Below are 56,557 nucleotides of genomic sequence, written 5' to 3'. Positions count from 1 at the left end.
GCACCGCAATGCCAACCAAAATCAAAACCGGGATGATCGTCCACGCAACCTCGATCATCGTGTTGTGGGTCGTCTTCGACGGCACCGGGTTGGCCCGCGCGTTGAACTTCAACATCGCCACCACCAAAAGCGCCGTCACGAGCAGCGTGATCAGCGTGATCACGACCACAAGCCCACTGTGCATCTTCGCGATGCTTTCCATCACCGGCGACGCCGCCGCTTGAAGGTCAAGCCCCCACGCATTCGGTTGACCGACCAGTTCCTCTGCAGAAACCGATCCACCAGCGGCCAGCGCCGCCATTCCAAACGCTACCCCCAGAAACCGGCGGCTAAACCGGCGACCAATCTGGCCCTTCGACATCTTCATGCCGCTCGCGCTCCTTGTCATATAAAAACCCTAAACTAACCCCTTAAGCAGTTCCCGCCGGCGGCAAGGCTGCTGGTCGACATGACGCTTCCGCGAACAGCCTGCGGGGCCGTTGAGCTAGAATGCGTCCAAAGCCGCTCTCTCAAATCATAATTTGTCGTCCCTCGCAAGGACCAAGGACAGCGAGTCGAGCGATGCCTTCGAACCGCGGTCCGGCGCATTTGGCTGATAAACGCATTTGGCTGACAAAACAGAGCGCAAACGCGTCTTTTGCTGCCGGGCGCGCTTGACAGGCGGATTCTCCGATGTAGGCACAGGCGCGGCCGCTTTACGGTGGCTGCGGTTCGGGCTGATCCGGGCCGGGGACCGCCTCAAGCGCCGTCATTGCCCGTCGGGCCGGCGCGCCAAGGTACGCATGCGAGAGCTAAGGGATCGACCCGGATGAGGCCTTCGAAACGGCATATCAGGCATGCGCCAGGACGCATAGCGGTTGCGAAACGTCAGCCGACCCGCGTGCTGACGGGCTGGATCGCCGCCCTTATCGTTCTGGGCTTTGCCGGCGCAGCCTGCGCCCAGGGGGCCGTCAAATCAGTCCATGGCGACTGGCAAATCCGCTGTGACACCCCGCCCGGCGCCAAAGCCGAGCAATGCGCGTTGATCCAGAGCGTGGTGGCGGAGGACCGCTCCAACGCCGGCCTGACCGTGATCGTGCTCAAGACCGCCGACCAGAAAAGCCGGCTGATGCGGGTGGTGGCGCCGCTCGGCGTGCTGCTGCCCTCCGGTCTCGGCCTGAAACTCGACAACGTCGACGTCGGCCGCGCCGGGTTCGTGCGCTGCCTGCCCAACGGCTGCGTCGCCGAGGTCGTGCTGGACGACAAACTGCTGGGGCAGTTGCGTAGCGCCAAGACGGCGACGTTCATCATCTTCGAAACGCCCGAGGAAGGCATCGGCTTCCCGCTCAGCCTGAACGGGCTCGGCGAAGGTTACGACAAGCTGCCGTAGCGATTTAGAGCGTTTTCGAGCGAAGTGGATACCGGTTCGCGTGAAGAAAACGCGTCAAATCAAAATCATAGAGCCCGCTTCTGATTCCATCGGAAGCGAAAAGGCTCTAGGTTTGCAAAGAGCCTCCCTTTTTGCGGCCATCATGCCTATCTTGATTCTTGACCGCTTCGGACGACACGGAACGGCCGCATATCCGCGTTGAATGTTGAATCTGGAGTCCGCATGACCAGTCCCGCCGCTACGTCCCTGCTCGACCGCGCCGATCTCGACCGCGATTCCGTTCGCGATGAAGTGGCGCGGGGCCTCAAAGGCGCGGACGACGGCGAACTGTTTCTGGAATACAGCCAGAGCGAAGCGCTGATGTTCGACAACGGCCGGCTCAAGCAGGCGACCTACGATACCTCGCAAGGCTTCGGGCTTCGCGCCGTCAAGGGCGATGCCGTCGGCTACGCCCATTCGTCCGACGTTTCGCTGCCCGCGCTGATCCGCGCCGCCGATGCCGTCGGCGCCGTGCGCGGCGGCTACCAGGGGACATTCGCGGCCGCTCCCGCCCATACCAATGTACGGCTCTACGTCGACGACAATCCGCTCGACGGCCTCGGCTTCGAGACCAAGGTCAAGCTGCTTACTGAGATCGACGCCTATGTCCGCGACAAGGATCCGCGGGTGCGTCAGGTGTCCGTCAGCCTCGGCGCGACATGGCAGGTCGTCGAAATCATGCGGCCGGACGGCGAAAGCTATCGCGATATCCGGCCGCTGGTGCGGGTGAACATTTCCGTCGTTGCCGGACAAGGTGACAGGCAGGAAACCGGCAGCCATGGCTATGGCGGCCGCGAGGGCTATGCCCGCTTCATCGAGACCAAGGCATGGCGGTCGGCCGCGGACGGCGCGATCCGTCAGGCGCTGGTCAATCTGGAATCGGTGCCCGCGCCCGCCGGCGAGATGGACGTGGTGCTCGGTCCCGGCTGGCCCGGCGTGATGCTGCATGAAGCGGTGGGACACGGCCTCGAAGGCGACTTCAACCGCAAGAAAACCTCGGCCTTCGCGGGACTGATGGGGCAGCAGGTCGCGGCCAGAGGCGTCACCGTCGTCGACGACGGCACCATTTCGGCGCGGCGCGGCTCACTTTCAATCGATGATGAGGGCACGCCGACCGGCCGCACCGTGCTGATCGAGGACGGCGTCCTGATCGGCTACATGCAGGACCGCCAGAACGCGCGGCTAATGGGCATGAAGCCCACCGGCAACGGCCGCCGTCAGGACTACGCTCACGTGCCGATGCCGCGCATGACCAACACCTATATGCCGGCGGGCGATCGCGACCCCGCGGAAATTCTCGCCTCGGTGAAAAACGGAATCTACGCCGCCAATTTCGGCGGCGGCCAGGTCGACATCACCTCGGGCAAATACGTGTTTCAGTGCACCGAGGCCTACAAGATCGAGAACGGCAAGATCGGCGCGCCGCTGAAGGGCGCGATGCTGATCGGCAACGGGCCGACCGACCTGCACCGCATCACCATGATCGGCAACGATATCGCGCTTGACGACGGCATCGGCACCTGCGGCAAGAACGGCCAGGGTGTGCCGGTCGGCGTCGGCCAGCCGACGCTGCGAATGGAACGGATCACGGTCGGAGGAACGGGCGGATGAGCGCGGAAACATCAACGCCATCGACGGTCCGGCGCTGGGGCGGACAGATCGTCCAGATTGCGGCGATCGTGCTGGTGGTGCTGGTCGCGAAGGGCGCGCTCGCCGAGCCGTTCTATGTGCCGTCGGCGTCGATGGAGCCGACGCTGCTGATCGGCGACGCGCTGTTGGCGTCGAAATACCCTTACGGCTACAGCACCGCCTCGCTGCCGATCCATGTTTCGTTTCCCGAGACATCGCGCGTTTTCGGCGAACTGCCCAAACGCGGCGATGTCGTGGTCTTCCGCTGGCCCGGCGACCGCTCGCAGGTCTGGGTGAAGCGCGTCATCGGCCTGCCCGGCGACCGCATCCAGATGCGCGGCGGTCAGGTCTGGATCAACGGCCAGGCGACGGCGCTGAAACCGGATGGTCTCGGCGAGGCCGAGGACGACAACGGCTCCAGCGAGCCGGCGCGTCGTTACGTGGAAACGCTGCCGGGCGGCATCTCGCACCCCATTTTCAAGATTCACGACAACGGCCGGCTCGACGACACGGTGGAGGTGACGGTGCCGCCGGGCCATCTGTTCGTGATGGGCGACAACCGCGACAACTCCGCAGACAGCCGCGTGCCCGTCAGCCAGGGCGGCGTCGGTCTGCTCCCGACCGACAACCTGGTCGGCCGGGTCGATGCCATCGTCGGTTCATGGGATATGGGCATCCGCAGCCAGCCGGTCTGGACCTGGCTCTCGGGCTTCCGCCTCGCACGTTTTTTCACGGCGGTGCATTAGAGTGTTTTCGAGCGAAGTGGTTACCGGTTCGCATGAAGAAAACGCGTCAAATCAAAATCATAGAGCCCGCTTCTGATTCCATCAGAAGCGAAAAGGCTCTAGAAAAATACGAGGGGAATTCGTCGTCATTGCGAGGAGTTCAGGGCGACGCGCCGCGTCGTCCCGCCAGCGACGAAGCAATCCAGTCCATCGCATCGCTTGCGCAAGAATGACGCGACCAGCTCCTAACGCACCACCCCGGACGTAAAGCCTGGTCTGCGGCGCGGCGGCTTGATTTCCTTTTTCAGGAAACATCGCGCGGCTTTTCCGGCATAGCCCGGCCGCGCATAGGTCCATGCCCGGCACTTGCTGTCGGCATCGCACGCATGGCGGCAGATCTGGTCGGCGTCGGCTCTTTCGTCTTTCTTGATTTCGAAGCCGCGATAGTCGCCACCGGAGCGATCGGTCGAGGTTTCGACCGGACCGATCCGTCGCTCGATCACGCCCGCGCCACGCACGCCGGACACGCAACACGGATTCGCGATCCGCGGCGCGACGGCATTCTTGAGCCAGCACACCGCCGTCTCCGACCGTTCGCTGGGATAGCTGAAGCTCCAGGCGCGGCAGCGGCGATCGCGCTCGCACGCCAGCGCACAATCGGCCGGATCGCCCGACCGCAGCGGCATTCGCAGATAGTCGGCGCCGGGCCGGTCGAAATTGGTCTGGGCATGTGCCGGCGGCGCCACTGGCCCGGCTATCGACGACAACGCAGCCAGCAGGATCAGGCCGACTTTCAACGCATGGACTTTCAACACATGCCGCAAAACAGCGTATCCTGAAGGAAGAGCGCGGAGTGGGCTCATTAGATCGCCACCTTGATGTACGGTGGATGAACGATTCCGTCGTGAAGCCGTCGCGCACCCGCCGGTCAAATCGCTGATTCAGGGTTGATCGACCCTCGAACTTTATCCGGTCTAGAAAGCGTATTCGCTGTAGGCCGGTTCCACCGATCCTCCCCATGCGCCGTTGAATTTCTCCAGCATCTCCTCGGCGGGAGAACGGCCTGAATCCAGAATTTGATCGAGCGGCTCCAGATGCCGCGACTCGTCGCGGCCGAGATGATCGACATGGCCGCGCCGGCGCAGGCCCGCATGCGCCAGCACCAGGCACTCCCTGGCGATTTCGAACAGGTAGCGACCCTTGATCCGCGCCTTGAAGCCCATGCGCGAGACGTCGTCGCGCAGCGCCTGGCGTTCCTGCGCATTCCAGCGCTTGGCAATGTCCCAGGCCGCCTCGAGGCTAGTGGTGTCGTAGAGCAATCCGACCCAGAACGCCGGAAGCGCGGGCAGGCGTCCCCACGGCACGCCGTCGGCGCCGCGCATTTCCAGATAGCGCTTCAATCGCACCTCGGGGAAAATGGTCGACAGATGATTGGCCCAGTCCGACAAGGTCGGCCGCTCGCCGGGGATGGCCTTGTTCCTGCCGTCGAAGAAATCGCGGAACGAGGAGCCGGACACGTCGATATAATTTTCGTCGCGCTTGACGAAATACATGGGAACGTCGAGCGCGTAGTCGACCCAGCGTTCGAATCCCATGCCGTCCTCGAACGCCCACGGGATCATGCCGGCGCGGGCGTTGTCGGTGTCGCGCCAGATTTCCGAACGGAACGACAGGAAGCCGTTCGGCTTGCCTTCGGTGAAGGGAGAATTTGCGAACAGCGCCGTCGCGACCGGCTGCAACGCCACGGAGACCCGCAGCTTCTTGACCATGTCGGCTTCGGACGAGAAGTCGAGATTGGTCTGCACCGTGCAGGTTCGCAACATCATGTCGAGACCGTACTGGCCGACCTTCGGCATGTAGCCGCTCATGATCCTGTAGCGGCCCTTTGGCATCATCGGAATCTGCGCCCGCGACCACGACGGCGTCATGCCGAGGCCGAGAAACCCGATGCCGAGCGGTGTCGCGATCTCCTTGACCTGCGCCAGGTGCGCGGCGAGCTCCGCCTGGGTCTGATGCACCGTCTCGACCGGCGCCCCCGACAGCTCGAACTGTCCCCCCGGCTCCAGCGAGATCGCACCGCCGCCGGTGACGTCATGGAGACCGATGATATTGCCCTGCTCCATGATCGGCTCCCAGCCGAGCAGGAGCTTCATGCCCTCGAGCAACGCGCCGATGCCGCGCGATCCTTCGTACGGCACGGGGTCGTGGCCTTGAAGCGTGAACGGAGTTTTTTCGTGCTCGGTGCCGATGCGGAATTCGGATGCGGGCTTCACGCCGGCTTCCAGCCACGCCACGAGTTCGTTGCGTGATTGCAGCGGCGTCATATCGATCTGGTCACGCGCCATGAAAGATCCCGGTGTGGGGCGTTTCGATCGAACGCACGCGGTGGCGGTTTCAAAGAATGCTGAGCCGAATGACCCGCAATCGCGGAAGGTGAAAGAGACATCATCGCGCGGACGCACCGTCTCTCACAGCAAGCGCCTGAGCCTCATTGCAGGAACAACCGAGCCGGTCAAGCAGCCCGCAAAGCTTCGTGGCGTCGGCGTCGGAGAGTTTGGAGCCGACATGCTTTTCGATCGCCGCCGAATAGGCCTGCCACATCCTTTTCTGCAACGCCCGTCCGGCGTCGGTGATCGCGACGAACTGGCCGCGCTTGTCGACCTTGCATTCGCGCCGCACCGCCAGCCCCTCGTCCACCAGGCGGTCGATCAGGCGCGAGGTCGCGTATTGCGGCCGCAGCATCTGCTTTTCCAGTTCGACCGGCCGCAGTTCGCCTGCCGGCGCGCGCGACAATTCGAACAGCGCGTCGTAGCAGGCCAGCGGCGGAAAACCCGCCTTCTTCAACTCATGCTCCACCGTATCCAGCACCCGGCTCTGCACGCGCATCAGGCGGATCCAGGCAGCGGCCGCCTCGATCGACGGTTTGCGTCTCATCGTGAAGTCCCTGTGTCCCACCGGCAGCTTACCGCACTCGATGCAACTGCATCAATCTTGACCCAGTCAGGCCGATGCATTGGATCGTCTCGCCCGACGCGGCCGACCTCCGCGAGGTGCCCGGCTCGCCGGTCGGCAGCAGTTCACGACGGCGCGTTCAAGGCGCGCGAAGAAAGGCAAAAATCAATCAAAGGGCGTACTTATACAAATATACAATCTAAGGATGCGTCGGGATCGGAACCGCGGCATCCATATCACCAAAAATGCAACTTTTAGCGGTAGCCGCCCAACTCCTTAACCCGTTGTTTACCGTAACACGAAAAGGTCGGGCCTCAGAGGCAGACGACCCGCGCCGGTTTCGATTGTCTATTCAAGGGCCGCGCGGGGAACCTGAGGGCGCATCTAATGCGCCGGTCGGACACCGGACGAAAGCATGAATTCGCGCGGATCGTGGAGCGAAGACGGGATCGAACCATCCGTTCGCGAGCGGGCCGAAGCCGCTGCGCGGCGCGCCGGCGTGTCCCTGAACGAGTGGCTCAGTTCCACGGTCGGCGGCGCCATGCCGGATTCCCGGTTGGCGCAGTCCCCGGTCCCGAGCCAAGACAGCCACCAGGACAACCACGACGTCGCGGACATCCATCAGCGGCTCGATTCCATCACCCGCCAGATCGATCAGTTGTCGAGTCCGGCCACGCGCGGCGAACCCGCCGTCGCCCGCCAGCTCAACGACGCCATTTCGCGGCTCGATGCCCGGCTCGCCCGGGTCTCCGCCCAGGCACCCGCAGATGACTCGCAGCACCGCGCCGACAGGGTCGAGCGCGCCGCAGCCGAGGTCTACAGCCGGTCGCCGAGGCCCGATGTCGCCTCGCTCGAATTCGCGATCGCGGAAGTCGCCGCGCGCCAGCATGAGCTCGACGGCGCAGGCGCGATGCCGCCGCGCAGTTCACCGCCGGTCGTGCCGGCGATGACAACGTCGCGGCCGGCGCCGGATTTTTCCGGCCTCGAACAGCAACTCTTCAAGATCACGAGCCAGATCGAATCGCTGCAGCGCCCGGACGGGATCGAGCAGTCGATCGCCGCATTCCGCAGCGAGCTTGCCGGCATTCGTCACGTCATTACCGAGGCGTTGCCACGCCGCGCGATCGAATCGATCGAAAACGAGATTCGCTCGCTATCGCAGCGCATCGACGACGTCCGCCAAAACGGCAGCGATGGCCAGGCGCTGGCGAATATCGAACGCGCCCTCAATGAGATCTACGACGCGCTGCGATCGCTGAAACCGGCGGAACAGCTTGCAGGATTCGACGAGGCGATCCGCAATCTCGGCAACAAGATCGATACGATCGTGCGCAGCAGCGGCGACAGCGGCATGATGCAGCAGCTCGAGAACGCGATCGGCGCGCTTCGCGGCATCGTCTCCAACGTCGCCTCCAACGATGCGCTGGCGCGGCTCAGCGACGATCTCACCCTGCTGTCGTCGAAAGTCGATCAGCTCGGTCGATCCGAGGGCAACAGCGATTCGTTCGCCGCGCTCGAACAGCGCGTCGTCGCCGCGCTGACGGCGACCCTGGAAAACCGCGAACGTCCCGCCTCCGGCGGCAGTTCCGAGCAGCTTGAAGAGGCGGTGCAGGCGCTGTCCGACCGTCTCGACAGTTTGCCGGCCGGCCACGACTCGTCATCGGCGCTGGCGCATCTCGAACAACGGGTCTCGCTGCTGCTCGAACGCCTGGAGACCGCCGGCGGTCATTCGGGAACCAATCTCGCAGGAACCAACCTCGGGCGCGTCGAGGAAGGCTTGCAGGACATCCTGCGCCACCTGGAACGGCAGCAGGCCGGGCTCGCGGCGCTGACCGAAAGCGGCCCGCGCAGCACCGGCCCGACCATGGACAGCGAGGTCGTCGAGGCGATCAAGCGCGAACTGTCCGAGATGCGATTCTGCCAGTCGGAAACCGACCGCCATACTCAGGATTCACTCGAGGCCGTTCACAACACGCTCGGGCATGTGGTCGATCGACTGGCGATGATCGAAGGCGACCTGCGCGCGGTCCGTGCGATGCCTGCGGCCCAGGCCGGGCCAGCTCGCGGCGCGATACCGGAACCGCCGGCGGGTCTGCCGCCAAGGCCCGAATTGCCGAACCCCGTGCTGTCGCAGATGGCGGCGCCGCAGCCCGCTGCGGCAGCGTCGGCATCAGCGTCGATCCCGCCGCGCGCGATCGGCGACATCCTGATTTCGAGAGACACCTTCGACCCGGGGCACGGCCCGCAATCCGCAACCGTGCGCCCGCCGCAACCGCGCCCCGCGATCGATCCGGACCTGCCGCCCGATCATCCGCTGGAACCCGGCACCCGTCCGGAGGGACGCCCGGCGTCGCCGTCGGAGCGTATCGCTGCCTCCGAAAGCGCGATCGGCGACATCGCCGAACCGCCGCGCGAGCAATCGGGTTCATCATTCATTGCTGCGGCGCGCCGGGCCGCGCAGGCGGCGGCCGCCGCGGCGCCGTCGTCCGACAAGGCTGGCCGGACCAAGGTCGCCATCGAACCGGCGCGGCCCGCCACAGGCGGGTCCAGTATCACCTCCAAGATCCGCTCGCTGCTGGTCGGAGCGAGCGTGGTGGCGATCGTGCTCGGCAGTTTCCAGCTCGCAATGTCGCTGTTCGATGGAACCTCGCGCACGGCCGTCAGCGAGACCAGCCCGGTCGCCGCGACCGCGGCAAAGCCGCCGGCCGACGCCGAAGCCGCACCCGCACCCGCGACCGCGATTCCGGCGATGCCGTCGATGACCTCGCCGACGCCGATCGACCGCCAGTCGATGATTTCGCCGCCGTCCGGCGGCAGCGTGGCTCCGGCCGAATCCCCATCGGACACGGCGCCATTGAGCCGGCCGGAGACCGCATCCACTGAGGTCACCGGCACGATCCCGGTCGCGCCCACATCCGTCCCGCTCGAGCGGGTCGCAATTCCCCGTTCGGAATCCCTTCCCGACAGCATCGGCGGCCCAATGTTGCGGACCGCCGCGCTCCACGGCGACGCCGCGGCGGCGTTTGAAGTCGGCGTCCGCTATGCCGAAGGCAAAGGCGTTGCCGTCAATTACGACGAAGCCGCGAAATGGTACGATCGCGCGGCGCAGGCCGGCGTCGTGCCCGCCATGTTCAGGCTCGGCACCCTGCACGAAAAGGGCCTCGGCGCGAGCAAGGACGTCGATGCGGCGCGGCGCTATTACATGCAGGCGGCCGAGCGGGGCAATGCCAAGGCGATGCATAACCTCGCCGTGCTCGACGCCGACGGCGGCGGCAAGGGCGCCAACTACACGAGCGCGGCGCAATGGTTCCGCAAGGCGGCCGAGCGGGGCGTCGCCGACAGCCAGTTCAATCTCGGCATCCTCTATGCCCGCGGCATCGGCATCGAACAGAACCTGGCGGAATCCTACAAGTGGTTCAGCCTCGCCGCCGCCCAGGGCGACGCGGATTCCGCGCGCAAGCGCGACGAGGTCGCCAAGCGCCTCGATCCGCAGTCGCTTGCCGCGGCCAGGCTGGCGGTCCAGACGTTCACCCCCAAGCCCCAGCCCGACGATGCCGTCAAGGTCGTAAGCCCCGCCGGCGGATGGGACGGCGCAGCCGCCATGCCCCAGGCCAAAACCAAGACGGCCCGGTCCGCGACGGCCAAATCTGCGATGGCCAAGCAGGCCGTGCGTTAATCCTAGCAGGCTGTTGAAGAAGTCTCTGGCGCAGCGGTTCTGGGCATGATTCTCTTGATGCGGATGCGTCGAGGGGGGAGCGATGCGGGGAAGCGACGAACGGTCAGGCTCGCTGTTCAGCTATGTGGACTTGGAGGCTCGGATTCGCTCCGACCATCCGCTGCGAACGATCCGACAGATCGCGAACGCGGCGTTGAATGATCTGTCGAGGGACTTTGACAAGCTCTACACGGCGTTCGGCCGTCCCTCGATCGCACCGGAGAAGCTGCTTCGGGCAATGCTGCTGCAGGCATTCTACGGGATCCGCTCGGAACGGCAGTTGATGGAGCGGCTGGAGTTCGACCTGCTGTTGCGCTGGTTCGTGGGCTTGGGCGTGGACGACCCGGTGTGGGGACCACTCGACCTTCTCGAAGAACCGCGACCGATTGCTTGAAGGTGAGATCGCCGCGAAGTTCTTGAACGCGCTGATGGGGCAGCACCAGGTCAAGCGGCTGTTATCAAGCGAGCATTTTTCGGTCGACGGCACGCTGATCGAGGCGTGGGCATCGATCAAGAGCTTCCGGCGCAAGGACGGCGGTGACCAGGACAGTGATGGACCGGGACGCAACGCCGAGCGCAGTTTCCACAACGAGAAGCGCTGCAACGAGACGCATCAGAGCACGACCGATCCCGAGGCACGGCTCTATAAGAAGGGCGGCGGCCAGCCGGCGAAGCTTTGCTACATCGGCCATGCCCTGATGGAGAACCGCAACGGACTGGCGGTGCTGGGTGGCGTGAGCCGGGCGACCGGAACGGCGGAGCGGGATCAGGCGTTGGCGCTGATCGACTGCCACCGCGGCCAAAGCGAGCGGCGGATCACGCTGGGCGCCGACAAGGCCTATGACGTCACCGCATTCGTCGAGGACTTAAGACGGCGTTCGGTCACGCCGCACATCGCCATCGACGGGCATTTGAGCAAGACCGGAAAGCCGCGCAAGACCGCGATCGACCAGAGGACTCTCCGTCATGCCGGATATGCCGTCAGCCAACGCTGTCGCAAGCGCATCGAGGAGGTGTTCGGCTGGATCAAGGCCTCCGCCGGACTTGCCAAGATCAAGCTGCGAGGCCGCGACCGCGTCAACGCCACCTTCACCCTGGCGCTGGCGGCCTACAACCTGATCCGCTTGCCCAAACTCCTGGCAGCCGCCGCGTGAAACACAAGTCGTGCACCGTCAAGATGCTCGATCAGGACCCTGATGGTGGCGCCGCCCGCAGATCACGCTGACTCCATTCCATATCCGTCTCCGTGGGAAACTTCTTCAACAGCCTGCTAGAGCGTTTTCGCTTCTGATGGAATCAGAAGCGGGCTCTATGATTTTGATTTGACGCGTTTTCTTGACGCGAACCGGTACCCGCTTCGCTCGAAAACGCTCTAATTAATTCACCACCTTCGGACCTGATCGGGTAGTCGGGCGGAAAAGCCGGGCCGTCCCGAATTCTTTAACCCCTGCCGCTGATGATTTCGGTTATGCAGGAGACGCGGCCCAGCGACCGCGCCGCGACTGACGGTCCATGCTGCGGAAGGCGCCGGCCGGCCGCGGTCAAATTCGAAATGAACGCGCGTGCAGCTCTATCTCCCGATCGCCGATCTTCCGGTCAACGTGTTCCTCATCCTGGCGATGGGCGCGGCGGTGGGTTTCGTATCCGGCATGTTCGGCATCGGCGGCGGCTTCCTGATGACGCCGCTGCTGATCTTCGTCGGTATCGCGCCGGCGGTTGCCGTTGCAACGGTCGCCAGCCACATCGCCGCCTCCTCCTTCTCCGGCGCCCTATCCTATTGGCGCAAGCGCGCGATCGATCCGATACTCGCGCTGGTGTTGCTCAGCGGCGCCATGGCCGGAACCATGCTCGGCGTCTGGACCTTCACGCTCCTGCGCTCGCTGGGCCAGCTCGATCTCTTGATCGCGCTGTCCTACATGGTGCTGCTGTCCGGCGTCGGCGCAGCGATGTTCTGGGAGGGGCTGCGCGCCATGCTGCGGACCCGCCAGGGCCAGACCGTTCCGCTGCGGCGCTCGGGCGGGCATGGCTGGATTCACGGCTTGCCGCTGAAAGTCAGATTCAAGCGGTCCAAGATCTACCTGTCGGTCATCCCGGTCGTTGCCATCGGCCTCTTCATCGGCTTCATCGGCGCAATCATGGGCATCGGCGGCGGCTTCATTCTGGTGCCGCTGCTGATCTACCTGCTGCGCGTCCCGACGTCGACCGTGATCGGCACGTCGATGATTATCACCCTCATCACCATGACGTTGGCCACGGTGCTACACGCCGCCACCAATCATCTCGTCGATGTCGTGCTGGCGTTGATCCTGATGACCGGCGGCGTGTCCGGCGCGCAATTTGGCGCCCGCGCCGGCCAGCGCATTCGCGGCGAACACCTGCGCCTGCTGCTTGGGTTGTTGATTCTGGCGGTCGGAATCCGCTTTGCGGTCGAATTGGGCATTCGTCCCGCCGATCTTTACACCGTCCGCGAAACCATGGGCGGCCCATGAGGACGCGCGCGGCCTGCTCGACGATAGGACTGATGCTGGTGCTGCTGCTCGGCTCGACCTTCGTCGCGGGCGATGCGCGCGCCGAGCATCTGATCGTCTCGGTGTCGAACCATCGCGTCACCGTGACGCCGAACTATTCCGGCGAGGAACTGGTGCTGTTCGGCTCGATCGAGCGCGACGGCGGTGCGCCGGTTCCGCGCGCCGGCTACGATCTCGTCGTGACTATCAGCGGCCCGCGCGTCGACATGGTCACGCGCCGCAAGGAACGCACGCTCGGCATCTGGGTGAATGCCGATTCCCGGCAATTCCTTCAGGTCCCGTCCTATCTTGCGGTGTTCGCCAACCGGCCGCTGGACAAGATCGCCGCGCCCGACATCCTGCGCCGGCAGCAGCTTGGACTGAACAACGTGCTGCTGACGCAGCGCGTCGGCCCCGACTACGCCGACGTGGTGGCAAGCGATCCGTTCCGCCGCGCCTTCATAAGGCTGCGCGCCGAACACGGGTTGTACCGCGAGAACACCGCGGCCGTAACCTTCCTGACCCCGACCCTGTTCCGTGCCGGCATCCCGCTGCCGGCAGAGGTGCCGACCGGCACCTACACCATCGGAATCAAGCTGCTCGCCGGCGGCGCGCTGATCGCAAAGACCGATACGGCGTTCGAAATCGTCAAGGTCGGCTTCGAGCAGTTCGTAGCCACCGCCGCCCGCCAGCACGGTTTGATCTACGGCCTGGCGACGGCGCTCATGGCGCTGACGGCGGGCTGGATGGCGTCGATCGTTTTCCGCAAGGACTGATGGTCACAGCGGTGGGGCCGCCGATCGCGTCATGCGAAGTCTCGTCATGGCGGCCTCCTAACTTGCATGCTGCGCTGGACCGGCCGCGGGACGGGTGACGAGGTAGATGCCGAGCGCCACCGGGACAATGCCGAGGAGGTCGCGCGCCGCGACATGCTCGCCGAGCACCAACCAGGCGAACAGTATGGCGAGCGGCGGCATCAGGAAGTGATAGGCGCTCGCCGCGGTCGCGCCACAGACCTTGAGCAGATGGAACCACAGCACATAGGCCAAGATCGAGCCGCACAGCACGAGATAGACAAAGGCCGCCAGCAGGCGCCAGCTCGGCACGATGTCACTGACATCAGACAGCGCCGACGCGAACGGCAGCAGCGCCAGACCACCGGCCAGACTCTGGACACCGTTGCCGAGCCAGAGGTTGCCCTTCGGAGCCAATACCTTGAACAGAATCGTGCCGGCGACGATCGAGGCCAGCGACGCCAGCGTGAATAGGATTCCGTGCAGGCTATCGGTGCCGACCGACATGCGATGCCACACGATGAAGGCAACGCCGGCGATGCCCAGCAACAGCCCCATGACCTTGCGCCAGGTCAAACTCTCGCCAAGAAAGACCGCGGCCAGCACCGCGGTGAATACCGGGTTGGCGCTGACGATCAGGCCGCTCAGACCGGCCGAGACGGTTTGCAGGCCGGTGTAGCCGAGGCCGAGATACATTGCGTTGTTGGCGACGCCGAGCACCGCGAAAATCGCGACATCGCGGCGGGAGAGCGACCAGCCCTCGCCGCGCAGGACGGCAATCCCGAAGATCAGGATGCCCGCCAGCAGGAAGCGTGCCGCCAGCAGGATCAGCGGCGGACAATCGGTGACGCCGACCTTGCCGGCGACGAAGGCGAAGCTCCACAGCAGGCAGAACGCGCCGATGGCCAGCGGCAGCGTGTTGAAGGCGGGGCGCGGGGCGGCGGCGGGCGAGGCAAGGGATGAAGGAACGACGGTCATTGGGAAGTCTCCTTTGCCCGTGATGTAGGCCACCGCCTTGTCATTTGGAAATTAAATGATAAAATCATAGCCAGTGGTTTTTTGAATGGTGAGTGCCGTGCTTGATCTGGAGCTGTTGCGCAGTTTCGTGTCGGTCGTCGATGCCGGGGGCTTTACCCGCGCCGGTGAGCGCGTCCATCGCACCCAGTCGACCGTCAGCCAGCAGATCAAGCGGCTGGAGGACGACTTCGGCCGCCCCCTGCTCAACCGTGTCGGCAAGAAAGTCATTCCCACCGAGGACGGCGAGTTGCTGTTGGCTTATGCGCGAAGACTGTTGGCGCTGGCGGAAGAAACCCGCGACGTGCTGGCGCGGCCGAAAGGCGACGGCGTCGTCCGGCTCGGAATTCCGGAGGATTTCGCCGCCTATCGCCTGACCGAATTGCTGGCGAGTTTCATGCGGTCGCGTCCCGGCCTGCGGCTCGACGTCCGCGCCGACCAGGGCAAGTATCTCCGCCGCGAGCTTGAACGCGGCGAACTCGACCTGGCGCTGCTCAAGCGGCCGGCCGGCGAGAAGGGCGGCATCAGCACCTGGCCGGAACGCGTCCATTGGGTGACGAGCAAGGCCCATCCCGTCAATCCGGCAACCCACTCCGTTCCGCTGATCGGTTTTCCGCCGGGCTGCCTGTATCGGGCGGGCGCCATTCACGCCATCGAAAGCGCAGGCCGCGCCTGGCACATGGCCTACACCAGTTCGAGCCTCGCAGGCATCCAGGCCGCGGTCGCCGCCGGTCTGGGTTTAAGCATTCTCTCGGAGATCGCGATCCAGCCCGGGCATCGCGTCCTGACAGCGAAAGACGGTTTTGCGCCGATCGACAAGACCGAAGTGGCGCTGGTCGCAGCGCCGGAGGCGAGCCCGGCCACGCTGCGCGTTGCCGACCTGCTGGCGGATTTCTGCAATTCGGTACAGAAGGCGGCGGCGTAATCAGTAACACCGCGCTGCGGCGATCGCGTGCATGCGCCTGTCGCCGAGCACATGCGCGATGAAATCGGCCGAGAAGAGTCTGGCGAACGCCTCGTCGCGAATGCTCAACCCCCCGGCGTAGGCGCCGAACGCCGGCATCACCACACGCGCGCCGTCGCTGGCGAAACAGCGCCGCTCGATCGAACGGCCGCGCGTCGAGACCCGCGCCTTGGGATGCAGGTGGCCCGCGATTTCGCCGAAAGCACCGGTCGGCTCATGACGAAACACGATTGCGCCGATCGCGACCTCGCTCGCGATCGCGCCGCCGAGATCATCCGGCAAGGCCGGATCGTGATTGCCCGAAATCCAGATCCAGTCGCAGCGCGCCTGCAAGGCCGAAAGCGCGTCGCGATCAGGCGCGATCAGGCGTTCATGCGCATCGCGATCGTGAAAACTGTCGCCGAGCGCGATCACCGTGCGCGGGTCGAACCGTGCGACGACGGCCGCGAGCCGACCGAGCGTCGCCACCGTGTCGTAGGGTGGCAGCAGCACGCCGCGCATGGCGAAGCTCGAGCCCTTTTCGAGATGCAGGTCGGACACCACGAGCAGGCGCTCGTGTTCCCAATAGAGCGCGCCCGAGAGATCGGCGACGAAAGAGACGCCGGCGACGCTGACAATTTCTATGCGCGCTGTCATGGCCGGGACGAGCCCGGGCATGACGACAAAGGCATCTCATGATCGCGCAACTTCATCGTAATCATGTTCCCGTCGCCTCGCGCACCAGTTCCTCCGCAGCTTCGGCCAGCAGTTCGTCCGACGCCTCGCCATAGATCGCCTCGCGGCCGATCTCCAGCATCACCGGCACCGCCAGCGGCGAAATCCGGTCGAGCGGCTTGTGGGTGATCCGGCCCCTGATCCGCGCCAGCATATCGCTTAAGCGGCGGATATCCAGCAACCCGGCCGCTGCATCGGTACGCGCCGCGCGCAACAGCAGATGATCCGGCTGATGCTTGCGCAGCACGTCGTAGACGAGATCGGTGGAGAACAAAACCTGCCGCCGGGTCTTCTCATCAGAAGTCGAGCGCCGCGCGATCAGCCCGGAGATGATCGCGCAACTGCGGAACGTGCGCTTCATCAGCGCCGATTCCGCAAGCCATGCCTCAAGGTCGTCGCCGAGCATGTCCGGATCGAACAGCGCATCCAGATTCAACCGACCCTGCCCGATCATCGACGAAGTATCGCCGAGCATCCAGACCGCCAGCGCATATTCGTTGGCGACAAAGCCGAGCGGCCGCACGCGCATCCGCTCCAGCCGCCGCGTCAGCAGCATTCCGAGCGTCTGGTGCGCGAGCCGCCCCTCGAACGGATAGCAGACGAGATAGTGCTTGCCGGCGCGCGGAAAGGTCTCGACGACCATCTCGCGCGCGTGCGGCACGCGCGAAAAATGCGACTGCAGCGACAGCCATTGCCGTACCTGATCCGGCAGGCTGCTCCATGCGCGCTTGTCGTCGAGCAGGTTGCGGACCCGTTCGGCCAGATAGGTCGAGAGCGGGAACTTGCCGCCCATGTAGGACGGCACCTTGGGGCTGTCGTCATTGGCGCGGGAGACATAGACCTGATCTTCCACCAGCACCTCGTAACGCACGATCTCGCCGCCGAATACGAAAGTATCGCCGACAACGAGACCTTCGATGAAGTATTCCTCGATCTCCCCGAGCATGCGGCCGCCGCGCGCAATAGTGCCGGTCGAACCTTTACCCCGGTTTTGGCCGCCGTGCCGCGAGCGCACCAGCTTCACCTTCAGCATCGCCTCCTCGACGATGGTGCCGACGTTCAGACGATAGCTCTGCCGTACCTTTGGATTGGCGACGCGCCAGCGCGATTCGGAAGAATTTGCCTTATCCTGCCTGATACGCGCGAAACGCTCGTAGGATTTCAGCGCGTAGCCGCCGGTTGCGACGAAATCGATCACGTCATCGAAATCGGCGCGCGTCAGCGCCGCATAGGGCGCGGCGGTCCGCACCTCATCGTAGAGTTGATCGGCATGAAACGGCGCGCCGCAGGCGCAGCCGAGCACGTGCTGGGCCAGCACGTCGAGCGCGCCGGTGCGCAATGGCGGCGTATCCTGCGCGTTCTCGTTCACCGCATCGATGGCGACGCGGCACTCCAGCACTTCGAACCGATTGGCCGGCACCAACACCGCGCGCGAGGCCTCATCAAGACGGTGATTGGCGCGGCCGATCCGCTGCATCAGCCGCGACGCGCCCTTGGGCGCGCCGATGTTGATGACCAGATCGACGTCGCCCCAGTCGACGCCGAGATCGAGCGACGAGGTACAGACCACGCCGCGCAGGCGGCCTTCCGTCATGGCCTGCTCCACCTTGCGGCGCTGCGCGACATCGAGCGAGCCGTGATGCAGCGCGATGGCGAGACCGTCGTCGTTGACACGCCAGAGATCCTGGAACAGCATCTCGGCCTGGCTGCGGGTGTTGACGAACACCAGCGTGGTCCTGTTGCGCCTGATGAGATCGTAAATCTCGCCCAGCGCATGGCGCGCCGAATGCCCGGCCCACGGCAGCCGTTCGCGGGTGTCAAGCATCTCAACGATCGGGGCGGCGGCACCGCCGGCCACAACGATGTCGGCCGAGACGATTTTGCCTTCCGGCTGCGGCACCAGAAACCGCGCCAGCGACTCCGGCTCCGCCACCGTCGCCGACAATCCGATCGTGCGCATCCGCGGCGCCAGCCGCCACAGCTGCGCCAGCGCGAGTGACAAGAGATCGCCGCGTTTTGAGGTCACCAGCGCATGGAGTTCGTCGAGCACCACGCGCTGCAACGACGAAAACAAAAACGGCGCATCGTCGGAGGCGAGCAGCAGCGCCATCTGTTCAGGCGTCGTCAGCAAGATGTCCGGCGGATAGCGCCGCTGGCGCTGCCGCCGTAACATCGGCGTATCGCCGGTGCGGGTCTCGACCTTGATCGGCAACGTCATCTCGGCGATCGGCGCTTCCAGATTGCGGGCGATATCGACCGCCAGCGCCTTCAACGGTGAGATGTAGAGTGTGTGGAGACCTCGAGTCTCACTTCCCTCTGCCCCCGTGGGAGAGGGAAAGCAAGAAAGCTCCACCAGCGTCGGCAGAAACCCGGCCAGCGTCTTGCCGGCGCCGGTGGGCGCAATCAGCAGCGCCGAGCGGCCGGCGCGGGCCTTTTGCAGCAACGCCAGTTGATGCGCGCGCGGCGACCATCTCCGCGCCGCGAACCAGCGCAGGAAGTCGTCGGGCAGCGCAGGCTGCTCCTCCTCGCGATCAGCGATTCCCACGCCCCCAGAGGTAGGCCGTCCCGCTTGCCCGGTCGAGGCCGGGAACGATGCCCGCCTCCACCACGGAAGCGAATCAGGGCACGCCCCGCAAACCGGGCCGGTCCGCCTCGCTCGCCCGCGTTCACCCGTTCGGGCGCCGCCGACAAAACGGCGCGGTTGCCCGGAATCGCCATCCCGGACACTGATTTTGCGGGATTTTCGGCCTTGCAAGGCATCATTCCGGGCAAGTGTGGCTACCGAACCACAGACAAGCTACCCGTCGCGGCGTACAGTTCCGAAGTCATTTGAAGATGGGGACCATAATGAAAAGAATTTTGCTTGGCGTTCTGCTGGCCGGCACTGCGATGAGCGCCCAGGCGGCCGATCTCGCACCGCGTCCCTACACCAAGGCTCCAGTGATGGCCCCAGTCTATGACTGGACCGGCTTTTACCTCGGCGTGAACGCCGGCCTCGGGCTTGGCCGCGACCGGACCGTGAATGATTTCGGCGACGGCACGGGAAATTCAACGTATCTGCAGCCGCTCGGCGCCATCGGCGGCGGCCAGATCGGCTACAACTGGCAGACCAATTCGTTCCTGGGTCCTCTGGTGCTCGGCGTCGAAGCCGACATCCAGGGTGCGGACATGACCGACAATCGGACCAACATAAACGGCGTGCAATACAACCAGAAACTCGACTGGTTCGGCACGGCGCGCGGCCGCATCGGTCTGGTCAACGGCCCGACCCTGACTTACCTGACCGGCGGCTACGCCTACGGCAATGTCAGCACGAGGGGGGTCGCGGACGGGGTGCCGTTCGCGTTCAGCGGCAACCGCAGCGGCTGGACCTGGGGCAGCGGCGTCGAAGCCGCGCTCGGCGGTAACTGGACCGGCAAGATCGAGTACCTCTATGTCGATCTCGGCAACCGCACCGACGTGTTCGACGGCGGCGCCCAGGCGCTGCACTCCGAACTGCGCGAGAATATCTTCCGCGCCGGCCTGAACTATCGCATCGGCGGCAACAGCACCTATGCCCCGGTCGCGACCGCCAACTGGAACGGATTCTATCTCGGCGGCAATGTCGGCTCCGGCACCGGCCGCGATCGCACCACGGTTACCAACCTTGCCACCGGCGAAAGCGCGGCGTTCAATCTCGCGCCCGACGGTTTCATCGGGGGCGTGCAGGCCGGCTATAACTGGCAGGCCGGCAACATCGTCTATGGCCTCGAGACCGACTTCCAGGGCTCGACGATGGAGGACAACAAGACCTGCATCGGCTGCGAACCGGGCGCCTCGCTCAACTTTAATGCGAAGCTGCAGTGGCTCGGCACCGTGCGCGGCCGTCTCGGCTACGCGGTCGGCCCGTCGCTGTTCTACGCCACCGGCGGTTTCGCCTACGGCAACGTCAAGACCGCGATCAATGAGGTGAACTTCTCGGATACCCGTACCGGCTGGACCGTCGGCGGCGGCATCGAGACGCCCTTCACCCTGTTCGGCCTGTTCGGCCCGAACTGGACCTCGACGACCGAATATCTCTACGTCGACCTCGGCAAGTCCACCAACGGCTTTACGCTCGCCAATACCACGGGCGAGCCTGGCGCGCTGCAGACAGGCGTGCAGGAGCACATCTTCCGCACCGGCCTGAACTATCACTTCAATACGCCGGTGGTTGCGAGATACTGATCGCGCCAGCGTCGGACTTCAAAGCCCCGGCCTTTCGGCCGGGGCTTTTTCTTTTGCGTATGCCAACAAAATCTTCGCGCCATGCCTGATCCCGTGATCCGCGCCGCCAATGAGGCCGACCTTCCCGCCATCACCGCAATTTACGACCATGCCGTCCGTTTCGGCACCGCGACCTTCGAGCTTGATCCGCCCGATCTCACTGAGATGACGCGGCGCTTCGGCGCGCTCCGGGACGGCGGTTTTCCTTATCTGGTCGCGGAGCTGGCGGGGGCCGTGGTCGGCTATGCCTATGCCGGTCCCTATCGCCCGCGGCCGGCCTATCGCTTCACTGTGGAGAACTCGATCTATCTGGCGCCCGCCAGCCATCGCCGCGGCGTTGGAATTCAGTTGCTGCGCCGCCTGATCGCCGAATGCGAGGCGCGCGGCTATCGCCAGATGATCGCCGTGATCGGCGATTCCGCCAATGCGGGATCGATCGGCGTGCATGTCCGCGCCGGCTTTAAGATGATCGGCACCCATCCCTCGGTCGGCCTCAAGTTCGGCCGCTGGCTCGACACCGTGATGATGCAGCTCGCGCTCGGCGACGGCAGCGCGACGATTCCCACAGGCGAGGCGACGCGCAACCCGGGCTGACGAAGAAGTAACTTCGACGGTTCCGCGACGGGCCGCCGCACTTGCGCGCCCCGATCCGCAATTCCCATGTTCTGTGGTGCCGGCCCGGTATCTCCGGCGATTGAGGGACCCCGATGAGCTATTTTCGAACCGCGATCCTGCTGGCGGGCCTCACCGGCCTATTCATGGGCGTGGGCTATCTGATCGGCGGCGCCGCCGGCGCGATGATCGCGCTCGTTGTCGCGGCCGCGACCAATATGTTCGCCTATTGGAACTCCGACCGCATGGTGCTGTCGATGTACGGCGCCCACGAGGTCGATGCCGGCACTGCGCCCGATCTGCATCGGCTGGTGGCCGAGCTTGCCGCGCGCGCAGCCCTGCCGATGCCGCGGGTGTTCTTGATGGACAATCCGCAGCCCAACGCCTTCGCCACCGGCCGCAATCCGGAGAATGCCGCCGTGGCTGTGACCACCGGACTCATGCAGTCCTTGCGCCGCGAGGAACTGGCGGGCGTGATCGCGCATGAACTCGCGCACATCAAGCATCACGACACGCTGCTGATGACGATCACCGCAACCATCGCAGGCGCGATCTCGATGCTGGCGCAGTTCGGCATGTTTTTCGGTGGCGGCAACCGCGGCAACAACGGACCCGGCATCATCGGTTCGCTGGCGATGATGATCCTCGCGCCACTCGGCGCCATGCTGGTGCAGATGGCGATCAGCCGCACCCGCGAATACGCCGCCGACGAGATGGGCGCGCGCATCTGCGGCCAGCCGATGTGGCTCGCCTCGGCGCTGGCCAAGATCGACGATGCCGCGCATCAGGTGCCGAACAGGGAGGCGGAACGCGCGCCCGCCACCGCGCACATGTTCATCATCAACCCGCTGTCGGGGCACGGCATGGACAATCTGTTCGCCACCCATCCTTCGACCGAAAACCGTATCGCGGCGTTGCAGAGGCTCGCCGGGCAGTCCGGCAGCGCCACCCCGGATCCGGCGCCAGCGCCGCGCGGCCCGTGGAACGGTGGAGCCCCCCGCCGTGGTCCGTGGGGTTAAGGAGCGCGGCGTTCAGGATCAACCGATCGAGGGAGCAGCGCTAATCGCGTATGTCGGCGTCGCGTCTCCATCGGTTCAAAGGATTTGCAGTATTTTTTCAAACCGATTTCTCGGCGCGATCTTGCCTTGTCAGCGAGTGACAAATCGGCTTGGTGTGATGCTTTGCCAGAGCGGGATGAGGAAAAGTGTGTAGCGGTTTTCCGCCCGCATCCCGCTTCTCGAAATATTGGAATGGATCACACGGAATGTTTAAGCGAATTGCGATGCTGGCTATTGCGATGGGTTTGTTCGGTGCGATTGCCGCCCACGCCGACGCCACCATTCCCAGCAAGGATATTGCCAACGCCCGGGACAATGCGCTGCTGAAGCGTTACGAAGGCTCGTTCATCATGAGCTATGAGAAGCTCGCCTTCACCGATTTCAAGGTGCCGCTGTCGAAACTTGAAAAGGCCGGCAACGATCGGCGCGATCGCATGAACAATCAGGTGTTCAAACCCAAGGAGGAAATCGAGATTGAGGGCGCGCGCACGCGCATTGCTTATTTGCTGCCGGCCGAGCGCTCGCCGCTCGAGGTGTTGCGCAACTATCAGGACGTGGTGAAGGCGGCCGGCGGCGAGGTGCTCTACGCCTGCAAGGGCGAGGAGTGCGGCGGCGACCCGGAGCGTTCCAGCGATGGCGGCGGCGACGGCTATGTCACGGTGCAAGCCTTCCAGCTTAAGGACGACCTCTACTGCAAAGCGCTCAACGAACGCACGGTGGCGCTGGTCCATATCGTCGAGCCGAAGCCGCGCGAGCAGAAGATGGTGGTGGTGAAGGCCGACGAGATGGCGCGGAGCATCGGTGCGACCGGCCGCATCGCGCTCTATGGCATTTTCTTCGACACAGCCAAGGCCGACCTCAAGCCGGAATCGAATCCGACGCTGGCCGAAATCGCAGGCCTGCTTAATGCCGATCCGAAGCTCGCGGTGCTGATCGTCGGCCACACCGACAATCAGGGGGCGTTCGACTACAACCTCGACCTGTCGCGCCGCCGCGCCGAGGCTGTGGTAAAGACGCTGGCGGCGAACTTCAGGGTCGAGCCCAGGCGGCTGCGCGCGGCCGGGGTCGGCATGATGGCGCCGGCGGCCTCGAACGACGCCGAGGACGGCCGGGCCAAGAATCGCCGGGTGGAAGTGGTCAAGCTGAACTGACGGCTACCCCGTCCGCCGCGTTCATGACCTGCGACGTCAGGGCGTGCTGACGTTATCCCGAGAGATCGTGCGGCGAATTCGCCGCGCGGGGAGGCAAAAGAAGTTGCCAGCCAGAAGGCGTCGGCAACCAAACCCTGCCGTCTGCGAACTATGATGGAACCAAATAGCGAGATACGGCGTTTCCTACCGATTGTGACTTGGTACCCGGTGTCTGGGAATCACCCCTGCGGACCGGCCTGCCCAACAACCTGTCCGTTCGATGCTGGAGAAGGAAAGTGTAGGTCTGGAGGCTTTCCTCGCCGGCGGCGGGGAAATGGCCGATTTGACGCGCCGGTTCGACTGGGCCGGCACATCGGTCGGTGCTCCCGAGATCTGGCCCCAGAGTCTGCGCACGGCGGTCCGCATCATCCTCAATACCAACCACCCGATGTTGATCTGGTGGGGGCCGGACCTGATCCAGTTCTATAATGATGGCTTCCGCCAGACCCTGGGGCCGGAACGGCATCCCGGCGCGCTCGGCGAGAGGGGCCGGGACTGCTGGGGCGAGGTCTGGGACATCGTCGGTCCCCAGATTGAACACGTCATGGCCGGGCGCGGTGCGACCTGGCATGAGGACCAGCTCGTTCCGGTCACGCGCCACGGCCGGCTGGAGCAGGTCTATTGGACCTACGGCTTCAGCCCGATCGATGAAGATCACGGTGTCGGCGGGGTGCTCGTGGTGTGCCGCGACGTCACCCGCGAACATCTTGCCAAAGTCGCCTTGCAGGAACGGGAGACCGAGCTTGCTCGCGTGCAGGCGATCGGCCGGATCGGCGGCCTCGAGGTCGATCTGCACACCGGTCATCGCAGTCGCAAGTCGCCGGAGTATCTGAAGATACACGGCCTTCCGCCGGAAGCCGTCAACGAAAGTCATGAGGACTGGCTGCGTCGCGTGCATCCCGATGACCGCGCGGTCGCCGAAGGGCAGTTCATCGATGCGGTGCGGGGCGGTGATCGCGAGTATGCGGTGCGCTACCGCATCATCCGGCCGAGCGACGGCGAGACACGCTGGATTTCCGCGCGATCGGTGATCGAGCGGGATGCCGACGGCAAGGCCATCCGGCTGTTCGGCGCGCACACCGACATCACCGATCAGGTCGAGGCGGTGCGCGCCATCCGCCAGCGCGAGGAGGAATTCCGCGCGCTTGCGGAGGCGCTGCCGCATCACGTCTGGACGGCAAAGCCCGACGGCGAGCTGAACTGGTGCAATACGCGCGTCTACGACTATGTCGGCGCGAAGCCGGACGAACTCGTCGGCAACGACTGGAACAAGGTGGTCCATCCGGACGACGCATCCGCCGCGGCCGCGGCGTGGACCCATGCGGTGGCCACGGGCGACCCTTATGAGATCGAATTCCGGCTGCGCGGCGCCGACGGCAGCTATCACTGGTTTCTGGCGCGCGCGGTGCCGGCGCGCGACGAAGACGGTCGTATCACCCGCTGGATCGGCACCAACACCGACGTCCACGATCAGAAACTGTTCGCAGGCAAGCTCGCAGAACTGAACGCGACACTCGCCGAGCGCGTCGAGGAGAAAACCCGCGAGCGCGACCGGATCTGGAACGTGTCGCAGGACCTGCTGCTGGTCACGGACCACGACGGCATCTGCCGCTCCGTCAATCCCGCCTGGACGAGGACGCTCGGCTGGAGTGAGGCCGTGCTGCTGGGGCGCACAGCCGAATGGATCGAGCATCCCGACGACATCATAAAGACCCGGGTGGAGGTCCGCCGCCTCGCGCGTGGCAAGGCCACGGTACGATTCGAAAACCGGCTCCGTCACAAGGACGGTTCATACCGGTGGCTGTCCTGGACCGCGGTCCCGGATCAGAACCTGATCTACGCCGTCGCGCGCGACATCACCGCGGAGAAGGCCGCGACCGAACGGTTGAGGGCCGCCGAGGAGGCGCTGCGTCAATCGCAGAAAATGGAGGCGGTCGGCCAGTTGACCGGCGGCATCGCCCACGATTTCAACAACCTGCTTACCGGCATCGTGGGCTCGCTGGATCTGATGCAGACGCGGCTCAATCAGGGGCGGACCGATCGCGCCGGACGCTACATCGAGGCCGCGATGGCCTCGGCCAATCGGGCCGCGGCGCTGACGCACCGGCTGCTGGCGTTCGCCCGCAGACAGCCTCTGGTGCCGAAGCCGGTCGATGCCAATCATCTCGTCCTCTCGCTGGAAGACCTGCTGCGCAGGACCATCGGCGAGGCTATCGATCTGGAGATCGCGCCGTCCGGACGGCTGTGGCAAACGCTGTGCGATCCGAATCAGCTCGAAAGCGCACTGCTCAATCTCGCCATCAATGCGCGGGACGCCATGCCCGGTGGCGGCAAGCTCGCGATCGCGACGGCGAACATGACCGTCGGCGCCGCCGATGCCGGCTCCTCCGCCGTGCGGCCGGGCGACTATGTCTGCATCACCGTCACCGACACCGGAACGGGCATGACCGCCGAGGTCGCGGCGCGCGCCTTCGATCCTTTCTTCACCACCAAGCCGATCGGCCAAGGGACCGGACTCGGACTGTCGATGATCTACGGATTCGCGCGGCAATCGAACGGCCACATCGCCTTCGATACTGCGCCAGGACGGGGCACGTCGATCAGGCTTTGTCTGCCGCGCCATGATGACGTCGCCGAGGCCGATCAGGCTTCGCCCGCCAACAAGGACAGGACCGCGGCCACCGGTGAAACCGTGCTGGTCGTCGAGGATGAACCGGTCGTGCGCGGCGTCATCATCGAAATGCTGCACGATCAAGGCTATCTGACGCGCGAAGCCGCAGACGGGGTTGCGGGCTTGCGGATTCTGCAACTGGACAAGCCCGTCGATCTCCTGCTGACCGACATAGGGCTGCCCGGCATGAACGGCCGCCAGCTCGCGGATCAGGCGCGGGAGCTGCGACCGGATCTGAAAATCCTCTTCATGACCGGCTATGCCGAAAACGCCGCGAACGCCGAAGGTTTCCTCCTGCCCGGCATGGACATGATCACCAAGCCGTTCGATCTCGGCCATTTGTCGCAGCGCGTGCGGGACATCATTTCCGGCTGAAATGATTTCAGAATGATTTTCTTGTCAGGCCATGCGCCTCCCCGGAGTGTGTCACATTCGATTTCGTTCCATCCGCCGCCATTTTTTACAATCGGAACTGCCGGAACGAATGCGTCCGCACAGACTTCTCATCCGCACATTCATGATCGGAGGGAAGCCTTATGGTTCGTCGTGTCATTGGAACTGCCGCAATCGCGGTCGCGCTTGTGTGGCCCGTGTCCGCCATGGCGCAGGGCGTGCCGGGCGGCATGGAACGCGGTGCCCGCGAAGGTGAACGGGCAGGGGGACCGGTCGGCGCAATCGTCGGCGGCACGGTTGGAGCTGTCGTGGGCGGCGTCGCCGGCGTGCTCGGCGTCGAGCAGCGCCCGCGCTTCCATCGCTACGTGGTCGAGCAGCATCGCCCCTCATATCACTATCGGGAACCGGTCCGTGTCGGTGCAGTGCTGCCGGAGTCGGGCGTGACTTATTATGAGGTGCCGGCCGAATACGGCGCGCCGCAATATCGCTACACGGTGGTGAACGACAGGACCGTGCTGGTCGATCCCCGAACCCACCGGATCGTCGACGTCATCGAATAGCGTCGTCGATGCGAAGCAAAAGAAGAGGCCGTCGTTAAAGGAGGCCTCTTTCCATTCAGAGGTACGGCGTCACATCCCGTCGGTCAGGAACGGGTTGCTCGCGCGCTCGTGGCCGATACTCGATCCCGGGCCGTGTCCGCAGATGAAAGCGACGTCGTCGCCGAGCGGCAGCAGCTTGTCGGTGATGGATTTGATCAGCGTGGCGTGACTGCCGCCGGGCAGGTCGGTGCGGCCGACGGAGCCGTTGAACAGAACGTCGCCGACATGCGCGAAGCGCATCTCCCTGTTGAAAAAAACCACGCTGCCCGGCGAGTGGCCGGGGCAATGAAGGACGTCGAATTCGAGTTCGCCGATCTTGACCTTCTCGCCCTCCTCGAGCCAACGGTCCGGCGTAAAATTGCGCATCCCGGTCATGCCGTAGCCACGTCCGCTCTCGACCACATGATCGAGCAGGAATTTATCGGCGATATGCGGCCCCTCGATCGGGACTTTCAGCGCGTCGCGCAATTCCGCGGCGCCGCCGACATGATCGATGTGGCCATGGGTGAGCCAGATCCGCCTGACGGTCACGCCGCTCTGTTCGATCGAGGTCCTGATCAGCGGAACATCGCCGCCGGGATCGATGACCACGGCGTCCCTAGTGGTTTCGCACCACAACAGCGTGCAGTTCTGGCGGAACGGCGTCACCGGGATGATGGTGACGCCGGCTTTCGCAGCGCTCTGGTCGTCGGGTTGGTTCTCTTGTTGGTTCTCTTGGGCCATGCGCGCACAATGCCGATTTTTACAGCGCCGCCAAGCGATTTGAGCGGCTTGGCTGGTTCCACTCCCTGAGAGCTAAAAAACACCGCGTGGTCTACGCCCTCGCTTTTGCTATGGTCTGGTCGCATGGAATCGAACGCTGTCCACATTGCCCTCGTGCCTCCTCCGGACCGCCGCCAGTCGGAGACCGCGCTGGCGATTGCGCGCGGAACGGGGAGGTTTTTGCGGTCGTTGGGGTTTTGCTGCGTCAGCGAATTGCCGCTGCCGTCAGGACGGCGCGCCGATCTGGTGGCGCTGAACGCGCGCGGCGATATCTGGATCGTCGAGATCAAGTCATCGGCCGAGGATTTGCGCGCCGATCGGAAGTGGCAGGATTACCGGGCGCATTGCGACCGCCTGTTCTTCGCCTTCACGCGCGATCTGCCATGCGGGATATTCCCTACCGACACCGGCCTGATCGTCGCCGACGCCTATGGCGCGTACCTGCATTGCGAGGCGCCGGAGCATCGTTTACCGGCGCCGACGCGCAAGGCGATGATGCTGCGCTTCGCGATGGCGGCGGCGCAGCGGCTCAATCGCCTCGCCGATCCGCAGGGCCATGCCGAGGGCGAATTCTAGAGCTTTCCCGTTCGCGATGAGCACCGCCCTATCGCGGCGCTCGTTTCGCAAGGATGCGTTGCAGCGTGCGGCGATGCATGTTGAGCCGCCGGGCCGTTTCCGACACGTTGCGGTTGCACATCTCGTAGATCCGCTGGATGTGTTCCCATCGTACGCGATCGGCCGACATCGGATTCTGCGGCAACTCGGACTTCTCCGTGCCGCTGGCGAGCAGCGCCGCGACCACGTCGTCGGCATCGGCGGGCTTGGACAGATAATCGACGGCACCCATCTTCACCGCGGTCACCGCGGTCGCGATGTTGCCGTAGCCGGTCAGCACGATCGCGCGGGCATCGGGCCGCTCACGCTTCAGGGCCGACACCACGTCGAGGCCGTTGCCGTCGCCGAGCCGCAGGTCCACCACGGCAAAGGCCGGCGCGGATTTTCCGATATGCGCCAAGCCGTCGGAGACGCTATCGCATGACGTTACATTGAAGCCGCGCGTTTCCATGGCGCGCGACAGCCGCTCCAGAAACGGCTTGTCATCCTCGACGATCAGCAGCGAGCGGTCGGCTTGCGGAATAACGTCGGGGGCAGCGTTCACGGTGATACCTCGCGCTTGGGTTGCCTTTGAAATATGGGCGCTGAAAGCCGCACCGCAAGCAGTTGAGACTCACGATCGCCGTCGCGGATACCTAAACCATTGTCTCCGCGACTGTTTTTGAGGTTTCGAAGCGGAGGCGCGGCCACACGATCTGAACCACCGCGCCATGCTCCGGAAATGTCCGGTTGGCGAAGGACACCGTCGCGCCGGTTCGCTCCAGCAAGGTGCGGGCGATAAAGATCCCGAGACCGAGCCCGGCGCGGCCGCCTTGTGCATCACTGACGTTGCGGCGGCGCGACAGGTAAGGCTCGCCGATCCGCTTGAGAATGTCGGGAGCGATGCCCGGTCCGTTGTCCGAAATCACGATCTCGACGGTCTCGCTATTCCACCAGGCATTCACTTCGACGGCGCTGCGCGCGAAGTCGACGGCATTCTCCAGAATGTTGCCGACGCCGTAGAGGATCGCGGGGTTGCGCATCCCGACCGGCTCATCGTCGTCGGCGACCGCGATCCGGATCGTGATGTCGATGCCGAAGTCGCGATGCGGCGCGACGGTTTCCTCGATCAGGGTCGATAGCGGCATCCGGTCGAACGGCGCGCCGGACGACGACAGTTGCGCGATCTTGGCGAGAATGTCGCGGCAACGCTGCGCCTGCTCCCGCACGACGCCGAGGTCGCCGGCGAGCCGCTGCGGATCCGGCGCGCCATTCTCCTGCAGGGCTTTTTCCAGTTCGCGCGAAATCAGGAAGATGGTCGACAGCGGCGTTCCGAGTTCATGGGCGGCGGCGGCGGCGAGGCCGTCGATCTGGGTCAAATGCTGTTCGCGGGTCAGGACCAATTCGGTCGCCGCCAGCGCGTCGGACAGCTTGCGCGCCTGCTCCGTCACCTGGAACGTGTAGAGGCTGGTGACGCCAATCGCGAGCACGATCGATAACCAGACCCCGGCAAGATAGATCCGCGGCAGGATCAGCGGATCGTTGGCGTCCCACGGCAACGGCAAATGCGTGAAGCCCAGGACCGTCGCGGAGGCAACCGCGAACACGCCGAGCGCCATGGTCATCCGCGTCGGCAATGCGGTGGCGGAGATCAGCACGGGCGCAAGAAACAGATACGAGAACGGGTTCTGCAAACCGCCGGTGAAGAACAGCAGGGCGGCCAGTTCAGCAATGTTCAACGCAAGCAGGCCCGCAGCATAGCGCGGCTCGAGCCGCTGCATCGGATTGAAGATAACCTGCAAAGCGAGATTGAGCAGCGACGACAGCCCGACGATCGTCACGCAGGGAATGATCGGCAGCTCGAATTCCAGTCCTTGCGCGACAACGAAGATCGCCGCGAGCTGCCCCAATGCCGCGAGCCAGCGCAGCCGCAAAATGGTATCCAGCCGGACGTAGCGGCGCGGATGGCGGAAATCGGAGGCGTCGACGTCGGTCATTGTCCAAAGCTTAGAGCATGATCCCGAAAAGTGGGAACCGATTTTCGGGATCATGCTCAATCAAAAGGATGGGCTAGAGCCTTTTCGCTTCTGATGGAATCAGAAGCGGGCTCTACGATTTTGAATTGACGCGTTTTCTTCACGCGAACCGGTATCCACTTCGCTCGAAAACGCTCTAGAGTCCGATTCAACGAAGTTGGATCGGACTCTAGCCGCGCGGAGGGCGAGCCACAAACTGCGCTATAGCGTTTTCGAGCGAAGCATGTCCTCGGGCTTGACCCGAGGATCGGTATCGGTTCGCGTCAAAACAAAAGGCTGGAGTCCGGCTTTGATTCCATCCGAGCCGGACTCCAGGTCAACGCGAAAGCCAGGGTATGGCGGAATATTTCCGCCACATCCGGTTCGCGTAACCCGTTAGCCTACTATATGTAGACCTATGGCGGATTGACGCTATGCCTCCCAGCAGCCACTATGTTGCGGCGCAACAGGGGATTGAGCAGAATGCCTATCGGTGAATTTGGACGCCCTCCGGATATGCCGGCGGAAGTCAGTCCGGCGATGACGGCGCCGATGTACTGGATGTACGAGATGGCGCAGGCCTCGCTCAACCCGGCTCGCGCCGTTACCGATGCGACCAGGATGCTGTTCCAGAATCCGCTCAATCCGTGGTCGCATACCGAGTTCGGCAAATCCGTCGCCGCGGGCTGCGAACTGTTCGAGCGCACCACCCGCCGTTACGGAAAACCGGAATGGGGCCTGCACGAGACCGAGGTCAACGGCGTGCGCACGCCGATGGAGATCCGCTCGGTCTGGGAAAAGCCGTTCTGCCGCCTGCTCTACTTCGACCGCATGCATGTGCGTCCGCTGCGGAAGCCGCAGCCGCGCGTGCTGCTGGTGGCGCCGATGTCGGGCCACTACGCGACCTTGCTGCGCGGAACCGTCGAGGCGTTCATGCCGACGCATGACGTCTATATCACCGACTGGACCGACGCCCGGATGGTGCCGGTGTCGGAAGGGCGCTTCGATCTCGACGACTACGTCGATTACCTGATCGAGATGCTGCATGTGCTGGGCGGAAACGTCCATATCATCGCGGTCTGCCAACCGTCGGTGCCGGTGCTGGCCGCGGTGTCGGTGATGGAGGCCGAGGGCGATCCCTGTGTCCCGCTGTCCATGACGCTGATGGGCGGACCGATCGATACGCGCAAGAACCCGACCGCCGTCAACAACCTCGCCGCCGCGAAGGGCACCGACTGGTTCCGCAACAATGTCATCACCAAGGTGCCGTTCCCGCATCCCGGCGTAATGCGCGATGTCTATCCGGGCTTCCTGCAGCTCAACGGCTTCATCACCATGAACCTCGATCGCCACATGGAGGCGCACAAGAGTCTGTTCAAGAACCTCGTCAAGGGCGACGGCGACCTGGTCGACAAGCACCGCGATTTCTACGACGAGTATCTCGCCGTGATGGACCTGACCGCTGAATACTACCTGCAGACGGTGGATCTCGTGTTCGTCAAGCACGCGCTGCCGAACGGCGAGATGACCCATCGCGGCCGGCCTGTCGACCCTTCGAAGATCACGCGCGTCGCCCTGATGACGGTGGAAGGCGAGAAAGACGATATTTCCGGGCTCGGCCAGACCGAGGCGGCTCACGCGCTGTGCACATCGATCCCCGAGCGTCGGCGGGCACACTACATGCAAAAAGGCGTCGGCCACTACGGCGTGTTCAACGGTTCGCGGTTCAAGTCGGAGATTGTGCCGCGCATCAACGACTTCATGCAGTCGAACGCCAGGCACCCGGCACAATTATCGCGCGCTGCGGCCGCGGAATGAATCGCGCCGGCGCGACCCGGGGCGGCCTGGTCAAAGCGCCAAATCCGCTGAGGCCCTTAAACGCAGTTCGTTGCTCTCTTGAAGGGGTGAATCTATTATCATTCCTTCAACAGCCGAATTCTGTTCAATGAACCTGGAATATTTTGTTCCGACGCCCATCCTGTAGGGGCGGCACGGCAAATCTCCCCTGTATATTGGGCAAATGATTTGTTTTTGCGCCGAGCGATTCGACTGGCGTCGGATATGGCAGAATCCGGGCGACACTCCCGCCTCCGGATTTACTGACATGGCCCGCGCACTGCTTTATCGACGTCCCGCCGAACCGTCCCGGCTTCTGGTCAAGCACGGTTCGCAAATCTATTCGGTGCGCTTGCGCCGGCATCGCCGCGCCCGCCGCTACACCTTGCGGATCCATCCGAGCGACCGCGAAGCGATCCTGACCATGCCGCCGCGGGGAACGCTCGTGGAGGCCAAGGACTTTGCGCAACGTCACGGCGGCTGGATCGCGGCGCGCCTCGGGCGACTGCCGAAGGCGGCGCCGTTCCACCACGGCGCGGTCATTCCGCTGCGCGGCGTCGCCCACCGGATCGTGCATCGCACAGGCGAGCGCGGCACGGTGTGGACCGAAACACGCGACAGCGGCGAGCGCATTCTTTGTGTCGCCGGCGGGCTCGACTATCTCGACCGGCGTGTGCACGATTTTCTGAAGCGGGAAGCACGTCACGACCTGCAAAAGGCCACGCAACGCTACGCCGATACGCTGGGCGTCAAGGTCAAGCGTCTTTCGATCCGCGACCAGTCGAGCCGCTGGGGATCGTGCACATCGTCGGGATCGCTGTCGTTCTCATGGCGGCTCATCCTGGCGCCGCCGTTCGTGCTGGACTATCTCGCCGCCCACGAGGTCGCCCACCTCGTTGAAATGAATCATTCGCCGCGATTCTGGAAGGTGGTGGCGCGAATCTGCAATCATGTCGAGCGCGCCAAGAAGTGGCTCGACGCCGAAGGCAACGATCTCCACCGCTACGGCATTCAGGATTGACCGCAGGCTGCGGTTAGAGCGTTTTCGAGCGAAGTGGATACCGGTTCGCGTGAAGAAAACGCGTCAAATCAAAATCATAGAGCCCGCTTCTGATTCCATCAGAAGCGAAAAGGCTCTAGAATGTTTTCAAGCACGCTTCTGCCAAAATGGAACTGCTTCAGCGCCCACCAAACAGCCGGTCCACGAGCCAGCCGTCCAGTCCGCTGGCGGCTTCCGGCCGCACATTGGCCCGGACCGGTTGAGGCGGGCCGCCGACGGACGCAGGAGCGGCGGGAGCCGGCGCGATGACCTGCCGGCCGAGCTGCGCAATGTCCGGCAGGGGGCCGCCCCGCTGGGTGCCGGGGATCGGTTCGGGCTGCATGCCCTCATGCGCGGTGCGCATGAAGCGCGTCCAGACCTCCACCGGCAGGCCGCCGCCGGTGGCCTTGCGGGTCGGCGAGTTGTCGTCGTTGCCGAGCCACACCCCGGTCACGAGCTTTGCGGTGTAGCCGACGAACCACGCATCGCGAAAATCCTGGCTGGTGCCGGTCTTGCCGGCGGCCGTCCATCCCGGAATCCCGGCCTTGCGTGCGGTCCCGCTGATGAGCGTCTGTTCCATCATCGTGTTCATCATGGCGACGCTGCGCGGATCGATCACCCGGCCGGGGGCGGCCTGCGCGCGTGCGTAGAGAAGTTTGTTGCCGTCGACGGTGCGGATGCGATCGACGATATGGGGATTGGCGGCATAGCCGCCGTTGGCGAACGGCGCGTAGGCGCCGACCAGTTCCAGCGGCGACACCTCGGAGGTCCCGAGCGCGATCGAGGCGTTCGGCTCCAGTTTTGATGTGATGCCGAGCCGGTGCGCGGTGCGGACCACATTCACAGGCCCGACCTCCAGTCCAAGCCGGACCGCAACCGTGTTCAGCGACATCGCGAGCGCCTGGGTCAGCGTCACCGCGCCGAAGTATTCATGACCGTAGTTCTCCGGCCGCCAGCCCTTGATATCGAGCGGAGCGTCCTGCCGGATCGTCTCGGGCGTGAGCCCGGCCTCGATCGCGGTGAGATAGACGAACGGCTTGAACGCGGAGCCGGGCTGGCGCTTCGCCATGACCGCGCGATTGAACTGGCTGTCGCCGTAGTTGCGCCCGCCGACCATGGCGCGGATCGCGCCATCGGGCGTCATCGCCACCAACGCGCCCTGGCTGACATTGAACTTGACGCTTTTCGCGGCCAGTTCGTCGATCAGGGCGGCTTCCGCCACGCTCTGCAATTTCGGATCGATGGTAGTTTCGACGACGATATTCTGGTCGACTTGGCCGACCAGATCGTCGAGCACTTCGCCGACCCAGTCGGCGACATAGTTGATGGTGCCGGCGCCGACCGGCTTCACGGCGTAAGAGGGACGGGTGGTGGCAGCGCGCGCCTGCTGCTCGGTAATGAAGTGGGCGTCGGCCATTGCCGCGAGCACGACCTTTGCGCGGGCCTCGGCGCCTTCCGGGTTGCGGTTCGGCGCAAGCCGCGACGGCGACTTGACCAGACCGGCCAGCATGGCGGCCTCGGCGAGCGTGACATCCTTCGCGGGCTTCCCGAAATACTTCTGCGCGGCCGCCTCGACGCCATAGGCGCCGGAGCCGAAGTAGACCCGGTTGAGGTAAAGTTCGAGAATCTGCGCCTTGGTGTGCTTGCGCTCCAGCCAGAGCGCGAGTTCGACCTCCTGAAGCTTCCGCTCGAGCGTGCGCTCCTGGGTCAGGAACAGGTTCTTGGCGAGTTGCTGGGTCAGCGTCGAGCCGCCCTGCGACACGCCCATGTGCAGGACATTGGTCACGGCTGCGCGCAGGATGCCGATCGGATCGACGCCGTAGTGCGAATAGAACCGGCGGTCCTCGATCGCGATGAAGGCCTTCGGCAAATAGGGCGGCAGATCCTTGAGCGAGACGTTGCTTCCGGCCATTTCGCCGCGCGTCGCCAGCACGCTGCCGTCCGCGCCGACGATCTTGATGGTCGGCGGGCGTTTTGGAATTTCCAGCGACTGAATCGGCGGCAGATGCGCGCCGACATAGACCACCACGCCGACGATGGCGATGCCCCCCCACAAAGCGAGCACGGCGCCCCAGTAGAACAGCCGGGACAGGCGGCCCCGCGTCCGCTTCCTTGCCCGTCCTTTGCGACCTTTCCGATTCTGCGACGGCTTGCGCTCGCGCGATCCATCACCACCCGGACCGGCGGCTTTGCGCGGCGCCGCGCGGCTGGCCGGCTTGTCATCGGCAACCGTGATGCGATCGAGCGGATTGAGGCGCAACTCCGCGAGCGAAGCGGCAACCCCGCCGAATACCGGCTCCTTGCGCCCGCCGCGCTTCTTTTTTCGTCCCCACACCATACGCAACAACGCTCACGCCGACTCAAGCGACACGCTAGCGGTCCGGGTTTAAGAGGCGGTTACCCCAAAGCTAACGCAAGATTAGAGGGGTGAGGCGGCCGCCGCGAGCGCGGTCCCGACTGTTCCGTCGCGGTCCGTGCATAGCCGCAAAGGAGGTTTAAGGCGCTCGACGATGCGATGCCCTTATATGGCGCTATCCACTCGCGTCGTCGGAGATGACCGGTCCGAACAGTTCCCAGCGCTCACCGTTGAAACGCATCATTCATCTGCTTGTTGACGCGGTACTCGTCCGGCATCGTGTTGATCCTGATGCCGGCAGCAACAGGTCGAGGCCGACGTCCTTCAGGTGGGTCCGATTTTAACACTCGCACCGCGTTTCAACGCACCTTCTTGCGAATGCTACATCCGAGAGACCACTAGCAAATATAAGTTGCTAGGGGCTTCAGCCGACAGATTGTTCCGCCGCACCGCCATTGGCGAGCAGATGGATGAGCGCACGCTTGATCGCGGCCTGCCGCGTCGGGGCGGTGATCCGGGCGCCGAGCAGGTCGGTGACGTAGAACACGTCGCGCGCCCGCTCGCCGAATGTCGCCACGTGGGCGGACGCGATGTTGAGGTTGAGTTTCGAGATCGCCGCGGTGAGCTGGAACAGCAGGCCGGGGCGGTCCAGCCCCGAAACCTCGATCACGGTATGGCGGTCCGACCACTGGTTGTTGACGATGACCTTGGGCTCGACCACGAACGGCCGCAGCCTCGTCTTTCCGGCGGCGCGGCGCGCCACCACATCGGGCAGGCGCAGCCGGCCATCGATCACCTGCTCGATGATCTCGCCGATGCGGGCGGCGCGCCGGCCCTCGTCCTCGTCGCGGTCGTATTCGCGGGAGATCGCGATGGTATCGAGCGCCTGCCCGTCGGTGGTCGTATAGATCTGCGCATCGACGATGTTGGCGCCGGCCGACGCGCACGCTCCGGCGATGATCGACAGCAGCCAGGGATGGTCGGCGGCGAAGATCGTCAGCTCGGTGACGCCGCGCGCCTCGTCGAAGCCGACGTTGATGTTGAGCTTCCGGCCGCCCTGCTCGCTGGCGCGCAGGAAACGCGCGTGCCTGATCTTGTGCGCGAGATCGACCTTGAGCCAGTAGGCCGGATAATGCCGCGCAATGTAGGCATTGAGTTCCGGTTCGGACCATTCAGTGAAGGCGGCGCGGAACTCGGCCTGGGCCTCCGCGATGCGCTGGACGCGATTGACCTCGGAGAAGCCGCCGGTCAGCACCGGCTCTGTCTCATAATAAAGTGTGCGTAGCAGTTGCGCCTTCCAGCCGTTCCAGACGCCGGGGCCGACGCCGCGGATGTCGGCGGTGGTCAGGATCGTCAGGAGCTTCATCTGCTCGACCGACTGCACCACGGCCGCGAAATTCTCGATGGTCTTGCGGTCGGAGAGATCGCGCGACTGGGCCACTTTGGACATCGTCAGATGCTGTTCGATCAGCCATGCGATCAGTTCGGTGTCGGATGCGTTGAAGCCGAGGCGCGGGCACAACCTGCGCGCCACCCTGGCGCCCGCGATCGAATGATCCTCGGGACGGCCCTTTGCGATGTCGTGAAGCAGGGTGGTGATGTAAATGACGGGCCGGTGTTCGGGGTGGATCTTGCGCATCAGCTCGCTGGCGAGGGCGAGTTCGTCGTTGCCGCCGCGCTCGATGTCCTGAAGAATGCCGATGCAGCGGAGCAGATGCTCGTCCACCGTGTAGTGATGGTACATATTGAACTGCATCATCGAGACGATCTTGCCGAAGGCTCGGATGAAATGACCGAGCACTCCGGTCTCGTTCATCCGGCGCAGCACGGTTTCCGCGTCGTTCGACGTCAGGATTTCCATGAACAGCCGGTTGGCTTCCGGATTTTCGCGAAGCTGCGCGTTGATCAGCCGCCGCGATCGCGTCACGGTCCGCAAGGCGTCCGGGTGGAAGGCCAAATTGTTCTTCTGCGCGAGGCGGAACACGCGGATCAGGTTGACGGGATCGCGCTTGAAGACGTCAGGCGCGGCGAGATTGATGCGGTTGTTGTCAATAATGAAATCGTCGCCTTCTGGTACCCGCCGCAGTTCCGTGCCGGGCCGTCGTCTCGACATCATGCGGCCGAGAACCGGTGCCGGCTTGGCCTGCTGGTCTTCGAGCTTGGCGCAGAGAATCGCGGTGAGGTCGCCGACATCCTTGGCGGTCAGGAAGTAGTGCTTCATGAAGCGCTCGACATCCTGCATCCCGGGATGAGAGGTATATCCAAGCCGCACCGCGATCTCGCGCTGCAAGTCGAACGACAGCCGTTCCTCGGCCCTGCCCGTCGCGAAGTGCAGGTTGCAGCGTACCGACCACAGGAAATCGGCGCAGCGGCGGAAGGTCCGGTACTCGCGGACATCGAACACCCCGCACCCCAGCAGCTCGCGGCTTTCATGGACCCGGTAAACATATTTCGCGATCCAGAACAGCGTGTGCAGGTCGCGCAATCCCCCCTTGCCGTCCTTGACGTTGGGCTCGACCAGATAGCGCGACTGGCCGGCGCGGCGATGGCGTTCCTCGCGCTCGGCAAGCTTGGCGGTAACGAATTCCGCCGCCGTTCCCTGCACCACCTCCGTGTCGAAGCGGGTGACCAGTTCGTCGTAGAGCGCGCGGTCGCCGGCGAGGAACCGGGTTTCCAGAATCCCGGTGCGAACGGTCATATCGCGGCGCGCCTGCCGGATCGATTCGTTGACCGAGCGCGTCGCGTGACCGACGTTCAACCCCATGTCCCACAGGCAATACAGTATGGCCTCGGCGACCTGTTCGCCCCACGCGGTCTGCTTGTACGGCAGAATGAACAGCAGATCGATATCGGACTCCGGCGCCATCAGACCGCGGCCGTAACCGCCGGTCGCCACCACGGCCATGCGCTCACCGTCGGATGGAATCGGGGAATGATAGAGATGACGGGTCGCGGCCGAAAACGACAGCCGGATGATTTCGTCCTGGATGAAACAAAGCCGTTCGGCGCAACGCCGCCCGTGGCGGTCGCGCAAAAGCTTCGCCTGCGCCGCATCGCGCACCTTGGCAAGCTCGGCCTTCAACAACCTGGACACCGCGGCGCGGAAGACGTCCTCGTGCCCGGCGTGCTTCGCGGCCAGCGCATCGATGTCGCCGGTGATCCTGGCGGTATCGAAGTCGTTGCCGGCTCCGGCCGCGTCATTTGTCGTTGCGAGATCCATCGCCTACCCGGATAACGGACGCCACGCGGGCTGTCACCGGAGATTGTCGGCCGCACGCGCCGGATCCATGTCTCGCGCCGCCAGCCTTGCGCAACGATCTGCTCCGCCCGGCAGGGTTTGGCAATGGCGATGTCGTCGGATATCCCTGCCGAAAGCACACAACCGCTCGCGCCGCAGTCTGCGGCGCGGTGGCGGTACTGGGTGCGCCCGGCGGGTGGTGAAACCGCTACGCCACGCTTACATTCGCCGGACGATTTCAGGAAAAAGGAGACGTTGATGGATGCCGCCGAGCTTCGCGCCACGCAGGCCCCGATCAAGAAGCGCTACAAGACCGACCCGAAGTCGGCGCTGATCACGCTGAAGGCGCGAGGTTCGATCGAGAACGAAGGCATCGCCTGCAAAATCGACACCGGGCGGGCGCTCACTGTCGCGGGGCTTCATCCGGCCACCGGCGGGTCCGGTCTCGAATTATGCTCCGGCGACATGTTGCTCGAGGCGCTGGTCGCCTGCGCCGGGGTCACGCTGAAGTCGGTTGCGACCGCGATCGATGTGCCGCTGAAATCGGGCCACGTCACCGCCGAGGGCGATCTCGACTTTCGCGGCACGCTCGGCGTCGACAAGGAAACACCGGTCGGCTTCGAATCGATCCGCCTGCGGTTCGACGTCGCCACCGATGCACCGCAGGACAAGCTCGATCTGCTGCTCAAGCTCACGGAGCGCTATTGCGTGGTCTATCAGACCATCCGGAACGGGCCGAAAGTGTCGGTCGAGATGAAAAGGGTGTGAACAGGTCAAATCTGCAAATTCTGGAGCGTCTTACGAAAGCAGGACGTGGGCAAAGGCGTGCCGAATCCCCTTTGAGGGGTTTCGATCCCGGCCCGCCGACCCCAGATAGTGCGGCATGACCTCACAAATGTCCGACCCCGCCATTTCGCTTGAAACCCCCGTGCGCGCGCCTTCGTCTGTTCCGGTCGATGACGCCGTGATTCCGTTCGAGGTGAGCGCGCTCGATCTGCGCGGCCGGCTGACCCGGCTCGGACCGGCGCTCGACGAACTGCTGGTCCGGCATGACTATCCCGCGCCGGTCGCCAAGCTGCTCGGCGAGGCGGTCGTGCTGACAACGCTGCTCGGCTCCTCGCTCAAATTCGACGGCCGCTTCATCCTGCAGACCCAGACCGACGGACCGGTGTCGTTCCTGATCGTCGACTTTCGGGCGCCGGCAAGGCTGCGGGCCTATGCCCGTTTCGACCAGGCGCGGCTCGGCGATGCACTGGATTCCGGCGCGCTGCTCGGCCGCGGCCATCTCGCCATGACCATCGATCAGGGCCCCGACATGAGCCGCTATCAGGGCCTGGTGGCGCTGGAGGGCGGCAGCCTCGAAGATGCGGCGCATGAATATTTCCTGCGCTCGGAACAGATTCCGACGCGGGTCCGACTCGCGGTCGGCGAGGAGTGGCGCAGGGACGGCAATGGCCCGAAGCGCGGCTGGCGCGGCGGCGGCATGTTGCTGCAATTCCTGCCCAAGGCACCGGAGCGCGCGCGTCAGGCCGATCTCGATCCCGGCGACGCGCCGCCGGACGGCAGCGCCGCGCATACGGTGGCGGAGGACGATGCCTGGGTCGAGGGCCAGTCGCTGATCGGCACCGTCGAGGACATCGAACTGATCGACCCCGATCTGTCCGGCGAACGCCTGCTGTACCGGCTGTTCCATGAGCGTGGCGTCAGGGTGTTTCCACCGCAGGCGCTGCAGGCGCAATGTTCGTGTTCGCGCGACGCGGTGGAGGCGATGCTGAAGAGCTTCGCGCCGCAGGACCGCTCCGGGATGGTGAAGGACGGCAAGGTCGCCGTGACCTGCGAGTTCTGCAGCTCGGTGTATGAATTCACGCCGCAGCAAGCCGGCGCGGAATAGGTGCGGCGCGACCCCGCGTCGCAGCGCCGCTGCTTCAGTTCAGCACGCGCTTGCTGTCGGGGCTGTCGAGCGAGAAGGTGGGAACATCGATTTCGAACGGCTCGCCGCTTCGGATCGAGATCATCTGGTAGCGGCCGCTCATGAACCCGGTGGCGGTCGGCAGCGGAACGCCGCTGGTATATTCGAAGCGCTCGCCGGGCGCGAGCACCGGCTGTTCGCCGACCACGCCCTCGCCGCGGACTTCCTGCTTCCGTCCCGAGGCATCGGTGATGATCCAGTGCCGGGTGCGCAACTGAACGGTATCCGGCCCGGCGTTGGTGATGACCACGGTATAGGCCCAGAAAAAATGGCCTCGCTCGGCGGACGACCGCTCCGGCATGAAGTTCGGCTCGACGGTGACTTCGATCTGGCGGGTAACGGCACGATACATCGGAGACTCTCTATAGCGTTTTCGAGCGAAGCATGGCCTCGGGCGTGACCCGAGGATCGGTACCGGTTCGCATAAAGAAAACGCGTCAAAACATAAAGGCTTGAGCCCGGCTTTGACCCTCATTAAAGCCGGAACAGCTCTTGGTGTCGGCGGATCATAACGAAAACAGGCGCGGGAACCAGCCCCACCCGCTTGTGATCGCGCGTCCGCATGGTTCCGGACTATAACTCCCACCGTAATATTGCCTTTTGTCACCGTTAGCCCGAAGCCGTTCCCCCGTAAATCATTCTCGATCGCCGGGAGGCGGTTGCAGGCCTTTCGAAGCGGTGCGCACGATGTCTGTTGCCAATCAGGTTGTCGGTGCCCGCGCCAGCGCGGCTGCCGATGGCGCGAGCAATGACGTTTCGATTCCGGCGCCGCCCATCGAGCGCGAGTTGCGGCTCGACCTGTTTCGCGGGCTGGCGCTGTGGCTGATCTTCATCGACCATCTGCCGCAGCACCTTCTGACCTGGCTCACCATCCGCAATTACGGCTTCAGCGACGCCACCGAGATTTTCATCTTCATCTCGGGCTATACCGCCGCCCTCGTCTACGGACGCGTGATGCGGGAGCGCGGATTCGTCGTCGCCGCCGCGCGCATTCTCAAGCGCGTCTGGCAGATCTACGTGGCGCATATCTTTCTGTTCACGATTTTTCTCGCGGAAATTTCCTACGTCGCGAGCAGCTTCGAGAACCCGCTTTACACCGAGGAAATGGGCATCCTCGATTTTCTCAAGCATCCCGACATCACCATCGTGCAGGCGCTGCTGCTGAAATTCCGGCCCGTCAACATGGACGTGCTACCGCTCTACGTCGCGCTGATGCTGTTTTTTCCGCCGATGCTGGCACTGATGCAGCGCAGGGCCGATCTTGGGCTGGCGTTGTCGGCGGGTCTTTATGCGCTCACCTGGCAATTCGATCTGGCGCTGCCGGCCTATCCCAACGGGGTCTGGTTCTTCAATCCGTTCGCCTGGCAACTGCTGTTCGTGTTCGGCGCGTGGTGCGCGCTGGGAGGCGCCAAGCGCATGTCGCGCATCCTTTCGTCGCCGGTCACGCTCTGGATTTGCGCCGCCTATCTGCTGTTTGCCTTCTACACGACGCTGACCTGGCATGTGCCGCAGCTCAACCATTTGATGCCGGGCATCGTCGAGCAGTGGATGTATCCGATCGACAAGACCAATCTCGACGTGCTGCGCTTCGCCCATTTTCTGGCGCTGGCCGCGCTGACCGTCCACTTCCTGCCCAGGGACTGGCCCGGGCTGACCTCGCCGTGGCTGCGGCCGCTGGTCCTGTGCGGCCAGCACTCACTGGAGATTTTCTGCATCGGCGTCTTCCTGGCCTTTGCCGGGCAATTCATTCTGGCCGAGGCGTCCGGCGGCGCCGGGCTTCATTTCGTCATCAGTCTTTGCGGAATTCTCATTATGTCCGGCGCCGCATGGGTATTTTCATGGTACAAAAAGGTTGCCGGCAAGGGTGGAAGTCGTGCCAAATCCGCCGACGGCGACGCGGATCTTGCAGGAGGAGGAGCATGAGGGCCGGCTGGACGTCGGTCTTGCTGCTGCTGGCCGGTCTGACGGCCAGTGCCTTCGCGCGCGCCGATGATCCCCCCAGGAGCTGCGACGTTCCGGCCTATCTGCTGACCAGCGACAGACCGCTGACCCGGGTCGCCTCGGCGGTCAAGGCGGGCGGCCCGCTCGATATCCTGGTTGTGGGCAGCCGTTCCTCAACCATTCCGGGGGCGGAGGGCGACGCCTATCCCGCGAGATTGCAGGCGGCGCTTCGCGAGAAATTGCCGGGCATCACCGTGAACGTGTCCGTGGAACTGGAGCCCCGGAAGACCGCCGAGGATATCGCGCCCGGCCTCGGCAAGCTCGCACTGGCGAAAAAGCCGACCCTGGTGGTGTGGCAGACCGGCACCGTCGATGCGATCCGCTCCGTCGATGACGACACCTTTCACGATGCCATCGACCACGGCGTAACTGCATTGCAGAATGCCGGGACTGACGTCGTCCTGATGAATATGCAATACAGCCCGCGTACGGAAACCATGGTTTCACCGACCTCCTATATCGACAACATGCGGGTGGTGGCGCAGCAGCACGACGTTCCGCTGTTCGACCGGTTTGCGATCATGAACCATTGGAATGAAAGCGGCGAATTCGATTTGTTCAGCCCGGTGCGCGGTGCCGATCTGGCCAAACGCGTTCACAATTGTCTCGGCCGGGCCTTGTCCACATTCGTGATCGATACCGCTCATATCAATCCTGCCGAACTCGGGACCCGGCGCTAATGACGATCCACAGCCGCTTCTCCACAACCGCCGTCCTGGCTGCGCTGGCGATCATGGTGATGGGCACATCGACCTCGACCGTGGTCGCGCAAACCGCGCCGGCAAACGCCACGGCGCGGCCGACGGGCAGCGCGGGCCTGTCCGCACCGGCTTCATCCGGCGTTGCGGCTGCGCGTTCCGGCACGCCGACGCAGAACCTGTCAGGAAAGGCGACCGACAAGGTCAAGGCCGTTGCGGACCGCCCTCGCGACATCTTCAACCGCGTCCCCTGTCTGCCGCCGAAGGGCGTCTCGCAGTCGATGGGGTCGCTGCCGCATGTGGCGGCCAAGCTTGCCGCCAACAAACCGGTCGTCATCGTCGCCTTCGGCTCGTCATCGACGCAAGGGTACGGCGCGACGTCACCCGAATTCACTTATCCGAACCGGCTGGCGGCCCGGTTGCACCGCAAGTATCCAGCGGCCGCTATTACCGTGATCAATCGCGGCAGGGGCGGCGAGGACGCGCCCGAAATGATGAAGCGGCTGCGATCGGAAGTGATCGATGCCAAGCCGGACATGGTGATCTGGCAGGTCGGCACCAACGCGGTGCTGCGCAATCTCGATCCCGCGAGCACCGCGAAAACCGTCGAAGCCGGCGTCGCGACCATTCAGGCCTCGGGCGCCGATCTGGTTCTGGTCGATCCGCAATACGCGCCCGCCGTCAATGCCAGGGGCGAGAACGCCGGCAGGATGGTCAGTCTGCTGAGCAGGGTCGCGCACCACAGGCACGTCGGGATTTTTCCGCGCTTCGAGGTCATGCGCGACTGGCACGATCGGCAGTCGCTGCCGTTCGACACCTTCGTGACCAAAGACGGCCTGCACATGAACGACTGGGGTTACGCCTGTTTCGCCCAGTTGCTCGGCGATGACATCATCCAGTCGGTGGACCAGGTCCAGGCCGGCGTCAGCCCGCCGCAGGCGGCGACGGCCTTCCGGCCGTTGTAACGGACCCTTCGTCATTGCGAGGAGTGAAGCGACGAAGCAATCCAGGTTCTTTACATGACATACATCTGGATTGCTTCGCTTCGCTCGCAATGACGAAAAAACATCACACCGTCTCCAGCGCGGCGACGAGATCCTCGATCAGGTCGTCCTTGTGTTCGAGGCCGGCCGAATAGCGGATGAAGCCTTCGCCGATGCCCAGGCCGACGCGGACCTCCGGGGCGAGCCGCTGGTGGGTGGTGGTCGCCGGGTGGGTCACGAGGCTCTTGGCGTCGCCGAGGTTGTTCGAGATGCGCGCGAGCTTGAGCGCGTTGAGACAGCGGAAAGCGCCCGCCTTGCCGCCCTTGACCTCGAATCCGATCAGCGTCGAGCCGGCGCGCATCTGCTTTTTCACGAGCGCCGCCTGCGGATGGTCCGGCCGGCCGGGATAGATGAGGCGGGACACTTTCGGATGCGACGCCAGCGCATCCGCGATCGCGGCGGCGCTCTCGGTCTGCTGGCGCACGCGGACGCCGAGCGTCTCCAACCCTTTCAGGAGAACCCAGGCGTTGAACGGCGAGATCGACGGCCCGGTCTGGCGTATAAAGGTTTGCAGGTGCTCCTGGACGAAGGCGTTCGAGCACAGGATGACGCCGCCGAGCGTTCGTCCCTGACCGTCGATGTGCTTGGTCGCCGAATACACCACGATGTCAGCGCCGAGCGCCAGCGGACTTTGCCAGATCGGCGTCGCGAACACATTGTCGACGATCAGCCGCGCGCCGGCCTGATGCGCGATCTCGGCGATACCGCCGATGTCGAGCACGTCGAGCGTCGGGTTGGTCGGGCTTTCGATGAAGCAGCTTTTCGTGTTCGGCCTCATCGCCTTGCGCCACTGCTCGAGATCGAGGCCGTCGACCAGCGTGGACTCGATACCGTAGCGCGGCAGCAGATCCTCTACCACATAGCGGCAGGAGCCGAACAAGGCCTTGGCCGCGACGACGTGATCGCCGGCCCTCAAGGGCGCGAGCATCGCGGTCGTCACCGCCGCCATGCCTGTCGCGGTGGCGCGCGCCGCTTCCGCACCTTCCAGTTCGGCCATGCGCTGCTCGAACATGGCGACGGTCGGGTTGGAGTAGCGCGAGTAGATGAAACCCGGGTCCTCGCCCTTGAACCGCGCCTCGCACTGTTCGGCGGTGTCGTAGATATAGCCCTGGGTCAGGAACAGTGCTTCCGAGGTCTCGGCGAACTGCGAGCGCATCGTTCCGGAATGAACCAGCCGGGTTTCAGTACGATATTGGGCGGTGGGCGAAGACTGCGACATGTGACCTCCTGCGCGACCGCCTTGAAAAACGGTCACAAAAAAACCGGCCTGGAAAAATCCACAGGCCGGGATCACATTGTCCCCGGCCTGTTTAGCAACTTATTTAACGTGGCTGCAAGCCGGCCGGCTCAAATCACCACGGGACAGGTCATGCCTAATCCGGCATGTGCTTTCCGTCAAGCCAACGAGTTGACATTCGCAAAGACACTCGCTGAAACGGGACGCGAATGTTAGAACCAGACCGCCAGCCATCGGACAACCGGTAAAGCGTCTGTTATCAGGGCCTATTGGCGAGAGCCGCGAGGACGACATCGTGCCATTCACGCTTCCTCCAGACGCCAATGGCATTCTGCCCGACCGCATGATCGCGGCGATGGCGGACGCGGGGCTGATCCTGCCGGAATACCCATTCGTCGAGAGCCAGATCCAGCCGGCGAGTCTCGATCTGCGGCTCGGCGCCATGGCCTATCGGGTGCGCGCCAGTTTTCTGCCCGGGCCGGGCGCAACGGTGGCGGAGCGCATCGACGAGTTGAAGCTGCACGAAATCGATCTGTCCGACGGCGCGGTGCTGGAAACCAACTGCGTCTATATCGTGCCGCTGCTGGAGAGCCTGGCGCTGCCGCCCGAGATCGTCGCCGCCGCCAACCCGAAAAGCTCGACCGGGCGGCTCGACGTGTTCACCCGCGTGATCGCCGACGGCACCCGGCGCTTCGACATGATCGGCGCCGGCTATCACGGCCCGCTTTATGCGGAAATCAGTCCGAAGACGTTTCCGGTGTTGCTGCGCGAGGGATCGCGGCTGTCGCAGGTCCGCTTCCGCAGCGGCGACGCCATTCTCGATGCCGACGAGCTCGATGCGCTGCATGCACGAGAGAGGCTGGTCGATAGCGACGACACCGAGTTCGCCAACGGCGTAGCGCTCAGCGTCGATCTCTCCGGCGAGAACGCCGACGGCTTTGTCGGCTACCGCGCCAAGCGTCATACCGGCGTGATCGATATCGATCGCCGCGGCCGCTATGCGGTCGGCGAGTTCTGGGAGCCGATCGCGGCGCGGCCGGACGGCAGCCTGATCCTCGATCCCGGCGAGTTCTACATCCTCGCATCAAAAGAAGCGGTGCAGGTGCCGCCCGATTACGCCGCGGAAATGGTGCCGTTCGATCCGCTGGTCGGCGAATTCCGGGTGCATTATGCCGGCTTCTTCGATCCCGGCTTCGGTTATGCCGGCGCCGGCGGACAGGGTTCGCGCGCGGTGCTGGAGGTGCGCTCGCGCGAGGTGCCGTTCATTCTCGAGCATGGCCAGATCGTCGGCCGTCTCGTCTATGAGAAGATGCTGGCGCGGCCCGACGCGATCTACGGCCAGCGCATCGGCTCCAGCTATCAGGCCCAGGGCCTCAAGCTGTCGAAGCATTTCCGGGTGTAGCGAACCGGAGGCGGAAAGCGGTTATTGCGACGGGGTGGCGCGCAGCTTCGCAAGCGGCGGCTAGTTGTGGGATGAGGAAATTGTGCAGCGGTTTTCCGCCCGCATCCTGCTTCTCAAAATATTGGAATCGATCGCGTTCATGATTTCGGATCGATTCGATCCACAAATCATCGTGATCTAGTCGCTCGCGAGCGGACTTGACCGGTTCGCCGATCCGGCCAGGGTCTGATCAATGTCGTTGAATCAGACCCTTGCCTCATCTTTTTGATTGAGCATGATCTTATCCGAAAACCGGCTTCCACTTTTCGGGATCATGCTCTAGCATGAGCGACATCGATGGGGATGGAGTTCCCCGATACCCGCCGCAAGGCTGATGACTCCTACCGGGCGCTTCGCGTCGGTAGGAGCTGTTTCCTCCCCCGTTGCGCCCGAGAAAGGGCGCTTATGACCAAGCTTCCGAATTCGCTGTTGGTCTCGTTATGGGGCGTCGGAGTCTGCTGGGTTGCCGCAGCGATCGCTTACCTGACCGATTCCGTGACGCTCCCGGTGGTCCCTCTGCTGGTTTCGCTGGTGGTTCTTCTGCTGGTCCCTCTGCTGCTCATCGGCATCCTGGGCGGTATGGCCGAATGGCCGCAGGGGAGACAAAAACATTGAAGTGGACGTTTATTCTGGCCGTCGCGGCCGGCGGGTCGCTGGGGTCCGTGGCGCGCTATCTCGTCGGCATCGGCTTTGGCCGGTTGCTGGGTCCGAAGTTTCCGTGGGGAACGCTGTTCATCAATATCACGGGATCGCTTCTGATCGGACTGTTTGCCGGCCTGTTCGCCATCCGATGGAATTTGCCGCAAGCCGTGCGCATCTTCCTCATCGTCGGGATCTGCGGCGGCTACACCACGTTCTCCACCTTCTCCCTCGATTCATTCTACCTGATCGAGCGGGGCGAAGTGGCGGCGGCCGGTGCTTACATGATCGCTTCCGTCGTGTTATCCGTCGGCGCGCTGATCGCGGGCATCCAGATCGTCCGGGTGCTTTAGAACGATCCCACGGACATTCCCGCCATTGCGCGGCGGTTCGCGCGCGCGACCGTCTTGGCGGACCGGCCGGTCTCGGCTACATCAGAGGATGAGAAGCGGATAGGCGGGCGTAGTTCAATGGTAGAACGGCAGCTTCCCAAGCTGCATACGAGGGTTCGATTCCCTTCGCCCGCTCCAGCTTCGCCGCTTGAGGCAGACCAGGAGAGCTCTTGACCGGGATGGCCGCGCCGCATGACAGCAGCCGTAACGGGCTCCTTAAGACCGGTGCCGCGGGTGTCGGAACCGGCATCGTGACGCCGCTGATCCAGCCGCTGATCGACCAGATCAATGGTTCGCCCGGTGACTTGCGGATTGCGCTTCTGGCTGTGCCGTTCGCGCTCCTCGTCCTCGTTCTGATTCTGATCGACTCGGACAATCCGCGGTGGGCGGCGCTGGCCGGAGCCGTGGTGACGGTGATCGCCTTCGTCTGCGCGGTCAACGCGGCGATCTGGATCGACGGACAGATCTCCGGTTCCGAAAACGCCGTGAGAAATGTTCTATCCGGTCTGGCCGGGGGGTTCGTCGGCTCCGGCATCCTGGCGCTTGGCGTCAGCCTGCTGCCGGCCGGCCCGCTCGATCCGCTGGCGTGGCTGCCGATGCTAGTGATCGGCACCAGTGCCGGCGCCCTGCTCGCGCTGGACAACGCGCTGAACCTCGATCTGCTGTCGATGCTCTATCCGGTCTGGCAGGCCGGCGTCGCCATCTGCCTGGCGATGGCGTTGCGGCGCACGCAACCCGCCTGACCGCGCGTATCAAACCTGAAACGCGCTACGGCGCGATTGTCAGCCTAGCCTTCATGTTGGGATGGTAGCGGCAATAATAGTCGACCACCCCCGGCTTCTTCAGCACCAGCGTCCCGGTCTTCTGCGCCGGCAACTCGACGTCCCAATCGCCGTTTCGTGCCGTCGCGCTATGCACGAAGATGTCCTCGTTGACCCATTCGATGGTGTCGCCGACCTTGGCGGTCGTCTCGGCCGGTGTGATCTCAAGATCCTGCATCAAGATTTGAATCGTCGCCGCACGGGCCGGGACGGATATTCCCGAAACTGCGATCCCCAAGATTGCGATTCCCGAGGCTGCAACGATCAGAAAATGTCCGCCCGGCTTCATGGGATGCTCCTTACTTCTTCAGCTCGGCCGCGACGTGTTCGGCGTGCTGCTCGTGACCCTGGAAGATCTTCAGCCCCGTCTCCAGCAGGCTCTTCAGCTCGGCATTGCTGGCCGACGGAATGAGCTGGGTTTCGAGCGCGTTGTCGACCGCCTTGTGAAAGGCGACCTCGTTGTCGACATAGGCCTTGTCGAACGCGGCGCCGCTCAGCTTCGATAGTTTCTCAAGCGTGGCCGCGGCGTTCTTGGACAGCGTGCGGCTGGTGTCGTTGTCTTCGGGGGTGACCTTGAGCTTCTTGACCAGCGCGAGCGCCTTCTCGTTCACCGCCTCGTGATCCCGCACCATATCGGCGGCGAAGGCCTTCACCTCTTTGTTCTCGGATTTCTTCAGCGCCTGCTTCGCCGCGGTGATATCGATGACGCCGGCGGTGTAGGCGATATGCGCGATCTGCGGATCGGTGAGTTTGGCCCCTTGCGCAAAGGCCCCGCTGGTCAACAGCACTACGGCGGCGATCGCCGCGCTCAGTCGAACGAACATTCCTGATACTCCTGTGATGCCGCGATTGAAAAATCGTCGGACGTTTTTCCATGACACACAGGATTGGATGCGGCGCAGCGCAACAGGTTCCCGAATTATTTGGTCAGACCGAGCCGACCGAGAACCGCGTCGGTCAGGCGTGCGCAGCGTTTGCCGGCGAAGGGAAAGGCCTCCATCACGACCGGGCCGATCTTCTTTTCGACGTTCGCGCGCAACATCGTGCGGGCACGATGAAGCCTCGTCTTCACGGTTTCCGGCTTGAGATCGAGGATCTCAGCGGTTTCCTCCACGTTCATTCCCTCGATCACGCGCGTGATGAAGACGATACGGAACGCCTCGGGCAGTTCGTCAACCGCGTGCTCGACGATGTGCTGAATTTCGCGCTGGGCCATGGTTTTTTCGGGGTCTTCGGAAATGGCAGACACGGGAAACTGGATGATGCGGGCGTCCGACGCCACCGGCTCCAACGTGGTCCAGTCGACGCTCGGGTGCTGGCGCCGCAGCCGGCCAAGCGCCTCGTTCATGGCGATGCGCGCCAGCCAGGTTGCGAGACGGGATTCGCCACGAAAGCTCTCCAGATGCGTGAAAGCACGAACGTAGGTTTCCTGCACGACGTCCTCGGCCTCGCCGTCGTTGCGCAGGATGCCGCGGGCGATCCGGTAGAGCTTGCGATTGTTCGCCTGCATGATGGCGCGGATCGCGCTTTCGTCACGCGCGCGGGCGCGGCGAATCAGTTCATCGTCGTCATCGCACGGGCCGGCGGCCAGCCGGGACTGAACCTGTTGCATACGCCTCGCTCCCGCTCTCAAGGATACTCCACCGTCAGGGATATGGACGCCACAAAGCCGGTCAGGTTCCCAAGACGGGAAAATTAACCATACATCCGCTGTCCGGCGGTTAATCCATCCAGGAAGTGCAGCGCGTCGGCAACACTGGATTTGAATCTGGTGTGAAAGATCGCGGCCATCTGGACAAAATGCCGATCTCGCCGGAGGCTACAGACCTTGGCATCGCACAAAGGTCCCGGCAAATTCGGGGTCGACACCGGGGCAGACGATGAGGGTCGTGACGGGATTGCTTGCAGCGCTACTTGTACTGGGACATGTCGCTGCAAGCCACGCCGTGGTCCGGATCGGTGAGGATCGGGGTGGCCGGATCGGAACCTACGTCGATAAATACCAGAACCTTCGTGACACCGGCCAGTCCGTCATCATCGATGGTCTGTGCGCATCGGCCTGCACCATCGTTCTCGGTGCGGTTCCGCATGACAGGATTTGCGTGACATCCCATGCCGCTCTCGGATTTCATGCCGCCTGGGATGTCGGATCCGACGGCCGGGCCGTCACCAACTCCGAAGCGACCCACATGTTGTATCTGATGTACCCTTCCGCGATCCGGCGCTGGATCAAACAGCGCGGCGGTTTGACGCGGCGCATGATCTTCCTGCGCGGCCGCCAGCTCACCGACCTGTACCGTCCATGCTACCTTAACGCGCGGGCGTCGGCGCACTGAGCCCCCGGCAACATTGCCAATTCATCACACCGTGATCGCAGGCGGTTGCGCTTGCCTTAACGGCGCGACTGGCCTTATCTGAATCCTCATGGAGGCCGGCAGGACGCTTGCGCCCGCCGGCCGCCGACGAAGTTGGTTATTCACGGGAGTTTGCGGGAATCATGCAGCGCCCGGCGCAGCTGGCGACCTCGCAATCGGGGATTGCCTTCGTGATCGTAGCGGGCAGCGCGGCCGCCGGCGCGGTGCTGCTGCTCGGAACACTGGCGCTGTGGGCGCACTACGGAACCGCAGTGTTCTTCGAGATGCTCGCTTCCGGCATCGCCGCCTGCTTCTAGCGCGCATTCCGCAAAGGTGGATACCGGTTCTGCGATCAGGATACGCGCAAGTTATAAGGACATCCGATGACAAATAAAGTCACCCGCCCGTTGATTGTGTTTGCGGCCTTCGCCGGCAGCCTGGTTGTCGGCCTCACGGTGGTGCTGTGGTTGCTTGGCGGGCTGACCAGCAAACCGGCGGTGGCTTCGATCGGCGGCCCGTTCCAACTGACCGACCAGACCGGCCAGACCGTCACCGAAAAAAGTCTGGTGGGCCGTCCGACGATCGTCTTCTTCGGCTACACCCATTGTCCCGACGTCTGCCCGACCTCGCTGTTCGAAATGTCGGAGGTGCTGCGGGCGATGGGCAAGGACGCCGACCGCGTCAACGCCTATTTCGTGACGGTCGATCCCGAGCGCGATACGCAGGCCACGATGAAGGAGTATCTCTCCAGCTTCGATCCGCATCTGAAAGGCTTGACCGGTGATACGGCCGCGGTCACGAAGATGGCGTCCGAATATCGGGTCTTCATCAAAAAGATTCCGCTGCAGGATGGCGGTTACTCGATGGATCATACCGCGCTGATCTATCTGATGGATCGCGACGGCCGCTTCGTCTCGCCGTTCGATCTCAAACGCACGCCCGAAGCGGCCGCCGCCGATCTCAAGCGCTATCTGTAACGCCGCCGCCGTTGCGTGGCCATGGCGCGGATGGTCGGCGTCTGCGCGGTCGCGTTCGATCGGATTTGCGGGGAAAGGCCGTGTTCGGTCTTCTCCCATCGGTACGGTTCGTTCAGCAGTTGATACAGCGCGCGCCACGCCGCGATCGAAAGACAGGCCCAATAGACCGGCGTCAGCGCCAGGATCCAGCCCTGCCGCAACTGCCCGCGCCGCGCCAGGCCCATCAGACCGACCACGATCGTCGAGACGAAACCGGCGACGATCGTGGTCAGGTGCAGCGGCGTTATCGGGCTCGCGGCGAGCCCCTCCGTCGCGCCGCCGGATCGCGCCAGCAAGCCAACCGCAATATCGACCGCGAGAATCGGAAAGCACAGCGCCGTCAGCACGTTGCCGCCGACGACGGCGTTCAGCGTGAAAAACCCTTTCGCGCCCGCATCGCTCCACAGCCGCCAGGGCCGGCGCATGTGCACGCTCCAGGTTTGCATCCACCCCTTCATCCAGCGCGAGCGCTGGCGCAACCATCCGCCGAAACGCGCCGGCGCCTCCTCGAACGTTGTCGACACGAAGGTGGTCGAGCGGTAGCCGAAGCGCGCCAGCCGAAAACCGAGATCGGCATCCTCGGTGACGTTGTAGGCATCCCAGCCGCCCACCTCGCGCAGAACCGCGGTGCGGAAGTGCGGTATTAGGTAGCAAACTCACCAAGCGACTTATTAGCCACCCCACAGGCCGCAACGCGCGGCCATTTTGATTCTGTGAATCTGTTAGAAATCATCGCGTTACCTTCTTTGGGACGCATCAACTTGAACATGTTGCGAAATTCGCAACACAATCAACGGTGTTGATGATGGAAAAGTGCATTGAAATATCCGTTGCAGGGGAACCCGACTCACCATATACGGGTGAAGTCTTAAAACCGGAAGCCGATTCCATGTCCAAAACGGTCGATCAGGTCATCAGCGAGCTGGCCGCCGAAATCACGGCGGAAGAAGCGTCGCTGCGAAAGAAGAAAGAGACGGTCAACACGCTCTGCGGCGCTATCGGCCGTCCGCCAGCCTATTCATTGGAGAGCGCTGCTACGGCGCTGCCTACTCAGATTCGGTCAGATCAGTTTTACGGCCAGCCACTCGCTGCATCGGTTCGGACGATTCTGGAGATGAGGCGCGCACAGAACCTCGGCGCGGCAGCTAATCGTGAAATCTACGATTCGTTGGTTGCCGGTGGGTACGAGTTCGATACGAAGTCGGAGGACATCGCGCAAAAATCTCTGCGCAATTCGCTCGCGAAGAATACGGCATTGTTTCACAAGCTGCCGAACGGCCAATTTGGACTGTTGGCGTGGTACCCGAATGTGAAGAAGCCAAAAGCTAGCGCAGCCGTTCGCGGCGAAGACGAGATTGAAGAGCCGCCGACGAATGACAATACGGGCGAGTCGATCCTTGACTGACCGTTTAAACGAAAACCGGACCCGCAAGGGTCCGGCTGATCTCTAACCAAGTGCGGCACCCGTTGAAGGCGGGTCGAAAGGTAGGTGGTACATGATAATATAAGGCTATTCAGTACCGTCAGAGGCTATCGGTCGCGTTGGCGCGTGACTGGTAGCTTCTGAGACGGGCCGGGGCTGGTGCCGCTAGCTGGATTTCCACCCGCGATGCTTGGGTCCAATCCCCAACCGGTCCACCATCATTTCCTTATCAGGATCAGAGATTCATGTCGAGCGTGGGGCCTTTATCCCGCGCTCCTTTTCGTCATCAACAAATGAAATACCGCCAGTTTCCAAAGCAGCTTTCATTGCCGTTAGATTGTTCCGTGTCGGCTCCCGCCGACCGGCCTCAAAGTCTCGCACGGTTGAAACGCCCACGTTCGCGGCTTTTGCAAGCGCGTCTTGAGGCCAATTTAGCCATGCTCGGGCGGCTCGGCACTGTTCCGGGGTCATTGCCCGAATCTACGGACCTAGATTATTTTCGTCAAGGTCATAGATTTTCGTTGACGCCATCACTTTCATTACTTATCAATGAGGTCAACGGAAAACGTTGGCCTTATGTCTCAGCACTTCCTCCTCTCAGCAAAGGCGCGGACGCTCAGTCTGGCGAAAGTCGCGCGCCTTTCTGACGACGAAGCTTATGAGACGTTCCGGCTGATCCGCTGGGCCGCAACCGATGGCACTCCGGTCTGCCCCCGCTGTGACTGCGCCGGCGTCTACACCTACACCACGCGCCGCCTGTTCAAGTGCAAAGCCTGCTCGCATCAGTTCTCGGTTACGTCTGGCACGATCTTCGCGAGCCGCAAACTGCCGGTCCGCGACTATCTCTTGGCCATTGCGATCTTCGTCAACGGCGCAAAGGGCCATAGCGCGCTTCAACTGAGCCGCGATCTCGATTGCCAGTATAAGACTGTCTTCGTCATGGCTCACAAAATCCGCGAGGCCCTTGCTGCGGAAGCCAGCAGCGCCACGGCCTCGGGTGAGGTCGAAGTTGATGGTGCTTACTTCGGCGGTTACGTGAAGCCTGCAAACCACAAAGGTAATCGCCGCGATCGCCGCCGCATCATCAATCAGAACGGCAAGCGCCGCGTCGTGGTCATCATGCGTGAGCGTGGCGGTCGCACGTTGCCTTTCGTGTTCAGGAGCGAAGATGCTTCGCTTGTGAAGATCGCGCGAACCGTTGCGCCGGGCAGCGTCATCCACGCCGATGAAGCAACGCATTGGGACGCGCTACACGCGCGCTTCCTGACCAAGCGTATCAATCATAGCGAAAGCTATTCGGACGGCGATGCTTGCACCAATCAAGCCGAGTCGTTTTTCTCTCGGATGCGCCGCGCCGAAATCGGCATTCACCACCGTATCGCTGGCGATTACCTATCAGCCTACGCGGGCGAAATGGCTTGGCGCGAAAATAACCGTCGTGTCAGCAACGGCGAGCAATATTTGATGGTTGCGGACGCGGCGTTGCATCATCCGGTTTCGCGGCAATGGAAGGGTTATTGGCAGCGAAAGGGCGCCTAGCGACCTTCCTGCTCTGCAATTGTGAATTTCGAATACATGACAAAATCATCGACAAGGAGATTAAGCAACGTCTCCTCGGGAGAGGTCAGGGGAATCTCCCAGTCGGAGATTATCGCACCGCGGTTAGCCCGTGCTTCCGCAAGGATTGGTTCTATGGATGGCAAGCTAAAATCAAAAAATGCTCGATAAACGCGATGCCTGTCATCGAACGGTCGTTTATGGAAGGGATGATTCACTATGCTGCATGAACACGACATTGCGAGCATGGGATTGGCGTATGCGGCTTCTATCGCCTTCTCTTCCGAGTTCGAGTCAGGATTTTGGCGAATAGGAGCGATCGCAACGATCGTGGCGCACGTCAGAGCTGCTCGTTTCGAGCTATCTGTCCGGTGCCCATTGACCAAATAGATTTTCTTGTACGCCTCTGAGATTGCGAAATAGCAATGAGCCAAGATATCCGGCATGGAGTTATGATAAAATAGCTCCGCTCCCCGCAGAGCGGGCGACGCCAGTTCATTATCGAGCATTTGCCGGAAATACTTCGCACGCGCGATAATATCATCCGCCGCGACATTTACGACAGGCACGCTTACCTCAAAATTGCTAAATTACTATCGGGTGCGCCTGCGAAGTTCCGTAAGAAAGTCGACTTGGCTTGCCGAAATTTCAGCCCGTTGAAGCCGAGCAGCTTCAAGCCACAAATCTTCGCGTGTTTTCTCGCTGTTATTGTCATTTCGGATTTCACTTTCCTGCTTATAAGCATGGGAAGGGAAAGCCTTTGGGGCGAGAAGGCGAAGGTCTGTTGAGTTAGGCATGGTGTCCACTCCAGGTAAGGACACTACGATCTGTAGCAGCCGAACGTAAAAAAACAAAAACCAGCCGCAAAGGTTCCAGCTCTCTATTGGAACCTCAACGATTTGAGATGCTTAAGGGAACAGGCGCAACGAATCAACT

At 63.6% G+C, this 56,557-nt stretch carries 50 protein-coding genes, 1 tRNA gene, 1 pseudogene and 2 riboswitches (1 of these 54 cut by a window edge); of the genes and pseudogenes, 32 read left to right on the top strand and 20 right to left on the bottom strand.

Annotation, left to right across the window (positions count from 1 at the left end; genetic code table 11):
• A protein-coding gene (coxB, locus tag NHAM_RS01285) for a cytochrome c oxidase subunit II (protein ID WP_011508859.1) crosses the window boundary here: on the bottom strand, nucleotides 1-367 show its beginning. 491 nt of this gene lie to the left of the window's left edge; 367 of the gene's 858 nt are visible here — the first part of the coding sequence; it begins with the start codon at nucleotides 365-367; the stop codon falls past the left edge of the window.
• Between the two features lie 441 nt (nucleotides 368-808).
• Between coxB and NHAM_RS01280 the strand changes: the two genes are divergently transcribed.
• The 3 genes from NHAM_RS01280 (at nucleotide 809) to lepB (ending at nucleotide 3,783) form a co-directional block, all read left to right on the top strand.
• On the top strand, nucleotides 809-1,369 hold the full coding sequence (locus NHAM_RS01280; protein WP_011508858.1) for an invasion associated locus B family protein: 561 nt from the start codon (nucleotides 809-811) through the stop codon (nucleotides 1,367-1,369).
• Between the two features lie 222 nt (nucleotides 1,370-1,591).
• Entirely contained in the window at nucleotides 1,592-3,019 is a 1,428-nt protein-coding gene (gene tldD, locus NHAM_RS01275; protein WP_011508857.1) for a metalloprotease TldD, read from the top strand.
• Entirely contained in the window at nucleotides 3,016-3,783 is a 768-nt protein-coding gene (gene lepB, locus NHAM_RS01270; protein ID WP_011508856.1) for a signal peptidase I, read from the top strand. The genes tldD and lepB overlap by 4 nt, the downstream gene beginning before the upstream one ends.
• Before the next feature lie 224 nt (nucleotides 3,784-4,007).
• On the opposite strand, the gene NHAM_RS01265 is transcribed toward lepB, so the two are convergent.
• The 3 genes from NHAM_RS01265 to NHAM_RS01255 form a co-directional block, all read right to left on the bottom strand.
• Nucleotides 4,008-4,625 carry a PAN domain-containing protein gene (locus NHAM_RS01265; RefSeq protein ID WP_011508855.1) on the bottom strand — a complete coding sequence of 206 codons (618 nt, stop codon included), beginning with the start codon at nucleotides 4,623-4,625 and terminating at the stop codon, nucleotides 4,008-4,010.
• 111 nt (nucleotides 4,626-4,736) lie between these two features.
• A complete protein-coding gene (locus NHAM_RS01260; protein WP_011508854.1) occupies nucleotides 4,737-6,107 on the bottom strand; it encodes a glutamate--cysteine ligase in 1,371 nt (456 codons plus the stop codon).
• Between the two features lie 100 nt (nucleotides 6,108-6,207).
• Complete coding sequence (locus NHAM_RS01255) at nucleotides 6,208-6,696, bottom strand: MarR family winged helix-turn-helix transcriptional regulator (RefSeq protein ID WP_011508853.1); 489 nt, start codon at nucleotides 6,694-6,696, stop codon at nucleotides 6,208-6,210.
• Nucleotides 6,697-7,129: 433 nt separating this feature from the next.
• On the opposite strand from NHAM_RS01255, the gene NHAM_RS01250 reads away from it, so the two are divergent.
• The 4 genes and pseudogenes from NHAM_RS01250 to NHAM_RS01235 all read left to right on the top strand — a co-directional run bounded on the left by NHAM_RS01250 (nucleotide 7,130) and on the right by NHAM_RS01235 (nucleotide 13,712).
• Nucleotides 7,130-10,390 (top strand): tetratricopeptide repeat protein, encoded by a 3,261-nt coding sequence (locus NHAM_RS01250; protein ID WP_011508852.1) that lies wholly within the window; start codon nucleotides 7,130-7,132, stop codon nucleotides 10,388-10,390.
• A gap of 82 nt (nucleotides 10,391-10,472) precedes the next feature.
• Nucleotides 10,473-11,583: pseudogene (locus NHAM_RS01245) on the top strand (IS5-like element ISNha7 family transposase).
• Between the two features lie 408 nt (nucleotides 11,584-11,991).
• Nucleotides 11,992-12,918, top strand: coding sequence for a sulfite exporter TauE/SafE family protein (locus NHAM_RS01240; RefSeq protein ID WP_011508851.1), 927 nt, complete (start codon nucleotides 11,992-11,994; stop codon nucleotides 12,916-12,918).
• A complete protein-coding gene (locus tag NHAM_RS01235; protein ID WP_011508850.1) occupies nucleotides 12,915-13,712 on the top strand; it encodes a TIGR02186 family protein in 798 nt (265 codons plus the stop codon). The genes NHAM_RS01240 and NHAM_RS01235 overlap by 4 nt, the downstream gene beginning before the upstream one ends.
• A gap of 57 nt (nucleotides 13,713-13,769) precedes the next feature.
• Here the strand turns inward: NHAM_RS01235 and NHAM_RS01230 are convergent, their stop codons facing one another.
• Nucleotides 13,770-14,708, bottom strand: a complete 939-nt coding sequence (locus NHAM_RS01230; protein WP_011508849.1) for a DMT family transporter — start codon at nucleotides 14,706-14,708, stop codon at nucleotides 13,770-13,772.
• 97 nt (nucleotides 14,709-14,805) lie between these two features.
• Here NHAM_RS01230 and NHAM_RS01225 point away from each other — a divergent pair, with 97 nt between their 5' ends.
• Nucleotides 14,806-15,669: a LysR family transcriptional regulator gene (locus NHAM_RS01225; RefSeq protein ID WP_011508848.1), complete on the top strand. Its 864-nt coding sequence runs from the start codon at nucleotides 14,806-14,808 to the stop codon at nucleotides 15,667-15,669.
• On the opposite strand, the gene pdeM is transcribed toward NHAM_RS01225, so the two are convergent.
• Nucleotides 15,670-16,365 carry a ligase-associated DNA damage response endonuclease PdeM gene (gene pdeM, locus NHAM_RS01220; RefSeq protein ID WP_011508847.1) on the bottom strand — a complete coding sequence of 232 codons (696 nt, stop codon included), beginning with the start codon at nucleotides 16,363-16,365 and terminating at the stop codon, nucleotides 15,670-15,672.
• Nucleotides 16,366-16,405: 40 nt separating this feature from the next.
• Nucleotides 16,406-18,967 (bottom strand): ligase-associated DNA damage response DEXH box helicase, encoded by a 2,562-nt coding sequence (locus NHAM_RS01215; protein WP_011508846.1) that lies wholly within the window; start codon nucleotides 18,965-18,967, stop codon nucleotides 16,406-16,408.
• Nucleotides 18,968-19,269: 302 nt separating this feature from the next.
• Here NHAM_RS01215 and NHAM_RS01210 point away from each other — a divergent pair, with 302 nt between their 5' ends.
• The 6 genes from NHAM_RS01210 (at nucleotide 19,270) to NHAM_RS01185 (ending at nucleotide 27,151) form a co-directional block, all read left to right on the top strand.
• Complete coding sequence (locus tag NHAM_RS01210) at nucleotides 19,270-20,628, top strand: outer membrane protein (protein WP_011508845.1); 1,359 nt, start codon at nucleotides 19,270-19,272, stop codon at nucleotides 20,626-20,628.
• Between the two features lie 81 nt (nucleotides 20,629-20,709).
• Nucleotides 20,710-21,261: a GNAT family N-acetyltransferase gene (locus NHAM_RS01205; protein WP_011508844.1), complete on the top strand. Its 552-nt coding sequence runs from the start codon at nucleotides 20,710-20,712 to the stop codon at nucleotides 21,259-21,261.
• A gap of 113 nt (nucleotides 21,262-21,374) precedes the next feature.
• Nucleotides 21,375-22,298, top strand: a complete 924-nt coding sequence (htpX, locus tag NHAM_RS01200) for a zinc metalloprotease HtpX (RefSeq protein ID WP_011508843.1) — start codon at nucleotides 21,375-21,377, stop codon at nucleotides 22,296-22,298.
• A 245-nt stretch (nucleotides 22,299-22,543) separates the two neighbouring features.
• Complete coding sequence (locus NHAM_RS01195; RefSeq protein WP_041357540.1) at nucleotides 22,544-23,488, top strand: OmpA family protein; 945 nt, start codon at nucleotides 22,544-22,546, stop codon at nucleotides 23,486-23,488.
• Nucleotides 23,489-23,747: 259 nt separating this feature from the next.
• A complete protein-coding gene (locus NHAM_RS01190; protein ID WP_011508841.1) occupies nucleotides 23,748-26,573 on the top strand; it encodes a PAS domain-containing hybrid sensor histidine kinase/response regulator in 2,826 nt (941 codons plus the stop codon).
• Nucleotides 26,574-26,734: 161 nt separating this feature from the next.
• Nucleotides 26,735-27,151: a DUF1236 domain-containing protein gene (locus tag NHAM_RS01185; protein ID WP_011508840.1), complete on the top strand. Its 417-nt coding sequence runs from the start codon at nucleotides 26,735-26,737 to the stop codon at nucleotides 27,149-27,151.
• Between the two features lie 69 nt (nucleotides 27,152-27,220).
• On the opposite strand, the gene NHAM_RS01180 is transcribed toward NHAM_RS01185, so the two are convergent.
• On the bottom strand, nucleotides 27,221-27,913 hold the full coding sequence (locus tag NHAM_RS01180; protein WP_011508839.1) for an MBL fold metallo-hydrolase: 693 nt from the start codon (nucleotides 27,911-27,913) through the stop codon (nucleotides 27,221-27,223).
• Nucleotides 27,914-28,036: 123 nt separating this feature from the next.
• Here NHAM_RS01180 and NHAM_RS01175 point away from each other — a divergent pair, with 123 nt between their 5' ends.
• Entirely contained in the window at nucleotides 28,037-28,528 is a 492-nt protein-coding gene (locus NHAM_RS01175; RefSeq protein ID WP_011508838.1) for an MmcB family DNA repair protein, read from the top strand.
• A 28-nt stretch (nucleotides 28,529-28,556) separates the two neighbouring features.
• Here the strand turns inward: NHAM_RS01175 and NHAM_RS01170 are convergent, their stop codons facing one another.
• The gene (locus NHAM_RS01170; RefSeq protein WP_011508837.1) at nucleotides 28,557-29,111 is read right to left on the bottom strand and encodes an ActR/PrrA/RegA family redox response regulator transcription factor; all 555 of its coding nucleotides are present in this window, start codon (nucleotides 29,109-29,111) and stop codon (nucleotides 28,557-28,559) included.
• Between the two features lie 91 nt (nucleotides 29,112-29,202).
• Entirely contained in the window at nucleotides 29,203-30,543 is a 1,341-nt protein-coding gene (locus NHAM_RS01165; protein WP_041357538.1) for an ActS/PrrB/RegB family redox-sensitive histidine kinase, read from the bottom strand.
• Nucleotides 30,544-31,044: 501 nt separating this feature from the next.
• On the opposite strand from NHAM_RS01165, the gene NHAM_RS01160 reads away from it, so the two are divergent.
• Together NHAM_RS01160 and NHAM_RS01155 are read left to right on the top strand one after the other, a co-directional pair.
• On the top strand, nucleotides 31,045-32,379 hold the full coding sequence (locus NHAM_RS01160; protein ID WP_011508835.1) for a polyhydroxyalkanoate depolymerase: 1,335 nt from the start codon (nucleotides 31,045-31,047) through the stop codon (nucleotides 32,377-32,379).
• A gap of 202 nt (nucleotides 32,380-32,581) precedes the next feature.
• Nucleotides 32,582-33,418: a M48 family metallopeptidase gene (locus tag NHAM_RS01155; RefSeq protein ID WP_011508834.1), complete on the top strand. Its 837-nt coding sequence runs from the start codon at nucleotides 32,582-32,584 to the stop codon at nucleotides 33,416-33,418.
• 157 nt (nucleotides 33,419-33,575) lie between these two features.
• On the opposite strand, the gene NHAM_RS01150 is transcribed toward NHAM_RS01155, so the two are convergent.
• Nucleotides 33,576-35,774 carry a transglycosylase domain-containing protein gene (locus NHAM_RS01150; RefSeq protein WP_011508833.1) on the bottom strand — a complete coding sequence of 733 codons (2,199 nt, stop codon included), beginning with the start codon at nucleotides 35,772-35,774 and terminating at the stop codon, nucleotides 33,576-33,578.
• A 442-nt stretch (nucleotides 35,775-36,216) separates the two neighbouring features.
• Nucleotides 36,217-39,012 carry a [protein-PII] uridylyltransferase gene (locus NHAM_RS01145; RefSeq protein WP_011508832.1) on the bottom strand — a complete coding sequence of 932 codons (2,796 nt, stop codon included), beginning with the start codon at nucleotides 39,010-39,012 and terminating at the stop codon, nucleotides 36,217-36,219.
• A gap of 276 nt (nucleotides 39,013-39,288) precedes the next feature.
• On the opposite strand from NHAM_RS01145, the gene NHAM_RS01140 reads away from it, so the two are divergent.
• Nucleotides 39,289-39,798, top strand: a complete 510-nt coding sequence (locus NHAM_RS01140; protein WP_011508831.1) for an OsmC family protein — start codon at nucleotides 39,289-39,291, stop codon at nucleotides 39,796-39,798.
• 115 nt (nucleotides 39,799-39,913) lie between these two features.
• Nucleotides 39,914-40,921 carry an Hsp33 family molecular chaperone gene (locus NHAM_RS01135; protein WP_011508830.1) on the top strand — a complete coding sequence of 336 codons (1,008 nt, stop codon included), beginning with the start codon at nucleotides 39,914-39,916 and terminating at the stop codon, nucleotides 40,919-40,921.
• Nucleotides 40,922-40,955: 34 nt separating this feature from the next.
• Here NHAM_RS01135 and apaG read toward each other — a convergent pair whose 3' ends face one another.
• Nucleotides 40,956-41,351 (bottom strand): Co2+/Mg2+ efflux protein ApaG, encoded by a 396-nt coding sequence (apaG, locus tag NHAM_RS01130; RefSeq protein WP_041357536.1) that lies wholly within the window; start codon nucleotides 41,349-41,351, stop codon nucleotides 40,956-40,958.
• Between the two features lie 335 nt (nucleotides 41,352-41,686).
• Here apaG and NHAM_RS01125 point away from each other — a divergent pair, with 335 nt between their 5' ends.
• From NHAM_RS01125 to NHAM_RS01115, 3 genes are read left to right on the top strand one after another with little or no spacing between them, the layout of a single operon-like run.
• Entirely contained in the window at nucleotides 41,687-42,922 is a 1,236-nt protein-coding gene (locus NHAM_RS01125; protein ID WP_011508828.1) for an OpgC family protein, read from the top strand.
• Entirely contained in the window at nucleotides 42,919-43,680 is a 762-nt protein-coding gene (locus tag NHAM_RS01120; RefSeq protein WP_011508827.1) for an SGNH/GDSL hydrolase family protein, read from the top strand. The genes NHAM_RS01125 and NHAM_RS01120 overlap by 4 nt, the downstream gene beginning before the upstream one ends.
• Nucleotides 43,680-44,663 (top strand): SGNH/GDSL hydrolase family protein, encoded by a 984-nt coding sequence (locus tag NHAM_RS01115; RefSeq protein WP_011508826.1) that lies wholly within the window; start codon nucleotides 43,680-43,682, stop codon nucleotides 44,661-44,663. The genes NHAM_RS01120 and NHAM_RS01115 overlap by 1 nt, the downstream gene beginning before the upstream one ends.
• A 103-nt stretch (nucleotides 44,664-44,766) precedes the next feature.
• On the opposite strand, the gene NHAM_RS01110 is transcribed toward NHAM_RS01115, so the two are convergent.
• Nucleotides 44,767-45,960, bottom strand: coding sequence for an O-succinylhomoserine sulfhydrylase (locus NHAM_RS01110; RefSeq protein WP_041357535.1), 1,194 nt, complete (start codon nucleotides 45,958-45,960; stop codon nucleotides 44,767-44,769).
• Between the two features lie 70 nt (nucleotides 45,961-46,030).
• Nucleotides 46,031-46,110: riboswitch (SAM riboswitch) on the bottom strand.
• 163 nt (nucleotides 46,111-46,273) lie between these two features.
• Between NHAM_RS01110 and NHAM_RS01105 the strand changes: the two genes are divergently transcribed.
• The 5 genes from NHAM_RS01105 to NHAM_RS01085 all read left to right on the top strand — a co-directional run bounded on the left by NHAM_RS01105 (nucleotide 46,274) and on the right by NHAM_RS01085 (nucleotide 49,193).
• A complete protein-coding gene (locus tag NHAM_RS01105) occupies nucleotides 46,274-47,380 on the top strand; it encodes a 2'-deoxycytidine 5'-triphosphate deaminase (RefSeq protein ID WP_011508824.1) in 1,107 nt (368 codons plus the stop codon).
• 329 nt (nucleotides 47,381-47,709) lie between these two features.
• A riboswitch (Fluoride riboswitch) is annotated at nucleotides 47,710-47,770 on the top strand.
• Between the two features lie 54 nt (nucleotides 47,771-47,824).
• Nucleotides 47,825-48,034 (top strand): hypothetical protein, encoded by a 210-nt coding sequence (locus NHAM_RS01100; protein WP_049769274.1) that lies wholly within the window; start codon nucleotides 47,825-47,827, stop codon nucleotides 48,032-48,034.
• Nucleotides 48,031-48,411: a fluoride efflux transporter CrcB gene (gene crcB, locus NHAM_RS01095; RefSeq protein ID WP_086008297.1), complete on the top strand. Its 381-nt coding sequence runs from the start codon at nucleotides 48,031-48,033 to the stop codon at nucleotides 48,409-48,411. The genes NHAM_RS01100 and crcB overlap by 4 nt, the downstream gene beginning before the upstream one ends.
• 103 nt (nucleotides 48,412-48,514) lie before the next feature.
• Nucleotides 48,515-48,588, top strand: a tRNA-Gly gene (locus NHAM_RS01090).
• A gap of 32 nt (nucleotides 48,589-48,620) precedes the next feature.
• Entirely contained in the window at nucleotides 48,621-49,193 is a 573-nt protein-coding gene (locus tag NHAM_RS01085; RefSeq protein WP_011508822.1) for a hypothetical protein, read from the top strand.
• Nucleotides 49,194-49,218: 25 nt separating this feature from the next.
• Here the strand turns inward: NHAM_RS01085 and NHAM_RS01080 are convergent, their stop codons facing one another.
• The 3 genes from NHAM_RS01080 to NHAM_RS01070 all read right to left on the bottom strand — a co-directional run bounded on the left by NHAM_RS01080 (nucleotide 49,219) and on the right by NHAM_RS01070 (nucleotide 50,883).
• Nucleotides 49,219-49,560 carry a cupredoxin domain-containing protein gene (locus NHAM_RS01080; protein ID WP_011508821.1) on the bottom strand — a complete coding sequence of 114 codons (342 nt, stop codon included), beginning with the start codon at nucleotides 49,558-49,560 and terminating at the stop codon, nucleotides 49,219-49,221.
• Nucleotides 49,561-49,570: 10 nt separating this feature from the next.
• Nucleotides 49,571-50,095, bottom strand: coding sequence for a DUF4142 domain-containing protein (locus tag NHAM_RS01075; RefSeq protein ID WP_011508820.1), 525 nt, complete (start codon nucleotides 50,093-50,095; stop codon nucleotides 49,571-49,573).
• Between the two features lie 95 nt (nucleotides 50,096-50,190).
• Nucleotides 50,191-50,883 carry an RNA polymerase sigma factor gene (locus tag NHAM_RS01070; RefSeq protein ID WP_011508819.1) on the bottom strand — a complete coding sequence of 231 codons (693 nt, stop codon included), beginning with the start codon at nucleotides 50,881-50,883 and terminating at the stop codon, nucleotides 50,191-50,193.
• A gap of 268 nt (nucleotides 50,884-51,151) precedes the next feature.
• On the opposite strand from NHAM_RS01070, the gene NHAM_RS01065 reads away from it, so the two are divergent.
• The 3 genes from NHAM_RS01065 (at nucleotide 51,152) to NHAM_RS01055 (ending at nucleotide 52,602) form a co-directional block, all read left to right on the top strand.
• Nucleotides 51,152-51,607 carry a hypothetical protein gene (locus tag NHAM_RS01065; protein WP_011508818.1) on the top strand — a complete coding sequence of 152 codons (456 nt, stop codon included), beginning with the start codon at nucleotides 51,152-51,154 and terminating at the stop codon, nucleotides 51,605-51,607.
• A 161-nt stretch (nucleotides 51,608-51,768) separates the two neighbouring features.
• The gene (locus NHAM_RS01060) at nucleotides 51,769-51,942 is read left to right on the top strand and encodes a hypothetical protein (protein ID WP_011508817.1); all 174 of its coding nucleotides are present in this window, start codon (nucleotides 51,769-51,771) and stop codon (nucleotides 51,940-51,942) included.
• 66 nt (nucleotides 51,943-52,008) lie between these two features.
• On the top strand, nucleotides 52,009-52,602 hold the full coding sequence (locus tag NHAM_RS01055; RefSeq protein ID WP_011508816.1) for an SCO family protein: 594 nt from the start codon (nucleotides 52,009-52,011) through the stop codon (nucleotides 52,600-52,602).
• Here NHAM_RS01055 and NHAM_RS01050 read toward each other — a convergent pair.
• On the bottom strand, nucleotides 52,593-53,252 hold the full coding sequence (locus NHAM_RS01050; protein WP_011508815.1) for a glycosyltransferase family 2 protein: 660 nt from the start codon (nucleotides 53,250-53,252) through the stop codon (nucleotides 52,593-52,595). The genes NHAM_RS01055 and NHAM_RS01050 overlap by 10 nt on opposite strands.
• Before the next feature lie 278 nt (nucleotides 53,253-53,530).
• Between NHAM_RS01050 and NHAM_RS01045 the strand changes: the two genes are divergently transcribed.
• Nucleotides 53,531-54,046: a hypothetical protein gene (locus NHAM_RS01045; protein WP_041357530.1), complete on the top strand. Its 516-nt coding sequence runs from the start codon at nucleotides 53,531-53,533 to the stop codon at nucleotides 54,044-54,046.
• Between the two features lie 261 nt (nucleotides 54,047-54,307).
• On the opposite strand, the gene NHAM_RS24380 is transcribed toward NHAM_RS01045, so the two are convergent.
• Nucleotides 54,308-54,535, bottom strand: a complete 228-nt coding sequence (locus tag NHAM_RS24380; RefSeq protein ID WP_011508813.1) for a helix-turn-helix domain-containing protein — start codon at nucleotides 54,533-54,535, stop codon at nucleotides 54,308-54,310.
• A gap of 78 nt (nucleotides 54,536-54,613) precedes the next feature.
• Here NHAM_RS24380 and NHAM_RS01040 point away from each other — a divergent pair, with 78 nt between their 5' ends.
• Nucleotides 54,614-55,603, top strand: a complete 990-nt coding sequence (locus NHAM_RS01040) for an IS1595-like element ISNha5 family transposase (RefSeq protein WP_011508812.1) — start codon at nucleotides 54,614-54,616, stop codon at nucleotides 55,601-55,603.
• On the opposite strand, the gene NHAM_RS01035 is transcribed toward NHAM_RS01040, so the two are convergent.
• Nucleotides 55,600-56,190, bottom strand: a complete 591-nt coding sequence (locus NHAM_RS01035; RefSeq protein WP_011508811.1) for a hypothetical protein — start codon at nucleotides 56,188-56,190, stop codon at nucleotides 55,600-55,602. The genes NHAM_RS01040 and NHAM_RS01035 overlap by 4 nt on opposite strands.
• Between the last annotated feature and the right edge of the window lie 367 nt (nucleotides 56,191-56,557).

The organism is Nitrobacter hamburgensis X14, from assembly GCF_000013885.1.
GTDB classification, from domain to species: domain Bacteria; phylum Pseudomonadota; class Alphaproteobacteria; order Rhizobiales; family Xanthobacteraceae; genus Nitrobacter; species Nitrobacter hamburgensis.
The sequence above is the reverse complement of the archived record's forward strand: the minus strand, read 5'-3'. Positions and strand labels throughout refer to the sequence as shown.

Excerpts from the sequence above, each read along its gene's own strand:
- htpX (WP_011508843.1), top strand. The coding sequence starts at position 21,375 with ATGAGCTATTTTCGAACCGCGATCCTGCTGGCGGGCCTCACCGGCCTA.
- NHAM_RS24380 (WP_011508813.1), bottom strand. The coding sequence starts at position 54,535 with ATGACCCCGGAACAGTGCCGAGCCGCCCGAGCATGGCTAAATTGGCCT.
- NHAM_RS01205 (WP_011508844.1), top strand. The coding sequence starts at position 20,710 with ATGCCTGATCCCGTGATCCGCGCCGCCAATGAGGCCGACCTTCCCGCC.
- NHAM_RS01040 (WP_011508812.1), top strand. The coding sequence starts at position 54,614 with ATGAGGTCAACGGAAAACGTTGGCCTTATGTCTCAGCACTTCCTCCTC.
- NHAM_RS01190 (WP_011508841.1), top strand. The coding sequence starts at position 23,748 with ATGCTGGAGAAGGAAAGTGTAGGTCTGGAGGCTTTCCTCGCCGGCGGC.
- NHAM_RS01250 (WP_011508852.1), top strand. The coding sequence starts at position 7,130 with ATGAATTCGCGCGGATCGTGGAGCGAAGACGGGATCGAACCATCCGTT.
- NHAM_RS01060 (WP_011508817.1), top strand. The coding sequence starts at position 51,769 with ATGCAGCGCCCGGCGCAGCTGGCGACCTCGCAATCGGGGATTGCCTTC.
- lepB (WP_011508856.1), top strand. The coding sequence starts at position 3,016 with ATGAGCGCGGAAACATCAACGCCATCGACGGTCCGGCGCTGGGGCGGA.
- NHAM_RS01120 (WP_011508827.1), top strand. The coding sequence starts at position 42,919 with ATGAGGGCCGGCTGGACGTCGGTCTTGCTGCTGCTGGCCGGTCTGACG.
- NHAM_RS01135 (WP_011508830.1), top strand. The coding sequence starts at position 39,914 with ATGACCTCACAAATGTCCGACCCCGCCATTTCGCTTGAAACCCCCGTG.
- pdeM (WP_011508847.1), bottom strand. The coding sequence starts at position 16,365 with ATGCCCGGGCTCGTCCCGGCCATGACAGCGCGCATAGAAATTGTCAGC.
- NHAM_RS01155 (WP_011508834.1), top strand. The coding sequence starts at position 32,582 with ATGATTTGTTTTTGCGCCGAGCGATTCGACTGGCGTCGGATATGGCAG.
- NHAM_RS01070 (WP_011508819.1), bottom strand. The coding sequence starts at position 50,883 with ATGCAACAGGTTCAGTCCCGGCTGGCCGCCGGCCCGTGCGATGACGAC.
- NHAM_RS01045 (WP_041357530.1), top strand. The coding sequence starts at position 53,531 with ATGTCCAAAACGGTCGATCAGGTCATCAGCGAGCTGGCCGCCGAAATC.
- NHAM_RS01260 (WP_011508854.1), bottom strand. The coding sequence starts at position 6,107 with ATGGCGCGTGACCAGATCGATATGACGCCGCTGCAATCACGCAACGAA.
- tldD (WP_011508857.1), top strand. The coding sequence starts at position 1,592 with ATGACCAGTCCCGCCGCTACGTCCCTGCTCGACCGCGCCGATCTCGAC.
- NHAM_RS01255 (WP_011508853.1), bottom strand. The coding sequence starts at position 6,696 with ATGAGACGCAAACCGTCGATCGAGGCGGCCGCTGCCTGGATCCGCCTG.
- NHAM_RS01140 (WP_011508831.1), top strand. The coding sequence starts at position 39,289 with ATGGATGCCGCCGAGCTTCGCGCCACGCAGGCCCCGATCAAGAAGCGC.
- NHAM_RS01115 (WP_011508826.1), top strand. The coding sequence starts at position 43,680 with ATGACGATCCACAGCCGCTTCTCCACAACCGCCGTCCTGGCTGCGCTG.
- apaG (WP_041357536.1), bottom strand. The coding sequence starts at position 41,351 with ATGTATCGTGCCGTTACCCGCCAGATCGAAGTCACCGTCGAGCCGAAC.
- NHAM_RS01230 (WP_011508849.1), bottom strand. The coding sequence starts at position 14,708 with ATGACCGTCGTTCCTTCATCCCTTGCCTCGCCCGCCGCCGCCCCGCGC.
- NHAM_RS01165 (WP_041357538.1), bottom strand. The coding sequence starts at position 30,543 with ATGACCGACGTCGACGCCTCCGATTTCCGCCATCCGCGCCGCTACGTC.
- NHAM_RS01265 (WP_011508855.1), bottom strand. The coding sequence starts at position 4,625 with ATGAGCCCACTCCGCGCTCTTCCTTCAGGATACGCTGTTTTGCGGCAT.
- NHAM_RS01125 (WP_011508828.1), top strand. The coding sequence starts at position 41,687 with ATGTCTGTTGCCAATCAGGTTGTCGGTGCCCGCGCCAGCGCGGCTGCC.
- NHAM_RS01145 (WP_011508832.1), bottom strand. The coding sequence starts at position 39,012 with ATGGATCTCGCAACGACAAATGACGCGGCCGGAGCCGGCAACGACTTC.
- NHAM_RS01150 (WP_011508833.1), bottom strand. The coding sequence starts at position 35,774 with ATGGTGTGGGGACGAAAAAAGAAGCGCGGCGGGCGCAAGGAGCCGGTA.
- NHAM_RS01110 (WP_041357535.1), bottom strand. The coding sequence starts at position 45,960 with ATGTCGCAGTCTTCGCCCACCGCCCAATATCGTACTGAAACCCGGCTG.
- NHAM_RS01175 (WP_011508838.1), top strand. The coding sequence starts at position 28,037 with ATGGAATCGAACGCTGTCCACATTGCCCTCGTGCCTCCTCCGGACCGC.
- NHAM_RS01080 (WP_011508821.1), bottom strand. The coding sequence starts at position 49,560 with ATGAAGCCGGGCGGACATTTTCTGATCGTTGCAGCCTCGGGAATCGCA.
- NHAM_RS01195 (WP_041357540.1), top strand. The coding sequence starts at position 22,544 with ATGTTTAAGCGAATTGCGATGCTGGCTATTGCGATGGGTTTGTTCGGT.
- NHAM_RS01180 (WP_011508839.1), bottom strand. The coding sequence starts at position 27,913 with ATGGCCCAAGAGAACCAACAAGAGAACCAACCCGACGACCAGAGCGCT.
- NHAM_RS01055 (WP_011508816.1), top strand. The coding sequence starts at position 52,009 with ATGACAAATAAAGTCACCCGCCCGTTGATTGTGTTTGCGGCCTTCGCC.
- NHAM_RS01210 (WP_011508845.1), top strand. The coding sequence starts at position 19,270 with ATGAAAAGAATTTTGCTTGGCGTTCTGCTGGCCGGCACTGCGATGAGC.
- NHAM_RS01075 (WP_011508820.1), bottom strand. The coding sequence starts at position 50,095 with ATGTTCGTTCGACTGAGCGCGGCGATCGCCGCCGTAGTGCTGTTGACC.
- NHAM_RS01185 (WP_011508840.1), top strand. The coding sequence starts at position 26,735 with ATGGTTCGTCGTGTCATTGGAACTGCCGCAATCGCGGTCGCGCTTGTG.
- NHAM_RS01160 (WP_011508835.1), top strand. The coding sequence starts at position 31,045 with ATGCCTATCGGTGAATTTGGACGCCCTCCGGATATGCCGGCGGAAGTC.
- NHAM_RS01065 (WP_011508818.1), top strand. The coding sequence starts at position 51,152 with ATGAGGGTCGTGACGGGATTGCTTGCAGCGCTACTTGTACTGGGACAT.
- NHAM_RS01280 (WP_011508858.1), top strand. The coding sequence starts at position 809 with ATGAGGCCTTCGAAACGGCATATCAGGCATGCGCCAGGACGCATAGCG.
- NHAM_RS01235 (WP_011508850.1), top strand. The coding sequence starts at position 12,915 with ATGAGGACGCGCGCGGCCTGCTCGACGATAGGACTGATGCTGGTGCTG.
- NHAM_RS01100 (WP_049769274.1), top strand. The coding sequence starts at position 47,825 with ATGACCAAGCTTCCGAATTCGCTGTTGGTCTCGTTATGGGGCGTCGGA.